The sequence below is a fragment of the Leeuwenhoekiella marinoflava DSM 3653 genome (genome assembly GCF_900129005.1).
Classification (GTDB): Bacteria; Bacteroidota; Bacteroidia; order Flavobacteriales; family Flavobacteriaceae; genus Leeuwenhoekiella; species Leeuwenhoekiella marinoflava.
In genome coordinates this window covers 66767-124437 of the sequence record NZ_FQUN01000011.1, presented here as the reverse complement: position 1 = coordinate 124437, position 57671 = coordinate 66767, and the positions used below count along the sequence as shown (strand labels likewise).

Sequence of the window (57671 nt, the reverse complement as noted above, 5' to 3'; positions counted from 1 at the left end):
ATTGAGTAAACCCACTAATGTCTGGTATACAAATTAAAGTTGGTGTTGCTTTCATAATATGATGTGAGTGCGTCATCAAGAATAAGCTTTTGCTTACGCTTCATTAGATTTAGACGCGGTGATAATCGCTTTGAGTTTTGCGGCTCTAGCTTCTTTTTCTTTACGTAGTTTTTCCTTTTTCTGTTTAAGAAGCTTGGTATGCTTCGCCTTATTTTTTCCGTTCTTAGGTGTTCCTCTTTTAGCCATTATTCTTCAGGATTTAAGGGTTCTGGTTTGCTGGTAAAATGTTCAATGCTAAGCGCAATACCATAAGAAAGCAGTGCAGGAACAAACCACGCGATGCCATATTCAGCTAGTGGGATGAGTTGTTTTGCATTTTCAAGATTCAATATGTTCAGGCTTTTTAAAAAGTCAGGAATGCTAAAAATCATGGTAGTAATAACGACAATTCTAAATATCTTCCGGGAAGTATAATGTTCTGGCAGCGCATTCAATAGTATTAAAACAATGACTAGCGGGTAGATAAAGTGGAGCGCAGGTACTGCGATTTCGATAATATAAGCTACTCCGGTTTGCCCGATGATTACACCGATTAGGCAGCCTAAAATCACCGTAATAACATAGGCATTTTGCGAATTTTTAAAAAGTCCTTTTACAAAATCTGCTGTCCCGGTTACAATTCCTACTGCTGTAGTAAAGCAAGCGAGACTTACTAAAAAGGCTAAAATAATACGGCCGCCACTTCCTAAAGTCTCGTAGCTTAAGAAGGAGAGTATATCGGTACGCGATGGGTTTTCTATGCTGTTTCGGTATAATGAACCTATATAAATGAGACCTGCATAAATACTAAATAAACCTACGCCGGCTAAGATAGCTGCACGTCTTAGAATGCCTTTTTTGATTTGAGTATCCTCATGATTTCTGAGGTTCAACGAAATAACTATCACTGCGCCGATGACAATCGCACCAATGGCATCAAAAGTCTGGTAACCTTCTAAAATACCAGAGCGTACCGGGTTTGTTATAGAGCTGTTAGTTGCCTGTGGTAATTCGGCAAAAAAGGCTATGCTGATTATAGTTGTAAGTGTAATGAGTAAAAGCGGTGTCAAATACTTGCCCAATAGATCTAAAATTTTTGAGCGGTTGAGTGCAAATAGTAAAACCAGACCAAAATAAATAGAACTCAGTGTGAGTGAGCTCAGCGTAAAATAGGGCTGAAGCGCCATTTCATAAGTTACCGAGGCGGTTCGCGGTCCCGGTAATGTGATGGTAACCAAATACACCAATATGCAAAAAATGAGACTGAATTTAGGGTGGACTTTTGAAGCGAAATCAAGCATAGTGCCTTGTAATCGAGCGTGTGCAAAAATTCCTAAAATCGGAATAATTACTGCTGAAATAATAAAACCCAGCGCGACCAAAGACCATTGGTTACCAGAATTATAACCCAATAATGGGGGCAGTATTAAGTTTCCTGCTCCAAAAAAAAGTGAAAATATAGCGAAACCTGTAATCAGTGTTTCTTTTTTAAAACTCATACACGATGTAACTTTCCACCCGAAAGATAAAATAAAATGAAGCCAACTAAAGTGCAAAGCAGTCTATTTTATGAGGAATTTGGGAGAGGAGATACCCTTTGCTTACTGCATGGATTTTTAGAGAATCGTAAAATGTGGTTACCTTTTATAGAGCAATTGTCACTAAATAATCACATTATCATAGTAGACCTGCCTGGTCATGGAAATACCGAAGTTTTGTCTGGTGACAACACGATGAGTAAAATGGCTGTAGCGCTTCAGGTTCTTTTTGACAATCTCGGTGTGACTCAAGTTAAGTTTGTAGGCCACTCTATGGGTGGGTATGTAGCTCTGGCTTTTGCAGCTTTGTTTCCTGAAAAAACTACGGGTGTGTGTCTTTTAAATTCTACTCCGGAAGCTGATACAGATGCCCGAAGGCAATTGAGGCAACATGGTATAGCTGTTGCTCAAAAGAATTATAAAGCCATGATCTCTATGTCTGTGGCAAATCTTTTTTCAAAAGAGTTAAGAGCAAAATTTAAAGAGGAAATTTCTTACACAAAAGAAGAAGCATTAAAAACTCCTATTGAAGGATATATCGCTTGTCAAAACGGAATGTCATTACGTTTTGAGAATACCGTGCTTTGGAAACAAGCCCATTTCAAAAAATGGATGATTTTAGGAGATCAAGATACTTTGATATCTGCTGAGAAAATGCAAGAAAATTTTGACGATTTTGATGTGGAAATAAACGTTTTAGCTGGCGGTCATATGCTTACTATCGAAAATTTTGATGCTGTTTTAGCTCTTTTGTTGAATTTTTAAGCTCGTGTTTGTACTGTACTATTTTTTAATAATCTGATTTTTAGCTGTTATATCTAAAATATTCTCAAAATATAAGTTTTATATTGAGAATATCTATGATCTATTACCGCTTGAGTATTTAGACGGTTAAAAGTGTATTTTTAACGTTTTGTTTTGTTAAATTTGGGAAGCTAACTTCATAAATTTTCCCTACATCATGAGCATCAAAGCCCAAACCAAAAACCCGTTTAAAAGATTACAGTGTAAATTATTTGGACATAGGTATGCTATTCTCCGTTCCTATCAAACGAATAAAAAAGAATATGAGTGTTCGCATTGCCAAAAACAATTCACTGAAAATGACTTTGGCGAACTTGAAGCGCTAACTCCAAAATTAAGACGTATTAACGAAGTTATGGAGAAGTTCTATGTTTTTAAGAACGCAAGGCGCCGTTCCGCTTAACTTCCTAGTTCCAAATTGATGATTTTGAGGTTTTCTCGGAAAGATTAATCTTCCTCTTTTAAAGCATTCCATCCTCTTGCGACAATAGGGATTGAAGTATTTGCTCTTGTGATCAAATTCATCCCATCGCTTTCTGGGGTGATGTGACCGATTACAGTCAAATGCGGATTGCCTTTTACTTTCTCGTAATCCTCCTGAGTGATGGTGAATAACAATTCATAATCTTCACCGCCGCTTAATGCTACTGTTGTGCTGTCAATTTCAAATTCCTCACAAACATTAATTAGTTGGGGGTCTAATGGAATCTTCTCTTCATATAGACGTACACCTGTCTTAGAGCTTTTGCAGAGGTGTATGATTTCTGATGACAAGCCATCGCTTATGTCTATCATAGAAGTAGGTTTTACTTCCATCTTTTTAAGTAATTCAATAATATCTTTGCGGGCTTCAGGCTTCAGCTGGCGTTCTATGATATACGAATACGGTTCCAAATCAGGTTGCGCATTAGGATTTACCTTATAAACTTGTTTCTCGCGTTCTAAGACTTGCAAGCCCATGTATGATGCACCGAGGTCGCCGGATACAACTAGAAGATCTCCATCTTTAGCGCCGTCACGCTTTACAAGGGCTTCCGGTTCAGCGGTACCTAACGCGGTTACGCTTATTAGCAAACCTTTTGTACTTGAAGTTGTGTCCCCACCTATTAAATCAACATTGTAAATCGAGCAGGCCAGTTCAATCCCGGCATATAATTCTTCAAGCGCTTCAAGTGGGAAACGGTTAGAAACCGCGATAGAAACGGTGATCTGTGTTGCTTCAGCATTCATCGCATACACATCAGAAAGATTAACCATTACGGCTTTGTATCCCAAATGTTTTAAAGGCATAAAGCTGAGGTCAAAGTGTACGCCTTCAACCAGAAGATCTGTAGTTACCACCAGTTGTTTACCTTCAGTATCTATAATAGCAGCGTCATCACCAATACCTTTTACGGTACTGTTTTGGCGTATGGTAAAATTCTGAGTCAGATGATTTATAAGTCCAAATTCGCCCAAATCGCTTAATGAGGTTCGGGATTGATCTTTATTGTCAAACATAATAGCCTTGCTTTTGCCTGCAAAGTTAAATGGAATAAACGAAACCCGATATTGAAGACGGTTTTAAAACAAAAATCTTTGTGAAATGATGCTCAAATCAGGAGTCATCTGGTTTTTAGTTTGCAGATTGAATCAATTATAGTAAAAACAAATAGTGAGCACCTTCCGCTATATGATTCCTTTATTATTTTATAAGATAGTTTAATGTAAGGTTCTATGGTAAAACACTACTTATATGGTATATTTGTACCAATTAAGAAGTATTATGATTAAAGTAAGCGAAGAAGCAAAAAAGAAAATAGCCGGCCTTATGAGTGAGGAGGGTTATGATGCTGTTAGAGACTACGTTAGAGTAGGAGTGAAGAGTGGCGGTTGTAGTGGTTTGTCTTATGAGCTGAAATTTGATAAAAGTCTTCAGGAAGAAGATAAATTGTTTGAAGATAACAATATCAAATTGATTGTTGATAAGCGTAGTTTTCTCTATCTGATAGGTACTGTTTTAGAATACAGTGGGGGATTGAATGGTAAAGGTTTTGTCTTTAACAATCCCAATGCACAACGCACCTGCGGTTGTGGAGAGAGTTTTTCACTATAATAATGATAATTACTGTTTGTAATAAACAGATTAGATAAAGTATATGGCGTATACAGAAGACGATTTAGAAAAAGAGTTAGCGACCAAAGAATACAAATACGGATTCTACACAGATATTGAATCTGAAACGTTTCCTAATGGTTTGAACGAAGATGTTGTGCGAGCAATTTCTTTAAAAAAAGGTGAGCCGGAATGGATGACTGACTGGCGTATTGAAGCTTTTAGGTATTGGCAAACGATGGAAGAGCCAGAGTGGGCTAATGTGCATTATGCAAAACCAGACTTTCAGAACATTTCGTATTATTCAGCTCCTTCAAAAAAGCCGAAATACGATAATCTTGATGAGGTAGATCCTGAATTGTTAGATACATTCAAGCGTTTAGGTATTTCTCTTGATGAGCAGAAAAAGCTTGCAGGTGTTGCGGTTGATGTGGTTATGGATTCTGTTTCGGTAACAACAACTTTTAAGAAAACACTTGCTGAAAAAGGAATCATTTTTTGTTCAATTTCTGAAGCGATAAAAGAACATCCTGAATTAGTAAAGAAATATATTGGTTCGGTAGTTCCGCAGAAGGATAACTTTTATGCTGCCTTAAACAGTGCAGTTTTTAGTGATGGTTCTTTTTGTTATATCCCTAAAGGCGTACGTTGCCCAATGGAGCTTTCTACTTATTTCAGAATCAATCAGGCCGGTACCGGTCAGTTTGAAAGAACACTTGTTGTTGCTGATGCAGGTAGTTATGTGAGTTATTTGGAAGGTTGTACTGCTCCTTCCCGTGATGAAAATCAGTTGCACGCTGCAGTTGTAGAATTGATAGCTCTGGACGATGCAGAGATTAAATATTCAACGGTACAGAACTGGTATCCTGGTAATGATCAAGGTAAAGGCGGAGTTTACAATTTTGTGACTAAACGAGGATTGTGTGAGAAAAACGCAAAAATCTCTTGGACGCAAGTTGAAACGGGTAGTGCTGTAACTTGGAAATATCCTAGTTGTATTTTGAAAGGTGATAACTCAATCGGAGAATTTTACTCGATTGCTGTAACGAATAACTTTCAGCAAGCAGATACGGGTACAAAAATGATTCACTTGGGTAAAAATACAAAGAGTACCATTATCTCTAAAGGTATTTCTGCCGGTCAATCTCAAAACAGTTACCGTGGTCTGGTGCAGATAAACAGCAGAGCTGATAACGCACGGAATTTTTCACAGTGTGACTCTTTGTTGATGGGTAATAAATGTGGGGCGCATACCTTCCCGTATATCGAAGCTAAAAATAAAACAGCACGTGTAGAGCACGAGGCTACGACAAGTAAAATTGGTGAAGATCAAATCTTCTACTGTAACCAGCGCGGTATAGATACCGAAAAAGCAATCGCATTGATTGTAAACGGTTTCAGTAAAGAAGTGCTGAATAAATTACCAATGGAATTTGCTGTTGAAGCTCAGAAATTATTAGAGATTTCATTAGAAGGTTCAGTAGGATAATAAATTAAGAATATCAGAAAAAGGCATTATAAATCAGCCTAAAGAATTTAGAATATGTTAGAGATAAAAAATCTGAATGCAGGTATAGAAGACAAAGACATCCTAAAAGGGATTGATCTTAAAGTAAAAGCAGGAGAAGTTCACGCTATTATGGGACCTAACGGTTCTGGTAAAAGTACCTTGTCTTCTGTTGTAGCAGGAAAGGAAGAATATGAAGTAACCGGTGGTGATATCTTATTTGAAAACGAATCTATTTTAGAATTAGATGCTGAAGAGCGCGCTCATAAAGGTATTTTTCTTTCGTTTCAATATCCTGTTGAGATACCTGGAGTTTCGGTAACTAATTTCATCAAAACTGCAATCAACGAAACGCGTAAAGCTAAAGGTCTTAAGGATATGCCAGCTAGTGATATGCTAAAGATGATCCGTGAAAAATCTGAGCTTTTAGAAATCGATCGTAAATTCTTATCTCGTTCCTTGAATGAAGGATTTTCAGGTGGAGAGAAAAAGCGTAATGAGATTTTTCAAATGGCAATGTTAGAGCCTAAGCTTGCTATTCTTGATGAGACAGATTCCGGTTTGGATATTGATGCGTTGCGTATTGTTTCTAACGGTGTGAATAAATTGCGTAGTAAAGACAATGCAGTTATTGTTATTACACATTATCAGCGCTTGCTAGAATATATCGTTCCAGATTTTGTACATGTTCTTGTAGACGGTAAAATCGTAAAATCTGGTGGTAAAGAATTAGCACTTGAACTGGAAGAAAAAGGTTACGACTGGGTAAAAGCTGAATTAACTGCCTAAAGTCATTCAAGCTTCAAAATTGCTATTAAGCGATTTGAAGATTTATAATTTGGCTTGATGCAAGGATTTTGGTGCTGGATATTATTGGAATTGTTAAGAGGGTAAAACTCAAAAATAATTTCAAATTAAGGGATTAGATTGTTGTTCAATCGGAAGTGTTATGGATAATATAGCTGAAGGTTTTGAGCGAAACAGTAATTTAGAATTACGGCAATTTTTATCAATTGCAAAAGATGCTGCAGAAGCAAGGAGATCGCAATTATACGTTTATGATTGGCGTTTTACAGAGCAGACCAGTTAGAAGGACTTACATTAAAATGTGAGCAATTAAATAAGCAAATAGCAGGTTTTATAAACTATTTGAATAAAACAGAACTCAAAGGAAGTAAGTTTCAAGGTAAATCTTGAATTCTTAAACTTTGAATATTGAATTTAACTATGAGTTTAAAAGATAAATTATTATCATCATACCTGACTTTTCAGGAGAACGCAGATCTTGATAATAGCATTCACGATATTAAAGATGAAGCTATTAAAGTGTTTGAAGAACACGGTTTTCCTACCCGAAAGGATGAGAACTGGAAATACACTTCTTTAAACAGCTTGACAAAACCAGATTACAGTTTGGTTTCTCACGCAGACGATGCTCTTGAATTTAAAGACGTTAAGAAGTATTTTTTGAATGATATAGACACTTACAAAATTGTGTTTATTGATGGCGTTTACAGTTCGTATCTTTCTGAAACTACACACGATGGTGTGGATGTTTGTTTGTTGAGTTCGGCACTTATAAAGCCAAAATTCAAGCAGGTGATTGATGTGTATTTCAATAAAATTGCTAAAAAAGAAAGCCTTACGGCTTTAAACACTGCTTTTGCAAAAGAAGGAGCATATATCTATGTTCCTAAAAGTAGAGCTGTAAATAAACCGATACAAATCGTTCATTTTTCTACAGGTAACGAAGCCAATTTGATGCTCCAACCGCGTAATTTGATTGTTGCTGAAGAAAATGCAGAAGTACAAGTTATTGAGCGTCATCAGAGTTTAAATTCTAATGCGGTTTTTACTAATTCGGTTACAGAAATCTACGCCGGAAAACACGCAAGAGTAGATTATTATAAAATTCAAAATGATAAAGAAAATGCTTCTTTAATAGATAACACGCATATAGATCAGCAAGAATCTAGTGAAGTTTCGGTGCATACTTTTTCTTTTGGAGGAAAACTAACGCGAAACAACCTTAATTTCTATCAGAATGGAGAACATAATAATTCTATTCTTAAAGGTGTTACCATAATCGAAGACAAGCAGCACGTAGATCACAACACATTGGTGCATCACAAGCAGCCTAACTGCGAGAGTCATCAGGATTACAAAGGTATTTTTGATGATAAATCTACCGGCGTATTCAATGGTAAAATTGTGGTAGATGCGATTGCGCAAAAGATTAATGCGTATCAGTCTAACAACAATATCTTGATTAGCGATAAAGCTTCGATCAATTCAAAACCACAATTAGAAATTTTTGCAGACGATGTGCGTTGTTCTCACGGTTGTACTATTGGTCAGCTTGATGAAGATGCTTTATTCTATATGCGTAGCCGCGGTATTGGTGTCAAAGAAGGTCGTGCTTTATTGATGTATGCGTTTGCTAATAACGTTCTGGAGAGTGTAAAAATTCCACAGTTAAAAGCGCGTATTACCAATCTTATCGCAGATAAGTTGGGCGTTAATATTGGTTTTGACCTGTAGCGTACGTTTTCTTATTCTATAAATTTTCAAAAATTCAGTTATGGCTAGCGTCAGCACACCTTTAACCTTTGATGTCAAAAGTATAAGGAAGGATTTCCCTATTCTAAACCGAAAGGTCAATGAGAAGCCTTTGGTGTATTTTGATAATGCTGCGACTTCCCAAACGCCACAACAGGTAATAGCTGTTATTGTAGATTATTATTCTAACTATAATGCGAATATTCACCGTGGTGTTCACGCGCTTTCTCAAGAAGCAACAGATGCTTATGAGCAGGCGCGTATCAAATTGCAAAAGCATTTTAATATACCTAATGCATATCAAACACTTTTTACTTCCGGGACGACACACGGAATCAATATTGTAGCTTCAGGCTATGCCGAAATTTTAAAGCAAGGGGATGAGGTGATTGTTTCGGCATTAGAGCATCATTCTAATATTGTGCCTTGGCAAATGTTGTGTGAGAAAACTGGTGCTGTGCTTAAAGTTATCCCAATGACAGATAGCGGAGAGCTTGATATGAGTGCCTTTGAAGAATTGCTTTCAAATAAAACAAAACTGGTTTTTGTAAATCACGTAAGCAACGCGCTAGGAACCGTAAATCCTATTGAATTTATTATTGAAAAAACACACGCCGTAGGCGGTGCTGTTTTGGTTGATGGCGCGCAGGCTGCTCCGCATATTAAAGCGGACGTTCAAGCGCTTGATGTTGATTTTTATGTGGTTTCTGGTCATAAAATGTGCGGACCTACTGGAGTTGGAATGCTCTATGGTAAAGAGAAATGGCTGGATCAATTACCTCCTTATCAAGGTGGTGGTGAGATGATAGATCAAGTTACTTTTGAAAAAACAACCTATGCCGGCTTACCGCATAAATTCGAAGCCGGTACCCCAAATATTTGTGGGGGTATTGCTTTTGGTGCTGCTCTAGACTATATGAATGCGATAGGTTTTAATACTATTGCTGCGTATGAGCACGAACTTTTAGAATACGCCACAGAGAAATTAAAAGCAATAGACGGACTCCGAATCTATGGAGAGTCTAAAGAAAAAACCGCTGTAATTTCGTTTAATATTGAAGGAATTCATCCGTATGATATTGGGACAATCCTAGACAAATTGGGTGTTGCCGTTCGTACCGGTCATCATTGTGCACAACCTATTATGGATTTTTATAAGATTCCCGGTACCGTACGTGCTTCATTTGCGTTTTATAATACTAAAGAAGAGATTGATGTATTAGTAGCTGCTGTTGAGCGTGCTAAAAATATGTTGAGTTAATTTTAACCTTTCGATTTGCGAGTATTTCAAGGAATACTAGTAATTTCATATTTAAAATAATAGCGGTATGAGAATAGTTATAGCATTGGTTATATTTGGTTTAGTAGGTTTTACGTCATGTAAATCAACGAACAAAAAGATGCAAGGGCCGAAGGGTAAATACATTGTACAATCTGTAAAAACAGATTCTATCGCAGATAAAGAGATGACCATTATTTTTAATGAAGATACGGGGCAAGTGAACGGTAGAGGAGTTTGTAATAGTTATAGTTCTACATATGTTGTAAGTGGAGAAAGCATTAAGTTTTCGCCTGCGATATCAACAAAAATGATGTGTCCTGAAGGTACATCCCTAGAATATAACTTTTTTCAAGCATTATTGAAGGCTAATACTTTTTCTATCAAAAAAGGGAAATTGAATCTCTATAATGCTGAAAATACGCTGATTTTAACAGCAAAAGACGACTAATGATTATGAGTAGTATTCAAGAAATACAACAGGAGATTGTAGAAGAGTTTGAGATGTTTGACGACTGGATGCAACGTTATGAATACATGATAGAGTTGGGTAAATCGTTGCCACTTATTGAAGAAAAATACAAGACAGACGAGTATATTATTAAAGGTTGTCAAAGCAAAGTGTGGGTTCATGCAGATCTAAACGAAGATAAAATTGAATTCACTGCAGATAGCGATGCTATCATTACAAAAGGAATAATCGCTATCTTAATCCGTTCTTTTTCCGGGCAACCACCTCAGGAAATTTTGGATGCAGACACTTCTTTTATAGATAAGATAGGTCTTAAAGAGCATTTGTCACCAACCCGTGCAAATGGTTTGGTAAGTATGATCAAACAGATTAAATTATATGCAATAGCCTATCAGGCTAAAGCCGGAAACTGATTATGTATTTAGATAATAGCTTCACTTGGACATTATTAAGTGATGTTGTGTCTCTAATTATAGCAGTTTTTATGTACAAGTTTTTACCGAAAAAGATCAATCATCTTTACGGTTACGGTACTGCAAAGTCTATGAAGAATCAAGACAGTTGAGCCTTTGCTCAAAAATATTCTTCCTTGCGCATGTTAGAAGTCGGTGCTATTTTTACGATTTAGACAGCTGTTTCAGCATTCGCAATTCTAAAGGCTTATGAATCAAGCTGTCTTACATTCTTAGCCTTTCTGATTGTGGCAGGCGGAATTATATATATGTTTGTAAGGACACAACAAGCAATCGACAAAAACACTAAAGATTAGAACGATGAGCGATACAAAAGAAATAGATACACAAGAGTTAGGCGAAAAGGTTGTTCGCGTATTAAAAACCATTTACGATCCGGAAATTCCGGTAGATATTTATGAGCTTGGGCTTATTTATGACGTTTTTGTAAATGAAGATTATGAGACCAAAATCTTAATGACGCTTACAACTCCTAACTGCCCCGTAGCAGAAACGCTTCCTGTAGAAGTAGAGGAAAAAGTTAAGACCATAGATATGGTAAAAGACTGTGAAGTTGAGATTACTTTTGACCCACCCTGGACGCAAGATTTAATGAGTGAAGAAGCAAAATTAGAGCTAGGACTGCTTTAAACCTTCAATCTATTTTTATGGAAGAAATCATAAACAGAGTAGCAAACAGCAAGCTTAAAACTTTTAATCTGGAGGATTTATATCCTGCCGGACAGCGGGAGGTTATTGATATTTCTCAATGGCTTACCGAAGGTTTTATTTTGCGTGAAAAAGACTTTCGCGAAAGCTTAAAAGCCTTTGACTGGTCTGTTTATGAGAATTCTTATGTGGCGTTGCAGTGTAGCACAGATGCTATTGTACCTGCGTGGGCTTATATGCTTGTTACTACCTATTTACAATCTGTTGCAAAAAAAATAATTGTAGGCTCACTCACTGATTTAGAGACCGTTTTATATACTGAAGTTATTCAGGAGTTTGATGTTTCAGAATACGATAATGAGTATGTGATTGTTAAAGGTTGTTCTAATAAACCTGTACCGCAAAACGCATATATTTTACTTACCCAAAAACTACAAACCGTAGTAAAAAGCCTCATGTTTGGCGAGGCTTGTTCTTCTGTTCCGCTTTTTAAAGCCAAATAGCAATTTCTCAAAATTTGCTTTTTCTTAGTGTTTACGCCTTCTTAAAAAAGGTACTTTAAGTATCTTTGCCAAAAGTAAACAAGCAGAACTATGAAAAGAATACTATTTGTTTTTCTTATGATGTGTACACTAACTTCAGTGTATGCTCAGGATAAGACCGAAGAAGAATTAAAGGAAGAAATGGCTCCTAAAAAAGCCGAAATCGCAAAACTTCAAAAAGAAGTAAAATCGATACAATCTCAGATTGATAACCTTCCGGGTTGGAAATTTGGTGCATTTGGTACCGTAGGTGCGAACTTTAGCTGGTTCAACAGCTGGTATTCTCAAGGGAATCCTAATGTTTCTTCTGCAACTGTAGGTGCTACCGTAAATGCTTTCGCTAATAAAAAAGCTGATAAGTATTTTTGGAGAAATGCATTAAACCTCAATTTAGGTTGGGTAAAGTTTGACGATCGTGACGATCCTACAGATGATGATAGTTTCCGCAACGCGACAGATGTTTTTAATATCACTTCTTTATACGGTTATAAATTATCTGAAAAACTTGCAGTTTCTACTTTAGGTGAATACCGTACTACGATTCTTGATAACTTTAATGATCCGGGTTATCTTGATGTGGGTGTCGGTATGACCTGGACCCCTGTAAATAACCTTACGGTTGTGGTGCATCCATTAAACTATAATTTTGTTTTTAGTACTGGTGAAACAGTATACGAATCTTCATTAGGTGCTAAGATTGTTGCAGATTACACGCGTCAGATTGGTAAAATAGCTTTTAAATCTAACCTGTCTGCCTTCCAAAGCTATACGAGTAGTGATTACTCAAACTTTACTTGGATTAACTCATTCAACTATAAACTCTTCAATAATATTGGAGTTGGTTTTGAGTTTGGTTTAAGAGGAAACAAACAAGAAAATCTTGAGTATCAATTGGAGCAATTTGCAGACAACGGAAGTGTAGGTACAGAACCTAACTTTGATAATCTAGATAGCCAATTACAATCGTATTATTTATTAGGATTGACGTATTCATTCTAATTTAAAATTCAATTTCAACTCATAAAAAAGTCCGATGCTGCAAAGTATCGGACTTTTTCTATTTAATAATGTTCTTTTATTCTTCTTCTTCCTCACCGGTATACAAGTCATATTCCGGATATAAAAAATTGTTATATGGAAAACGAGTAATGTGAATCTCACGCACACGCTCATAAACTGTCTTACGGAAAGCTTCCATATTGTCTTTGTTCAACGCAGAAATAAAGATTGCATCGCCATCCATACGAGACATCCAGGTACGTTCCCATTCTTCCAGAGTGAAATGCTCTTCGGTACGTTCGGTCACTAAATCATCGTCATCTATGGTTTTATGCGTGTACGCATCAATTTTATTGAATACCATCAGCATGGGTTTATCAGAACCTCCAATTTCATCCATAATCTGATTTACCGAAGCAATATGATCTTCAAACTGTGGATGTGAAATATCTACCACGTGCAGGAGTAAATCAGCTTCGCGCACCTCGTCTAAGGTACTTTTAAACGATTCTACCAGCTGTGTAGGCAGTTTTCTAATAAATCCTACCGTATCACTTAAAAGAAAAGGCAGGTTGCGTATAACCACTTTTCTAACGGTGGTGTCCAGAGTTGCAAAGAGTTTGTTTTCGGCAAAAACCTCACTTTTACTAATCACATTCATCAGAGTAGACTTACCCACGTTTGTATATCCTACAAGGGCTACACGCACAAGAGCTCCACGGTTACCGCGTTGTACGGCCTGTTGACGGTCTATCTTTTCCAGCTTCTTTTTTAATAGGGAAATACGATCGCGCACAATACGTCTATCGGTCTCGATCTCTGTTTCACCGGGACCACGCATCCCAATACCTCCACGTTGACGCTCCAAGTGTGTCCACATACCGGCAAGTCTGGGTAGTAAATATTCATATTGCGCCAGTTCTACTTGTGTACGGGCATAACTGGTTTGCGCACGCTGGGCGAAAATATCAAGTATCAGGTTGGTACGGTCTATAACCTTACACTTCAGTATTTTTTCAATGTTCTTTTGCTGCGCCGGACTTAATTCATCATCAAAAATAGCAGTACCTATCTCATACTGATCTACATAAGCGCGCACTTCTTCCATCTTCCCGGTACCTATAAAGGTTTTCGGGTTTGGCGTGTCCATTTTTTGAGTGTAGCGTTTCAATACTTCACCCCCTGCGGTATACGCCAGAAACTCCAGTTCATCCAGATATTCTGTGGCTTTTTCTTCGTCCTGAAACTGCGTAATCAAACCGATTAACACGGTTTTTTCATATTCTATTTTATTCTCTTCAATCATAAATAAAAGTAAGCTGCAAAGATAAGGATTTAGAAGCTAAGGGTTTCTTAAAAGAAGTGAGGCTTTGTCGAGTTAATAATTTTCCTAAAAAGTAAAGTCCATACTAGAAGTAAGGTGTTTGATTCTGTAAAAAGATTAGTGATTTAATATCTTGAGAATATAGTTGCTAATAAATGTTTAATCTAAAAGAGCTGATAGCTTGATGAAGTATGAAGTTGAAATGTTCTGTAATCTCAAGAGACTTAGAAGTGATTAGATTTTTTCAATCATTTGATAATTCCAATTGTGTTTTTAATTTTTATCCTTTTGATCTTGATTCAGCTTATAACACTATTATTCAATTTCCTCCTTCAATTCTTATAGTAGACTTTGATCATCCGGTATTTAAAAAATCAGGGTTAAAGCCATTTGAAGAAATTATTTCTTATCTATCTAATTCTCCAATTTTAATAGGAATTTCCTCTACCAAGAATTACGCTTATGAAGCATTAAAAGCAGGATTCAATGACTACTTGATTACACCTCTAAAAGAACTAGAAATTCGAAAAAGTTTATTGAAATTTCAAAATAAAATACAAGTAGAAAGAAAAGATTGCGAGATGATTTGTTTAAAATCTTATTCAGATTATCGCTTTTTAATGATTAATGAGATATTATTTCTTAAGGCAGATAATAATACTACCGATATTTTTCTTAAAAAAGAAAAAGAAGTAACTGCCTTTAAGTCTTTAGGGTATTTTGAAAGGAAACTACCTAAATGTTTTTTTCGAATTCATAACAGTTATATTATTAATGCGACGGCTGTCCGCCGTATAAATTATAATAAATCCTTACTATTTTTTGAGGATGGGATGCATTCATTTTCAGTACCCTTCTCGCGAACTTATAAAAAAAACGTAGATGATTTAAAAGATATCTTGGGTAAAAGTGACATCTCCTTATCCAGTTAATTACCCTTAAAACTAAGCAGTTTACCACCCGTTAAGGGAGAGATACAATCTAGTTTCATAATAATTATAATAGGATACGGGATTCAAGTAATATTACAGTGTTAACAGCAATGAAGCCCCGATAAACGGGAGATTGGATCCAATTGAAGTTTCAGGTTACTATTTAAAAACTTCAATATGAAATTAAGAAATTTACTCCTTTCACTTTTTTTATTAGCTACAATCGTAGTAACTATAAGTTGTGAACCGGACAAAATGCTGAATGATATCAATGTCGTTAGTGATTCTGGTAATGAAAACAATCAAGAGAAACCGAGAGATCCTGAAGATTGATTTTCATCTCTCATATTTTTGACCCTGAAATGGAATTTCAGGGTTTTTATTTTTATATTACTTTATAAGGATTTTTTGAAGTTTGAATTCCTTACAGTCTTATGTTCAGTCGAATATTTTCTATAATAAATATATTCTCTTCTCGTAATCTAGGGAAGTTTGCATTTTTTTATATCGTATGGGGTTTTTTAGGCTGTTCAAAACAACCTAATACTAATTTTGCAACAATAAAGGATGATCTAGACACTTTCAAAGAAAGCATTGAAGAAGTTGAGAATCTTGATGATAGTATAGTTAATGATAGTTTAAGACTTTCTATTTTATCTAGACTTTCCCTCAAGTTCCTGTATTCAGATTCAACTGTTTTTCGGCATACAAATCGCAAGACTATAACACTTTCAAGTCAATTGGCTAATAAAAAAATATTGGCAAATGCATATTGGGACTTAGCATACTTTTACAGTAATAATTCGTATTTGGATAGCGCTTATGCATCTTACTATAAGGCTTATCAAAATTTTAGATCTATTGGTGATGGGTATCATTCAGGTAAAATGATGCTCAATATGGCTATTTCTCAAGAGAGAGCCAGAGATTATATTGGGAGTGAGAATTCGTCTTTTAGAGCGCTTAAACTTTTGCCAGACCATAAAAAGAAAGATATATATGCAGTATATAATAATCTTGCTATAATTTATAATGGTCTTGATGATTTTGACTCTGCTATAACTAATCATAAAAAAGCGATTGATATAGCTACACGAATAGGTGATCAGTCATTGATAGTAAATAGTCTAAATAATATAGCCGTTGTTTATATAGAAAACGGATTTTACGCTAAAGCATTAGAATATATTGTGGAAGCCTTAAAAACCGAAGACCTCAAGAATAGTGATACTCGCCTTTATGCAATGATTTTAGATAATTATTCTTACGCTCAATTTAAGCAAGGTAATACCGAAGACTTTTTAGAATACTCTCTTGAGGCTCTTAGAATACGAGACAGTATTGATCATAAGGCCGGTATTATGGCAAATAAAATTAGGCTTGCAGAGTATTATTTGTTTGAAGGAGATTCAACAAACTCACAATTAAACTTAAAATCAGCATTGTCATTAGCTGAAGATGAAAAGAATTCAAAATACGAATTAGAAGCTTTATTAAAACTTCAAAAGATTACCAAAAATCAAGAATATCTAGACAGATATATTACATTGAACGATAAGCTAATTCGCGAAGAGCGAAACATAAGAAGCAAGTTTGCCCGTATCCGGTATGAAACAAATACTTATATTCAAGAAAATAAAAATTTAAATGAACGTAATATTTGGTTAACAATTACTTCCATTACAATGCTAGCATTGGTATGTGTAATCTTCTTTTCTCAGCGACAACGAATAAAGCTAAGAGAAGCTCAAATGCAAAATAAGCTCAAAGATTCTAATGAAGAGGTACTTAACTTACTTCTAGATCAGCAAAATAAAGTTGAACTTGCAGAGATTACAGAACGTCAACGAATTTCAAGAGATTTACATGATGGGATATTAAGTAGACTTTTTGGTACTAGAATGGCTTTGGGATTTTTAATAAGACAGGACTCAAATAATAGTGCTAAAAACCATGTTGAAGAGCTGCAGGCAATTGAGAAGGATATACGAAATGTAAGTCATAATCTTATATCAACAAATTTCGATTCTAATGACGGAGTTGAAAAGTTGATCAAAAAGTTGATTCAAGATTTTAATGACCATTCAGATATAGATTTTGATTTAGAAATCTCGAAAGAAGTTAACTTTAACAATTTAGAAAGCAGTATAAAAATTTCTATCTATTATATTCTACAAGAATCATTACAAAACGTACGTAAACATTCTCTTGCTTCCTCTTGCCTTATAAAGTTTACCATAGAGCTATCAAATTTAAAACTAATAGTACATGATGATGGTATCGGTTTTGATGCTAAAACTCCAAAGCAAGGAATTGGACTTAAGAATTTACACTATCGAATAAATAATTTTAAAGGTAGGATGTATATTGAATCCGATGCATCAGGAACCAAAATAACATATAGTATACCGATATGACTTCCGTCAATGTATTAATTATTGAAGATCACCCTCTAATTGTAGAGTCTTATAAGCAGGGATTTGAAATTGTTTCTAAGAAGCAATCAATAAATTTTAATATAGAAATCGCTCATAATCTTGATGATGCAATAGCTGTCATAGATGACCATTCTTATATGAATACGTGTGATTTAATTTTTTTGGATATACAATTACCAATAGGTTTGAACCAAAAGATATTATCTGGTGAAGATTTAGGACTTGTTTTAAGAAAAAAATACCCTAAAGCTAAAATCGGTGTAATTACATCATTAAATGATAATTACCGCTTGAGGACTTTAATTAAGAATATTGATCCTGAGGCGGTGCTTATAAAAAATGATCTAACACCAGAAGAATTAATAAGCGCGATACAATCAATTATTACAACCCCCCCATATTATACTTCAACCGTTTTGAATTTATTGAGAAAGGAGATATCTAAAGATGTACATATAGATGAAATAGATCGAAAACTATTATATGAACTTTCAATAGGAACTAAAATGGTAGAGCTGCCAGCCATTTTACTTTTATCTAAAGCCGGTGTAGAGAAAAGAAAGCGTAATCTTAAAGCGCTTTTAGAAGTTGAAGATCAGTCTGATCGTGAGCTTATTTTAAATGCTAAGAATCGTGGTTTTTTGTAAAAACAAAAGCCATACTACAAGTAAGGAATTTAATTGTATTAAACATATTTGGATGGTTACTTTTATAATGTTTCGAAACAAATTATTTTTTACAATTTTATTATTTTCTTCATTCTTTTCTAATGGAATGGAGGAAGAAGATGTTGCGTCAAGATTTTGTCATGCATTGGCAGAAGGCATTGCGAGGGACAGTGGTCTAACTGGCGATGAGTATACGAGAGAATATGCTGAGGCATATCACGATTGTGAGAACACTGACTGGGAGCCACCTCAATAATTAAAGTTATTTTCTAAAATGGAGTAATTAAATTTAACAGATCCTGCTAATCAGGATCTGTTAAATTTAATCTATGAGACTATTTATATTAATTCTTTTTATTTCGAGTTCTGTAATTGCTCAAACCAAGCCATATGTTAAAGTAACATATAGAGCAAAGCGTCTTGTGCCTATCGATTATAAAAAGATAACAAATTCACAAATCCGTACTGTTTTACAGGGTAAAGAGGCTATTTTAAATGATCTTGATTTTAAACTTACCGCTTGTAAAGACACCTATTTTTTTAAATATGTTGAAGGCTTAGATCTAAATGGAGAATCCAGAAGTGCAGCATCACTGGCAGGTGGTACAGATGTTTTTTATAGAAGAGATACCATCCATTTCAGGCAAAATTGTTCCTACGGAGAATGTTTAAATATAACATTAGAGAAAAATAGGTTTAGTGAGTGGAAGATAACTGATGAGCAGAAAATTATTTTAGGTTATACGTGTTTTAAAGCAATAGCATATCAAAGTAAAATTGTAAATGATTTAAGTACAAAACAACAACGCATAGTTGCCTGGTTTACTCCTGAACTCAATTTTCATGCCGGACCACAGGGATTAGATGAACTTCCTGGACTGGTTTTAGAAGGCTCTGTGAATGATTTGTATACTTTTTATGCTAAAGAGATTGTATTAGAAGATAACTGTAAAGAAATAGAAGTCCCTGAAAAGGGAAAAACGCTCACTAAAGAAGAATATGATCAGGTCACAATTGATATGCTTAAGCTTATAAAGTCGAGAGGCTAAATTTTGAAGTTGTAATGATTAGATATAAATATTATTGACTAAATTGAACTAAATATTTAGTTTTAAAGAATGGTTCTATGAAAAATAAGTTTTCCATTTACTTTATACTGATGCTTCCACTTTTGAGTTTTGCTCAAATCAACACAGGAGAAATTTATTATCAAGTTTCTATTGATATTGAAAAGAACATTAAGGAAATTGATAAAAAGGACCTTAGTCCAATGGTTAAGATGATGATGCGAGATACATATAAAAACACTAAACCAGTTGAACTTATTCTATATTTTGATAAAAAGTATTCACTTTCACGAGCCGTATTAGATTTAGATAAACCTGATGAAGGAGTTAAAATATTAGAAATCGTTTCGGGTGTTAAATATGAAGTTTATACTTCACAAAGCCCTCATCAGATTTTAAAAAGTGGTGGTAGTTTAGGAAATGTACTTGTTGAAGAAACATTACCGCAATGGACTTTGCTTGATGAAACCAAAAATATAGGCATCTACACTGCGTATCAAGCTCAAGGTTACAAAATGGTTGAAGGTAGTAAGGGAATTGTAAAGCGGGATTTTATCGCTTGGTACACACCAGAGATCCCTGTGCAATACGGCCCGTATTTATACAGCGGTCTTCCCGGACTTATTCTAGAAGTTCAAGTAGGAGAGGATTTAGTTTTTAAGGCTACAGATATCACAATAAATGGAGATGAAGCAGTTGAGATTAATATACCTAAATATAAAATAATTACGCAGGAAGAGGCTAACGCGAAGTATAAAAGCTACTTGAAGAATTAGATTGAGCAAATAGCCTAATATAAGCAAGGTTTTTTTTTAATACTAATTTTTGCTGTTTCCTATGGATGTATCGCGCAGGTCAAAAGTGGCAGGGTAGAATATAAAATACTAATGCCGGAAAGTGCCTTTGAATTGAAGTCAGTCAATATTTCTATGAGAGATTATATGAAAAATGAATTGATAAAGTTAAAACAGGCCTATTCCTCTACCCAATTTATGTTAGAGTTTAATCATATTAATTCTATGTTTAAGGTTTTACAGACAATGTCAATTGACGATCGTAACACCTCTAATGATGTGGCTATGTCAGCTGATGCAAATGGTATATTTTATACAGAGTACCGTCAAAAAGTGTAATACGACAGGTTCACTTTGAAAATACAGAATATCTTGTCAAAGAAGAATATCCAGCTTTTGAATGGAAAATTCTTGACGAAACAAAGCAAATAGGGCAATATACTTGTTATAAAGCCTTAGCAATAAAGAAATTGGAAAATGAAAAATCAATTCCTATTGAAGCTTGGGTAGCAACATCTCTTCCTTTTAATTACGGCCCGGCAAACTATTCTGGGGCAGGAGGATTAATCTTAGAGCTAAAAACTGAAGTATTTATTTTTAGGGCTTCAGAGATACGTTTATTTGATGATGAGCGTGAAATAGATTTTATTGACACTGACGAAGAGTTAATCTCATTATCTGAGTGGAATGCATTGTTTCGCAGAGGTAGGAACTAAAATGGTAGAGCTGCCAGCTATTCTACTTTTATCTAAAGCCGGTGTAAAGAAAAGAAACCGTAACCTTAAACCGCTTTTAGAAGTTGAAGGTCAATCTGATCATGAGCTTATTTTGAATGCTAAGAATCGCGGGTTTTTTAAAAAGCAAAAGCCATACTACAAGTAGGGATTTTGAATGCCTTAAACATATTTGGATAGTTAACTTTATAATGTTTCGAAACCAAATTATTTTTTTAACTATTAAAAATTTCGTTTATTATGAAAAAAGTTTATTTAACGTTTTTTGTCTTTCTAACTGTTAATGTTATTGCTTTTGCAAGTTGTCAAACTCAAGGAGATGCAGCTTATGATGCAGCCATAGCAAATGGCACGTCAGAAGAGCAGGCGGCTGCAATAGCTCTTGCTGTAATTGATGCTTGTGAGGAGGATCAATAGGAAAACTTAGGAATTCACTTAATGTGATTTTACAGTAATCTTAAAGGATATATTTGTGAATATATCCTTTTTTTTAAATTTTTTAAAATATGAAATTTAGTATAATACTCTTGTTTTCATTGCTACTGTGTTCTAACACGTTTTCGCAAAAAGCACTCATAGTAGATTATGAAGTGATTGCCATTGAAAATAAGGATCAAAAACTACAAAAAGAAATTGGTTTTTGGAATATGGTAACCCGTGCAGCAAAAACGCTGCCGGAGAAAAAACCAAAGCTACGAATTGAGGGGTATCATTCAGTATATGATGTAGAAGAGGATATGCCCAATGATGCGCAAGCAGCTTCTATGAGCGTCTTGGCAACCAGTCTATATAATCTTAATCATGATGTGTATATGGATACTAATAAGGGTTATTTGATCGAAAAGTTTTCAGCCTTCAACGAGGATTTCACTGTAAAGGATACGCTAGGACGGTACGATTGGAAATTAAGTGCCGAAAAAAAGATCATTAATAATCTTGAGGCATTCAAAGCTACTTCATCTAAAACAGTTATAAACTCCAAAGGGTCTTTTGAGTTTCCCATTGAGGCTTGGTACGTTCCTGAATTACCATATAATACAGGGCCTGCCGACTTTGAAGGCTTGCCGGGATTGATAGTGGAAGTACAGGTGAAATCTAATATTGGCTATATTTTACGATTAAAAAATATACAAGAAGTGACTACATTAGATTTTACTAAACCTGACGAAAAAGGAATGATATCACAAGAGGAATATAATGACGAGATTAAAAAATTGACCAACAAAACAAAAGAATTCTTTAAAAATTAAATGGATCAAATAATCACAATTTAATCTTATTGAAAGTACAAAGAGGTATAGTTAGAAAATGGTATAAAACGATCTTACTAGCATTAGTAGGTTTATCCTTCTGCCATGCCCAAAACACCCAGCTTTCAGGCGCTGTAAAAGACACTTTAAATCAGCCGCTGCCTAACGCCAATATTTTAGCATTTCCACAGACAGATGGAGCGCAAACCAGTTTTGCGATATCGAGTCCGCAGGGGCTATACAAGCTGCGTTTAGAAAAAGGGATTCCCTATCGGGTAGAAGTGAGCTATATGGGGTTTACAAAGATCACAGATACTATAAACCTATCTCAGGATGTCTCCCGTGATTTTGTGATGAAACCCTTAAGCGATCAGCTTGGAGAAATCGTAATCAAACAGCGTCTGGCGGTAAAAGTGCGTGAAGATACCATAACGTACCGTACCGATAACTTTGTAACAGGAGAAGAGCGTAAACTGCGTGACGTGCTCAAAAAGTTACCTGGGGTTGTGATTGATCGTGATGGTAATGCAACGGTAAATGGTAAAGAGGTGACCAAGCTTATGGTAGAAGGTAAAGATTTTTTTACCGGTGACGAGAAATTGGGCGTAAATAACATTCCCGCAGATGCAGTTGACGAGGTTGAGGCTATTGATAATTATAACGAAGTTGCCTTTTTAAAAGGTTTGAGCGATAGCGATAAGATGGTGCTAAATATCAAGCTTAAAGAAGGTAAAAAGAAGTTTGCCTTTGGAGATATCGAAGTTGGTGGTGGACTTGAAGATCGGTACTTGATACACCCCAATTTGTTTTATTACTCTTCAAAAACGGCGGTGAATGCCATTGGTGATTTTAATAACATCGGTCAAAAGTCATTTTCCCTGAGTGATTACATCAATTTTGAAGGCGGTTTCAGTTTGTTGAGCAAAGATCCTTCGGCCTATTTTAACCTGCGCAATGATGATTTTGCACAGTTTTTAAACAACGATGATTTTGTCTACAATAAAAATAAATTTGGAGCTTTCAGCATTTCGCAAGAACTCAGTAAAGCGACAGATCTTGATGCCTACTCTATTGTCTCTAACGGAAAACTCGAAGCCCGCAACGAGAGTGATTTTACTTACTTAACCGGAAATCTTCAGGAAGAAAACCGAACGACTACAATCAATAACAATCTTTTGTTTACGCTCAATAAGATACGCTTACGGTATATTCCAGACAGCGGTACCGATCTTTATGCAGCAAGCTACTTAAAAACTAGCAAAGGAGACGGACTGAATCGCGTGCTGTCTCAAACCCCTGATCAAAATACCTTTGTAGATACCCAAACTCAACCGCAGTCTTTAGATTTTAAAACGGAGTTGAGTTTTAACCGTCAATTCTCCTACAAACATACCAGCACAGTAGAGGCCGGCTTTCAATACAGCCGGAATGAGAATGACCGCGACTGGCTTTTTAACCGTCCTGTTTTTTCTGGTATCATTCCGTTTAATACAGAAGATGATACCTATAATTTGCTCCAAACTACGCGGTCTATAAAGTATGATTTCAATATCAATGCAAAGCACTACTGGGTGTTACACCGCTTTCACCACATTTATCCTGAAGCAGGTATAAACGTCACGCATCAAACATACAATACGCGAGATACCCAACAATTAAATGGTGGGAACTTGGTCGATTTTACAGACAGTGGCTTTAATAACGACTTGCTTTTTAAGTTGAGTGATAGCTATTTTGGGTTTCAGTACAAGGCAAAAGCTGATAACTTTATAGTTAAGCCGGGATTGTTTTATCACTATTATTTCTGGACGGTAGATCAATTTGAAACTCGGGAAGTAGGAGCTGGCAAAGCAGTTTTACTACCAGAATTACTGGTAGAGTGGAAAATGAATAGCGGAGAAAAATTAAGATTGAAATACAACAGGCAATCACAGTTTGGCAATGCTTCGCAATTGGCAAATCGTCTGCGCCTAAGTAGCTTTAACGGCTTGTTTAGTGGAAATGAAAACCTTGAAAATCAACTCTCACACAGCGCATCGCTGTTCTATTCTAAATTCAGTCTGTACCGCGGTATTTTTATGAACGCCGGGTTGAGTTATCGCCACCAGGAAAGCTCTATTCGCAACATCACACAGATTGAAGGAATAGATCAGATCAACACATTGATTTATACAAATCTTCCTGAAAATAGCTATAGTGCTAATACGTCATTTTCTAAAAAAATTAGCGATTACCGGTTTACAATAGGCGGAAATTTAAACCTTTCAGATTACTCAAGAATTGTAAATAATGAGACGCTTGCTTATAATTCGGTGAATTATAGTTACAATTTCAAAACTGAAACTTCTTTTGACGATTGGCCTAACTTAGAAGCCGGATTGCGACATAGTTTTAGTGATTTCAGATCAGATACTTTTGATAGTAATTTTCAGCGGATAACACCCTTTGCCTATCTGGATTATGATTTTTTAGAAGACTTTATTTTAAAAGCGAGTTATGAGTTTACGTATTACGAGAATCAAACTCAAAATCAGATCAATCGCTTTCAGGAGGCCGGAGCGAGTCTGTTTTACCAAAAGGAGGGAAGCGCCTGGGGCTTTGAGATCGAGGCACAGAATATTTTTGACATTCGTTTTCGTGCGAGCAATTCCTTCAGTCAGTTTCTAATTACAGATCAGCGTACGTTTATTCAGCCCAGAACCCTTATTTTTAAGGTTTCTTACAAACTCTAGAATTGAGTTTTTAAAACTAAATAATGCCTCAAAATAAAATCTGCGTTGCTTTTTACAATCTCGAAAACCTTTTTGACACCATTAATGACCCTAACATTCTGGATCATGATTTTACACCACAAGGAGCTCTAAACTGGGATGCTTCGCGCTATGCGGAAAAAGTAAAGGGTCTTGGAGTCGTTATTGCTGAAATTGGAAAGGAAGAGACCAGTATGAGTCCGGTGCTGGTAGGTGTGGCCGAAGTGGAAAACAAAAAGGTGCTGAATGATTTACTTCAAACCGAAGCCTTGCAAGATCTGAACTATGATTTTGTACACCATAACTCCCCTGATGAGCGCGGCATAGACACCGCTTTGATTTATGATAAACAACATTTTGAAGTTTTAGAAACACGAAGCTACTCGTTACATCTCCATACAGATCAGGGCGTGCGCGATTATACCCGTGATATTCTTTATGTATCTGGGTTGTTTAAAGGGGAGCAGGTTTATGTTTTAATAAACCACTGGCCTTCTCGTGGAGAAGGGGTGACGATTTCAGAGCCTAAGCGTATTGCAGCAGCAGAACGTAACCGGGAAATTATCGCAGAAATTCAGACTAAAGAGCCGGAAGCAAGAATCATCATTATGGGAGATTTTAATGACAATCCTCAAAGTATTTCAGTTCGCGATCATTTGGTTTCCATTGATTTTTACAATCCTATGGTGTTTTTATTAACGCGCTATGCGGGGTCGCTAACCCATCGAGGAGACTGGTATTTGTTTGATCAGATCATCCTTTCGCCCAACTGGATGAAGGCTTATGACAATCCCATTGAATATGAAAAGTCAGCGATTTACAATCCGGAGTATTTAAAAGAGCAAGAAGGTAAATATAGAGGTAATCCGCTACGTACATACGCCGGAGATAAATATCTGGGCGGTTTGAGTGATCACTTTCCGGTATATACGATTTTTAAGATGTAAGATTAATCCGCTTTATTAGGAGAATCTTTCTTCTTACTATTTTTCTTTTTATCCCCGTCTTTTTTAAGGGCCGGTTTACCGGCTTTTTTTTCGGGCATAGGACCGCGCATATGAATGACGAGTCCGTTAAGAAAATTCCGTAGAAATTGATCGCCACATGCTACATATTTAGGGTGGTCTTCTTTTCTGAATATGGCACCCAGTTCACTTTTAGTCACTGCAAAATCTACTAAAGCACAAATTTTTACAATGTCATCATCACGTAGTTTAAGGGCTACACGTAGTTTTTTAAAGATATCGTTGTTAGATAAAGCCATATACTAAATATTAGAGGGTAAAGGTAGAAATAAAAAACACTTCAGCATGTCTGAAGCGTTTTCAAAATGAATGGCTAATTGAAATAAATAAAGTCTTATTGAGAAATAGGGATTTTTAAGCTAAAATAGACGTTGCGGCCTTAGAGTTTGAGGAGATTAAATTGGTGATAGCAGTGACAGAGCCTAGGGTTAACGGGCCGGCCCTAAGGCCAAAAACCCAAGCAAAACCAGCATATTGTTTTACACATACAGGGCTATAAACGCTAAACCATTCAGGCTCTAATCTTGGAGATAGGGTTAGTGTATTTGTAATGTGGTTTGCGCGCTCTTTATCTTTTGAAAGCAGAGATAATGAAGTCTGTAAATTGAGGTAGAACTTGTTTTCAAATGATAATCTGCCATTAAATGTAAGGCACTAAGTAGCTTTATTTTAACGGTTTCTAGGGTTTTAATTACTGAGTAGTTTTTATCTAAACCGTTTCTACATCTTCAAAGTCTTGAGCGTCTGCTGTGCCGGTTACATTGTATGTAGTAATCGTACTGTTATCATAATTTAAAGTTCCCAAATCTGTGATAGAAATTGCCAGCTTAAGTTTGTATTTATTTAGAATTAGAAATCATACTTTTTATCAAGCGCATATCTTAAAAGTTCTCCTTTTCCTTTTAATTCTAAAATGCGCATCATGTTTTTACGATGCGTATCTACAGTATGTACCCCTATAAATAAATCATCTGCGATCTCACGAGAGGTTTTACCTTGAGCGATAAGACGTAGTATTTCAAGTTGACGTTTAGTAAGTAAACCATTTTTAGAAGTTCTACTATTCTCTGAATTAAAGGTACTCTGATCAATTTGTGAGTCAAAAAAACGTTCTCCTGCAGCAACAGTTTCTATTGCTTTCTTTAGTGTTTGTAAACTTGAATTTTTTAGAATATACCCTGATGCACCTGCATCAAGCATTTGTTGTACAGCATCATTCTGATCAAACATCGTAAAGGCTATGACAGCGATATCCGGAAATGCTTCTTTTATAGTTTTTGTAGCTTGTATACCATCCATTTTAGGCATGCGTATGTCGGTAATAAGTACATCAGGCTGGTATTTACGTACAACTTCAACTAATTGTTCTCCATTATTTGCACTGCAAACAAGCTCTATGTGTGGTTCTTCTTGTAGAAGAAGTTGAATGCCATCTATTAATGACTGATGATCCTCACCTATTCCTAATCGTATCATAAGGGTATATCTATTATAACTGTGGTTCCTTTTCCGGGTTCAGACTCTAGTGTTAAGCTACCATTTAAATGTTCTACGCGGCGGTCTATATTGCTGATTCCCATACCTAATGATCTTTTAATTACGTGTCGTGTTTCAAAGCCGACCCCATCATCTTCAACCATAATATTTAACGTGTCACCGTGATTGATAAGATGAATAGTCACGCTGTTAGCCTGAGCATGTTTGATGATGTTGGTGATTAATTCTTGTATGATTCTAAAGATGCTGATTTCAAGAGTGTTTTCTAAACGATTGGTCATCCCGTGATCTACCACTTCAATTTCGAGTCCGTTTAACTGGGAAACTTTTTGAGCCAATTCTTTTACCGCTTTAAGCAAGCCTTGATTGGCGATAACTCCAGAATTTTTAGCGTGAGCGATGCTTCGTACTTTTTGATAGGCTTCGTTTAGAAGCTCATCGGTCTTTTCAAAAAGATCTGGAGCTCTCGAAGACTTTAAAGACTCAAAATGAAGGCGGACGTTAGTCATTAAAGCGCCCAAGTCATCGTGCAATTCACCGGCAATACGGGTGCGTTCTTTTTCCTGACCTGCAATCATCGCATCTACACTGGCAAGTTCTTGCTCTTTTAACAGGTTTTTTACGCGTTCTTTCTCCAGTTCATTTTGTTGTTCAGCCAGTTTACGCCGTTTTTTGCTGTTTGTGATGACTAGATAACCAATAAGAATTAGAATAAAAAGCAGCGCCAAAAGTCCTAGAGTAATTAGCAGAAAGCGCTTTTTAGCTTGCCTTTCTAGCAATAGATCATTAGCTTTTTTTTCGGTTTCTAGCTCAACCTGAAGTCGGGATATTTCTAAAGTATTATCCCTGAAGTTGATGTTATGTCCGGCTTCAACATGGGCTTTGTAATGCGCTAAAGCCAATGAATCTTCTTGTATAGCTTCGTAAAACTTAGAAAGATAATATTCAACAAAAAAAGTGTTTTTTAAAGAATCTTGTGGATTATAGCAACACGCAACTTCTTTTAGCTTTTCAATTGCAAGATTAGATTTTCCTTTTAGATGTTCCAGATAGGCCAACTTTGTCATTGCAGAAAACCGACTGTCAGTATAATAAGGAATGTTTTTTCCTTCATTAAAAACCTTTTGATAAAACGTGGCAGACTTATCATACTTCTCATTCAATTCATAAAATAAAGCGACTTCTAAGTAAAGCTTTGGTAAGAGTTTACAATTGGTTTCAAGCTGCGGAATTAAACTCTCTAATTGAGCTGCTTTTTTATGATAAACCGATTTGATCTCTAGTACCGAAGAATAAAAAATCACTTCATAAACTTGAAAATAAACCTGATCGTGAATATCCTCAATAAGATCTTTATATTGATCTAAAAAAACCTGATAATTATTGTTATTTCGGGCAATTTCATGATGAAAATATTGTAAAATAGCACGTAATACACGACGTTGAAGGGGTTTATACTTCGTAATAGCTGCACTCTTTAATGCAGCATAAAAATAGGGGTAGGCTGCTGTGCGATCTTGCGAAAAGTAAAATTCAAAATACCCGGTGTTGAGCAGGTAGATTGTATTTAAAAAAGGATTTTTGCTTTCTCGTTCTCTGCAAAGTTGCTGGTATTCTGAAGCATCACCGGTAAAACCCTGATAGGTGATATTTGCAAAAGTTTTAAGCGGCACACTATATATGGTGTCCTTAACCCCGCTGATTTGGGAGATCGCTTTTTGATTTTCAAGTTCCTTTAAAAACTGGAAATAGGCATTAAACTTAGAATTTTTGGTTTGCTGCCCAAATGAAAGACTAAATACTAAAAAGCAAAAAAGTTTAGGCAGCAAACGAATCATTAAATCAAAACTTTAAGTTCTGATAGCATACAGCGTCCGCCGGGAGCTTTATCTATTGCGTCAAGTTCGTAAGGCACTTTACTTTGTATGCATTTCTCGATATCACCACAATTGTCGTTATTGAGTAAGTCATAAGGGGGTTTGTTCATCTTAAAATCCCCATCTCTGTAATAAAACTCATCATCGTGAATATATTTTTCTTTGCTGGAAACTTTAGATAAGTTTCTTATAAACCTCAGTTTTTCTGTAGGATCAATTACAAAATTTTCTAAGGTACATTCCTTACTTTGTTTAAGTGCCTGAATTTTTAATTCACATTCTTGACGTTCCTTGTTGAACTTAACCTTGCGTAAACCAATGTCTAATATTCCTTTATAATTCACCAATCTGAAAGTAGCCCTGGCTATTTTTAAACCATCTGAACCATTATCTTCGACTTTAAAATTTCCGTAAACAGCAAAAAAGGTTCCGTAAAGTGATGATGCATAAACTAATTGTTGATACTTTTCAGAGCCGTTTCCAAGATAAACAAGTCCTTCTATTCCATCGTAATCAAGTGACATATTGAATTCATTTTTAGTTAGATTTAAATTTAAAGAAAGCGCATGAGAAGTTTTATACCCGTTAACCGGTATTTTAATTCGAAAGGCTATCTAAGGTCATCAGGCCTTGGGCATCTTTTACTTCTTGTTTTAAATGATCGAGGTATAAAATACCGTTGAGGTGATCAATTTCATGCTGAAAAATTACCGCCGTAAAATCTTCAACCATTTCTATTTCATGAGAAGCATCAGGCTTATCATATTCTACAAGAATTGCATAAGCTCTGGATGATAATGTATCGCGACGACCGGGAATAGACAGGCAACCTTCGGGGCAATCTTGTTTCTTTTTAGAATACTGTTTGATGACAGGATTGATAATGACTTCAAAAGGAAAACCTTCTTTGTCAAAACGTTGTACCCAAGCGATTTTTTTTAAAATTCCTACTTGTGGGGCGGCGATACCGGCACCTAAAGAAAGGCTGTCCCGCACCGTAGCATACATACGATCGATGAGGTTTTTAAGAATGGTGTCGTTAGGATCTACCACTACTTGTTCACTAGGAGTGCGTAGCAACAGCGAGTCACTTTCTTTGGTGATTTTAAAGACACGCATCGGAGTAATCGAGTCTGCGGCCATTATGCGTTGAGCTTGTTCTGTTGTAAATTGTTGGAGTTTTTGAGGGGCTTCTTTTTTAGAATTACAGGCAATACAACCAATAAAAAGTAAACTGAGTAGGGTAGTTTTGATCAAAATGTACTGTTTTAGATTCCTAAAAATAGCATTTTTATTGCTTAGTCTGCTGTAATACTTATGTTGTCAAGCTGATAGGTGCCGTCAAAGTCATCCTGCGTACTGCCTGTATATTTAAAAGCGACATAGCCGGTCTCGCCGGTAGCACAGGATAAATTTACAATGCCCGAGCTGTACCAATCCCCAAAGAAATCCTGATTGCGAATTACAAAAGCATCCCCCAGAACAAGCCAGGTAGCCTGTGTGATAGTTGCTGTATCCCCATCCCAATCTGAACTGAACAATATTTCAAGATCACTACCATCTGCAAAGCTGCTGCTGGTTTCAAACCTGATTTTCACATGGGTGTTAGAAGCTAAATCAATTGCCGGTGTGACCAACCAACAAACACTCAGTGCATCACCAGATTGATACGAGTCTATACGTGCAGAAACTCCCTGCGAAGCATTATTCCCACTCGCGGTATAGGCTTCCCAGGCCTGAATTCCATACTCTATAAAATTAGTCCAACCGTTTCCTTCTATGGGATTGTTACGAGATTGCTCGCTAAAGTCATCTTCAAAAAGAAGTGTTGCTCCCGGAACTTCTGCAAGACCGCATTTGAGTTCATCAGGATCACACCGCTGGGTATTGGTGAAACTAAGAGCCGCCGTAGTGTTGATGCGAATGATGTAAAAATCATCGTAAAAATCCCGACTCAATATCCCCTGAATGTTTCCGCTTCCCGTGGGAAGTTCGACGGATTTAAACTTAGCAAACGTACTGGTGCTTACCAATGTTCTGCCTTTTGTATCACAGGTTTCTAACAACCGGATACCGTCAAATTCATCGGTCACTTCACCGGCAAATGTTTTTATAGATTCGTCTAAAACCTCATCCCGATTAAACTGTGCATTTTCAAGACTGATCAACAAGTTCTCATACGCTTCAGAAAAGTCAGTGATTGAAATAGGTAATGGGACTAGTGTGGCAACTTCAGGTGTTCGTAGTACGTGTTTGCCAATTAAGGAATTCGGAATTTCAGTTATTCCGTTGCCGTCTCGTACACCCAACTGTACAATTCCATTTTCAGTAGTAGCGGCGAGCTCGTCAAGATAGACATAGACTTTACGACCGGGTTCAAATACGGTGTAGATGGCGTTTTGATTCAGCTGAATCGTGATTCCACGCTGTGGATTCTCAGCAGCATCTTGTATGACCAGTTCGTGGTAAAAATTACCGGCAACATCACTGCTAATTACATAACCGGTGAGGTAGGTGTCTGAATCTTCATACTCTATAATGGGTTCTGTGCTCTGTGTAAGATTATTGATCACAGATGTGATGCTTACTTCTGTACCTTCCGGAATGACTGCTGTTGTGGACGTATCCGGGACCTCAAATTCATTGGTGACACAGCTCAGTGTGCTAAAAAGGAGTATAAAACTTAAAAAGGAACGTGTTTTCATAATGCTTTTATTTTTGCTTCCGCTAAAGCGGACTATTAAAATCGAATGTAAAAATTGGCGTAAACTGTTGTTCCGTAGCCTAAAAAGTAGCGGTTTCCAAACAAGGGAGTTCCCCTATTTTGTTCCTCCTGAAGGCTTCGGTAATCGCCGATACGGGAATCTTCAAAACCACCGGTTTTATACCGCGTGTTCAACAGATTATTGACCAAAGCAAAAAAGCCAAGGGTATAGTCTTTTATGCGCCACGATTTTCCACCCACGAGATTGATTAAATAATAGGAGTCGAGTTGTTCTTGTTGAAGCAATTGTTTTGCAATTTCAGGATTGTAATCAGTTAACGGGAGTCCGTCATAATCTGAGCTGAAAGCAGCAGACCGGCGCAGATAACTCACATCGACATAGGCATTTGTAAACCGATTTAAACTGCCGCCCAGCCACCAGAAATCCGGATCGCGATAATCAAAACCTATTTGCAATGCCTGCTCTGGTCCGCCGGAAACGTGATAATTTTTAAGTTTAACATACCCATCGCCAAAGGCGATAGGCTCCTCAGCTAAGGTAGTCGTGTAATAAACCTTGGGATCGTTTGTATAGGTGTTTTGACTTAGGGCAGCTGCAGCTTTAAATGAGAGGGTAGGCAGTACTTTGAATTCGGCACCCAGTTCAATCCCTAAGTTCTGACGGGAGATATCGGTCGTGATTTCTTGTACCAGAGCATTACCGTTTTCTATTGCGGGATTTTGTAAAGACTGCGTGTAGAAATACGAGACTTCGCTTCCGTTGGTAAAGTTGAGATAGTAGCCTGTTAATCGTGCTTTAAGCGATGCACTTCGGTAAATGTAACTGGCATCCAAACTCAGTATATTTTCTGCGGAAGGGTTTTTTATAACAGCATTGTTTTGCCTGGCATTGGTAAATACCGTGTTTGTAGTAGGCGGTTGAGCCAGAAATCCGGCGTTGAATTGTGCGAAATGTTTCCCGTTGAATTTATACGTGAATCCACCTTTGGCATCGAGAGTCGTAAAATCTGCTGCTTCACTTTTGCCTAAGGATTCTGCACCGGGATAATATCCGTTTTCATACAAACCTTCTCGATGATAGTTGGTTTGCGCAATTTGCAGAGCAGTATAGTAATCAAAGTGGTTGTAAGTACCTTGAAGTTGTGCAAACGCGGAAGCTTTAAAAGCGTTAATCGAATAATTGTATTTGTAACGATCTCCTGCAGTAACCAGTCTGTTGCGATGCTGTAGGTCGCTTTGTGCGAGATCGCCTCCGGTGGTATTATCATCTTCTGCAAAACTGTCTATATCGAGCCAGACACTTCCACCTAATAGATCGTCAAGTTCTGCATAATTCTCGCTGTTCAACTGAGAAATTCCAATACGAGCATCCAGATCAAGATGTTCAGAAAAACGGGTATGTAATATACTTGAGGCTTGAATTAAGCGATCTCGGTTTACATCATTTTGTACGGCGTAAATGGTGTTGAGTCCGGTTGCTGCAGCGGTTTGATTGGCTTCATACAAAGCATCCCAATCCAACTGACCCTTTGCTGTAAATTCTTCTTGAGCTAAATAAGCTTGTTGATAGTGTGCAGCTGTGGGGTTTTCAAACCGTAGGAAATAACTGGGTAAATTCTGGTAATAATTGGGTGCAGGATTGCGGGAACCGCCTAAAAAACTTTCCTGACCGTTAGAATTGATCACAAGCGTACTTCCGGTGTAATCGATGCGTGAGTTTGTTGTTTTTCCCCACTGATAGGCCAAACTGCTTGTCAAGGTACTTTCTTTATGAAGCTTCCAGTTATGCGTCAAAATAGCAACAGGCTCTTGGATCTCTCTGAGTCGGGCATTGCGCAGCTCGCCATTTTGAAATCCCCAATTGGGATTGTATCTGTTTCCTTTTAGATCGATGAGTTCCTGAGTTAGTGCAGTGCCTCTTCCGCGGCGATTGGGCGTATACAATACCGACAAGTTGAGGCTGTGTTGTTCTGAAAGGATTTTTTCAATCCCAATAAATAGCGAATTGGCATCATAAAGTGTCCCGTCAACATAGCCTTGTTGTCCAAAGCGGCGTGAAGCTAAAACGGAATATGCCCAATTTGATTGGGTGACTCCGCTAGTGTAACTTGCCATTGCTCTGCCGGTATAGGTGCGGTTAGCATACGCATACGAGATTCGACCACCACGGCGATAGGATGAGGCTTGCATATTAAAATGAAGTGTACCTGCGGGACCACCAAAAGTATAGTCATTAGCAGCAATTCCCTGACTGAACTCCCGATTGCGCATCACGTCGTTGAGTCCGCCCCAATTGCTCCATTGCGGTCTTCCGGTGTTGAATTTGTTGAGTTCAATACCGTTTATAAGCACCCTGCTGTACTTGCTGTCCAAACCACGGGGCCGAAAAAAGGTAGCGCTAAAGTCAAAAGCCGCTGCATTACTAAATACATCATTCGTAGCACCTAAAAGTCCGGAAACGACATTGTCACGAGCTGCTTCATCTTCGTTGAGCTGCATATCGGAAAGACTGATCAAGGTGAGATTTTGATTAGCCTCAGCGAGATCTACTTCTAATGGAATGTATTCTAAATACAAGTCTTGATCTGTATGTAGCATTACCGGTAACCGAAGCTCGAGATAGCCTTGTTTTGAGAACACTAAGGTTTGATCTCCTTCCGGGAGCTTGCCTTCTAGCACAAAGCTTCCGTTTGCGTTGCTTAAGGTTCTTAAGTCAGTTTTTAAAATACGGATCACGACCTCTGGAATAGCAGCAGCTGTTGTTGCGTCTTTAAGATTTCCGCGAATGCGAATCTCCTGAGCAATACTTGTTTCTATGCTGAATACTAGCGTTATAAAAAAGATGGTTTTGTACACAGTGAAAAAGAATTATTGGTTTTTTCAGAGGGGGCGTACAGTTCTAAATTAAAAATTTGTTTAACTTAACAGTCTGATTTTAGTTGTGTTATGTCAAAAACTCGATTAAGTGTTCTTATTGTGTTCATTCTTAACCCAAATCTGTGGGTTTTTAGTCAGGAGCATAAAGATTATCAGCTGATTACAATTGCTTTTTACAATTTGGAAAACCTTTTTGATGCCGAAAATGATCCCATAACCTTTGATGACGATCGTACTCCCGAAGGCAAAGACCGGTGGACGGAAGCTATTTATACAGATAAGCTTTCAAAAATGGCTGAGGTAATTGCGCAAATAGGACCTCCGCAAGCTGAAAATGGACCGGCACTATTGGGAGTCGCGGAGATCGAAAACCGCAAGGTGCTTGAAGATCTGGTTAGTCAATCGGTTTTACAACAAAAGGAGTATGGAATCGTACATTATGATTCTCCCGACCGGCGGGGCATAGATGTAGGTTTACTTTATGATAAAAAGTTATTTCAACCCATTAGCAGTAAAGCTTATGAGTTGAAACTCTTTGATCCGGAGCGTGAAAACAAGCGTATTTATACCCGTGATCAATTGTTAGTGAGCGGTAATCTTGTGGGAGAGCGCGTGCATATTATCGTAAATCACTGGCCTTCCCGAAGCGGAGGAGAAGCGCGCACCCGACCCAGACGTGTTGCGGCGGCGGTTTTGAACAGAAAGATTATTGATTCGATATGGAGTCAGGAACCCTATGCTAAAATCATTACGATGGGTGATCTTAATGATGATCCTAAAAACAAGAGTGTGAAAAAGGGTTTAAAAGCAAAGGCAAAGCTGAAACATGTGGGACTTAAAGATGTTTATAATCCTATGGAAGCTTTAGCAAAGCAGGGTCTGGGCACGCTTGCGTATCGGGACAGCTGGAATCTTTTTGATCAGATCTTAGTGTCTTCGGCCTGGCTAAAAAAAGACTACGATAGCTTTCAATATTATAAAGCGGGTATTTTTAACAAGCGGTTTTTACAGACACCCTCAGGGCCTTACAAAGACTACCCTTTTAGAAGTTTTGCTAACGGAAGTTACACCGGTGGCTACAGCGACCACTTTCCGGTTTATGTGTGCTTGATTCGTAAGGTTATGAAGTAGTATCCTTGGGTTCTTCAGGATTATTTGCTAATTCGATTGCTTTTTTTTTATCGGCATCAAGCTGTTTTTGTTTTTCGCGCAGGGCTTTGGTTTCTTCGGTATGCGCAAATTCTGCGTGCTTACTCGGTACGATCTTATGCTTTTTAACCAAGGCATATTGCACGGTGATTTCAGCACCAAAAAACAAGATCAGGCAGGTGTAGTTTACCCAGAGCAGCATAAGTACAATAGACGCGGCACCGCCATAAACCGAAGCGGGGTTGCTGCTTGAAAAGTAATAGCCTAAGAGGCTTTCCCCAATGAGAAATAAAATTGCAGTTATGCTGGCGCCCAGAACAGTGGTTTTGTAGCCCATTTTTACATCAGGCAGAATTTTAAAGATTGCAGCAAACAACGAAGCGATGAATACAAAGGATACCAAGAATCTTAATACGTCAGCAAAAACAACAGTAATTACGGGAGCAAACTCAGCGAGATAATCGGTGAGTAAATTCAATAAAACGGTTACGACGAAAGCTACTAAAAGCATAAAACCCAATACCAAAACCATCCCAAAAGCGATAGCCCGGTTGATAAGCATGCGTTTGAAGTTTTGGTTTTTTTCGGTAACATTCCAGATGGTATTCATCGTCTTCTTCATTTGAAAAAATACCCCGGTAGCACCATAAATTAATGCGGCGATACTGATGATCAGCGTAATCCAGTTATCATCTTGTAAGGTGACATTGCCTATCATTTCTTCAATAGAAATAGCGACTTCCGGACTGATAAAGCGTGCGATTTCATCGTGAATGCGTCCCTGTACTGCTTTTGTACCCACAAAGGCACTTGCGATCGATGTCACAATCATGAGCAGTGAAGGTAGTGAGAACAAGGTGTAATAGGCAATAATGGCACTTTTAGCAAATGGATCATTGCGATCCCAGGCCAGATAGGTTTTTTTCATAAAGATGAAAAACTCAAACCCTTTTTTGAGTATGGGGTTTTTGGGTTTATTCATCTTTTAAAAAGGGTTTTATGATATAATCGAGTTCGTCTACCGCTTTGATACTGAGGTCAATTTTTTCAGTTTCTTCAGCAGTCTTTCTGGTTAATGTGGGTATCACATAACCGTTGTAATTTGCAGGAAGTTCTTTTTGAGGACTTTTTAACTGTTGCTCACAAGCGGCAGCCATTTTTGCATAATCATTAAGCGCTATATTCAACTCCAGATGCCTGCCTTCATCATCCAGACCGTCTATGGTGTTGTCTTCAGAAACCGGATCATAAATGAGCTTTTTGGTACTGATAGCATACACATTGCCTTTAGTATCTATGTAGGTGTAATCCGGTGCATTAGGTAGTGTTGTATCCTGGCTGGAGGTAAACCCGGGTGTTGCACCACAACTAATTAATGCGAGCGTGAAAAACAGGGGCGCTATAAGTTTGAAGAAGCGATGCATAGGTTTGATTTTAAAAAATGAAATTACGAAAGCCTTAATTTTTTAGATTTCTGTTTAGACATAGTTTAACGTTTAACACAGCAACTTTGGGAAATAATTGTAGTTTTGGTGAAATTGCAAGTTGTCCCTATGTCAGATTTTTGGTTTTATTTCAAAATAGGTCTAGAGCATGTATTAGATTACAAAGCTTACGACCATGTTTTATTTCTAATTGTACTAACGGTGCCTTATGTCTTTAAAGACTGGAGGCGCGTTCTTTTAATGGTTACTTTATTTACGGTAGGTCATATGACTTCAATGATACTGGCTGTTTATGGCGTCGTTAGTGTAGATCGGGGGATTATAGAGTTCTTAATACCGGTTACTATTTTTGTTTCGGCATTATACAATGTGTTTACTGCCGGCAGAGGAGCTCATAAAGATAAGTTAGGAGTATTGTTTATTACAGCACTTTTCTTTGGGCTTATACACGGCTTAGGTTTTTCGTCCTTTTTTAAATCTTTGACCGCGCATTTATCAAGTAAAATTTTACCGCTGTTAGAATTTGGATTGGGTATCGAAGCTGCTCAAATCATCATTGTATTGGTTGTTTTGATCTTTGGTTTTATCTGTCAGACGATCTTTAGATTTTCAAGAAGAGACTGGTGTTTGTTTATTTCAGCAGTGGTCATCGGTATGGTAATCCCGATGTTAATGGCTAATTATCCGTGGTAAAGCAATTTTTAGCGGGTGAGAAGCGCCTTAAGTTTTTTATCTTCGCAAGCTTAACAGCTTGTGCTTCAAGTACGGTTTTATAAATATATGTCTTCAATCACTTCAGATAAACAACACACGTACGATATCGCTTATTTACGTATGGCACGCGAATGGGCAAAACTTTCTTACTGCAAAAGAAAACAAGTGGGCGCGCTTATCGTTAAGGATAAGATGATCATCTCTGACGGATATAACGGCACCCCTACGGGTTTTGAAAATGTATGTGAAGATGAAGAGGGGTATACCAAGTGGTATGTGCTTCATGCGGAAGCTAATGCAATACTCAAAGTAGCTTCATCTACACAGGCTTGTATAGGGGCTACCCTTTACATTACCTTGTCTCCTTGTACCGAATGCAGTAAACTGGTGCACCAGGCGGGTATCAAACGGGTGGTTTTTAATAAAGCCTATAAAGATCCCAGCGGAATTGATTTCTTAAAACGCGCGGGAGTACAGGTAGCTTGTATTGAAAATATTGACGAATAATGGGAGGTTACCAAAAAAAATACCTGCCCATATTCTTCTGCGTGGCTGTTGCTTTAGGCATCTACATTGGCAGCCAGTTTAATTACAGCAACAATCCCACCAACATTCTAGGGGGAAACTCTAAGAAAGAAAAACTCAACCGGCTCATTGATTACATCGACTATGAGTACGTAGATCCTATAAATACCGATTCTATTGTTGAAGTTACTGTAAATGGAATTCTGGAGAATCTCGATCCGCATTCCGTGTATATTCCACCGAGTGAATTACAGCAGGTGAATGAGAGTATGAAAGGGGATTTTGTAGGTATCGGTATCAGCTTTTATAATTTTAAAGACAGTATTGCTGTTATACAAGCCATTCCCGGTGGACCTAGTGAAAAAGTAGGCATCCGCGGTGGTGACCGTATTGTTGCAGCAGATGGCCAAGCCTTGACGGGAGCTATTGTCGCAGACGATTCAATCACCAATCAGTTAAAAGGTCAGGCGAATACTAAAGTAGTTCTTAAAGTAAAACGCCCGGGAATTAAGGATTTACTTGATTTTACGGTTACCCGATCTGTAGTTCCTTTAAAAAGTGTTGATGCTTCGTATATGGCTACAGATACTTTAGGCTATATCAAGATCAATCGGTTTGCAGAAAGCACACCACAGGAATTTGAAAAAGCAATTCTTTCGCTCAAGCGGAAGGGAGCCAAAGAGCTGATCTTAGACTTGCGCGGCAATCCCGGAGGTTATATTTCGGCAGCAGAACAAATAGCAGATCAGTTTTTAGAAGAAGATAAACTCATCTTGTTTACTAAGAACAAGACCGGAAAAATAGAAAATGCGTATGCTACCGATGCGGGAGAGTTTGAGCAAGGTAACGTTTATGTCCTGATCAATGAGAACTCTGCTTCGGCCAGTGAGATTGTTGCGGGTGCTTTGCAAGATAACGACCGCGGCATCATCGTAGGAAGACGCTCGTTTGGAAAAGGACTCGTGCAACGCGAGATGGAGTTGGGTGATGGTAGTGCCGTGCGCCTTACTATTGCACGTTATTATACGCCTACGGGTAGAAGCATTCAGCGGCCTTATGCAGACGGAAATAAGGCGTATTACGAAGATTACTTATCACGCTATAAAAACGGGGAGATGCAAAGTGTAGACAGTATTACGGTTGCAGATAGTTTGCGGTATGTAACTCCTGGAGGAAAAGTGGTTTACGGTGGTGGTGGTATTATTCCCGATGTGTTTATTCCGAAGGATACCAACTATGAGAAAGAAGCAATTACCTATGCTTTAAGAGCGGGATATATGTCACGCTTTATTTTTGAACTGATCGAAAAGCGCCGCCCGTATTATAACAGTCTTTCGTTAGAGGCCTTTACCGAAGAAGTTGCGATCTCAGATCTTAATATTCAGGGTTTTGTAGATTACATGAATCTTAGAAATCTTAAAATTCGGGTAAAAGATTACAAAAATGATTTAAAGTGTTATCTTAAAGCCGTAATGGCGCAGCAACTTTTTGGCAATACGGTTTTTGAAAAACTGATTAACGATGAAGATGCAGCCATTCAGAAAATAATAGTCTTAAGCAGGAACGAGTAATGGTTATCATAGCTTCTATATTTATCTTTTGCATTGCAGCGATTTTCAGATTGCTTGATAACAGCGCGGGTATTTTGATTTCCAGCGGTATTTCTGTAAGTCCGTTTTACCTTTCAGAAGCAGAGATTAAAGAGCAGATGCTCGGTATTAAAAACCGGAAGATGCTTAAAAAGCTCAAGCGGGCAATTGTGTTTCAAAAACTACACAAATTCTTTTTGATATTGGCGATACTTACTTTTATAGCCGGTGTCGTGTATGAGTTTATAAACCCTACTTTGGTCACGCTACTTTAAAGAGAATACCCCTGCGTTTATTGGTTCTTGGGCTTTCTTTTTAATTCTTTGTTTTTAACAGCAATCTTTCTGGAGATCATCAGGATTATAACCAGCAAAATAGCACACAGACACGCGATAACCGAAATAACGCCTACCATACTATTTCCTTCAAACGGAGCACTATAATCAATTTTAGTAAGATTAAAAATAAGCAATGCGCTTGCCAGGCCAAGTATGATATAAAGTGCGATTTTCATGGGGTGTATTTAAAAAAGTCCTTGAATGTTTGTTGTGAATAGCTTTACAGCCATCGCCAGCAAAATTACACCAAAGATTTTGCGTATGATATTAATTCCCTGTTTTCCTAGGATTTTTCCGATTCTACCCGATGCTTTAAGCACGGCATATACAAAAAGAATATTGATGATGATGGCAACGATGATATTCTCTACGGCATATTCTGCGCGAAGTGAAAGCAAGGAGGTCATTGTGCCGGCACCCGCTACTAGGGGAAATGCAAGCGGTACTACACTGGCAGTCTCCGGAGCATCGTCTTTATAAAGTGAAATACCCAAAATCATCTCTAAAGCGATGAAAAATATAATAAACGAACCCGCCACTGCAAAGGAGTTTACGTCAATACCTATTAAGGTAAGAATCTCTTTACCTACAAATAAAAACACCACCATAAGAATGGCAGCTACAATAGAAGCTTTTTCACTCTGAATGTGTCCTACTTTTTCACGCAAACCAATGATGATAGGGATGCTGCCTATGATATCAATAATTGCAAATAAGATCATCGTTGCCGTTACGATTTCTTTAATATCAAATGCCATATCGTTCTTTTTTTTAAAGAATGCGCAAAATTACATCTATTTATTGGCACCGCCAAAGGGTCTAATACCCTGTCCCGAGCTATCGGGATGCCGCGAAATTGAAAATTTGTTTCTAACGAATGCTTCGTGGGCCTGCCTTTGTTGGCAGACAGGCTTGCTCCGAGGTAGTTTACTTGATATATACTAGGTTTGACAGGTAGCTTTAACCTAGAAATAACCTGTGGAGTTTTTGCTTAAAAGACGCTTTTTTAGTCTTTTATAGTGCCGTGTATCTTAACTACTCAGGAGCAGATACAGTATTTGAGAAAATGTATCTTTGCGCTATGTTTCAAATAGATCAAACCATAGTTTCAGAAGAGGTCATTCAAAAGGATTTTGTGTGTAACCTTTCCGCGTGTAAAGGGGAGTGTTGTGTTGCCGGAGAGGCGGGTGCTCCTTTAGAGCCAGACGAAGTAGCCATACTTAAAGCTATTTATCCTAAAGTAAAACCCTTTTTACGGGAAGAAGGCATTGCGGCTATTGAGGCTCAAGGCACACATATTAAAACCGATTTGGATGAGTTGGAAACTCCGTTAGTTAATGGGGCTGAATGTGCGTATGTGACTTTTACTAATGAAGGTGTTGCTTCTTGCGGTATTGAGGATGCATACAATGCAGGCGAAGTGGACTTTAGAAAGCCTATTTCGTGTCATTTGTATCCCGTGCGTTTACAGGAGTATTCAAAATTTACGGCAGTGAATTACCATAAATGGCCTATTTGTGATGATGCCTGCAGCCTGGGTAAAGAACTACAAGTGCCGGTTTATAAGTTTACTAAAGAGGCATTGATCCGTAAATTTGGTGAGCAATGGTACGAGGAGTTAGAAGCTGTAGCCGACCATTTTAGAAAAGACTAATGCGCAGTAAATTACCAGATAGCAAGCTTTCTATCTTTGCAGTGATGAGTAAACTGGCAGCCGATTATGGCGCGCTCAACCTCTCACAAGGCTTTCCTGATTTTGATACCGATCCGGCTTTGATACAACTGGTAACCGAAGCGATGCAAGCGGGTCACAATCAGTATGCGCCCTTAGCAGGAAATTTACGCTTACGCGAAAAGATTGCAGAGTTGGTTCAGGAACTTAGAGGAAAATACTACAACCCGGAATCTGAAATCACCCTGACTGTTGGTGCTTCTGAAGCTTTGTATGTTGCCATCACGGCTTTTGTGCATCGGGATGATGAGGTAATCGTTCTGAAACCGGCGTATGATATCTATGAACCTAGCATTTTATTACAAGGAGGGGTTCCGGTTCCGGTGCAGTTAGAAGCGCCTTATACGCATATCAACTGGGATGCAGTAGCAGCGGCTATCACGCCAAAAACCCGAATGTTGATCATCAACAATCCGCATAATCCCAGTGGGATGACCTTTCAGAAAGCAGACTTGGAGCGGCTGGAAGATTTAGTGCGCGGTACAAATATTTTAATCTTGAGTGATGAGGTATATGAACATATTGTTTTTGATAACCAAAAGCATCAGAGTGTCGCAAGCGTTCCGGGATTAGCAGAACGTTCTTTGATCACGGCTTCTTTCGGGAAGACTTTTCATACCACCGGGTGGAAAACAGGTTACTGTTTAGCACCAAAAGCATTGATGCACGAATTCAAGAAAGTACATCAGAACACGGTGTTTTGTGTGCATCATCCTACGCAGGTTGCTTTGGCAACCTATTTAGAAGAACCCCGGCATTACCTGAATCTAAGTGCGTTTTATCAACGAAAGCGGGATGTGTTTATTGAGGCGATTGCAGCTTCCCGATTTCAATTTACGCCTTCAGCCGGGACGTATTTTCAAATGCTGGATTATAGCAAAATAACAGACGAACCTGCACCGGCTTTTGCAGAACGCCTGACGAAAGAAAACGGACTCGCAAGTATTCCGGTTTCCGTGTTTAATGTGAATGGTAAAGACGATCAATTGCTGCGTTTTTGTTTTGCCAAAGAAGAAGCAACCCTGCTTAAAGCCGCCTCGATTCTCAATTCGATTTAAACAATCTAGCCTTTTAAGTTTTTCAATTGCTTGTTAAACTGTTCGCTCAGCTTTTTAAGCGATTCTAGTTGTTCGCTGAGAATATGGGTTTCAAAAAGCTGCTCATTCTTTTCTTTAAAAGATAAGTTGCCAAAATACGCTTCAGAATCTGTTACTGCTTCGGGATTACTCATGGTATCCTCCAGTAGCTGTACTGCGGTATTAATATTCTTATAAATAGGTGCCGTATAGTTGTGAAAAGCATCATCCATACGGGTCACGTTATGACCGCGCAAGTAGGTTCCTATTGAGGCTAATCCACCTACGAACGCGTGATTGAGTACCGCGAGTTCGTAGAGTTTCCCGGTGAGTTTTTCTGTTTTTTTAGGTTCTTGTAATAAGCGCTGAACGCCCGCATTTAAAGCAGCAGTTGCTAAAAATGCTTTTTTTCGAGCCATCTTATAAGGTAGGGCAATTTCTTCTTTAGTCTCATAATGCGATTCTATCGCTTTTAAGTAATCGCGATTGGCAATCAGGCTTTCTGAGAGGTTTTGTTTAAGGGTTTTAGCTTCTTTGGTTGGCCATAAAAAGGCATTTGCAAGTGCGGCAAGACCCGCGCCCATAGCGGTATCAATCACTCTAAATTGAATGACCAAAAGCACATCGGGTTTTAAAAGGGCATACGCAAAAATGATACTCAGGGTTATAAAAAGCGCACCGGTACGGTAGTTTTTTTGTAAGGATGCCTGCGCTAAAATAAAACTCAAAATAGCCAGAATTCTAAACAGCATTTTGTCATCCTGAAAAACATAAACAATACCCGTAGCTACTGCGGCACCAAGGAGCGTACCCATGATTCGGTGTTGAGAACGTTGTTTGGTGAGTCCATAACCGGGCCTCATAATTACCACGATGGTGAGCAAAATCCAATACGGATTTTGAACTTCAAAAAAGCTACCTAAACCAAAACCCAGTATCGCAGTAACGGCTATACGAAAGGCGTGTCTAAAGATGGGGGAGTCCCGGTTGAGATTCTGCAGAATCAATTGAAAGCTATAATCTTGCCTGGTTATAAAATGTTCAACCTCATGAGTAGAATCAGATTTAGTGCTTTTGATGCTCTTGTTGCGGTCCAGCAGGTCTGCAATACTAAAAATACGTTGGGCTTGTTTTTCCTGTAATTCATAGAGGTTTTTAACCACCAGGTAGTTGCTGTCCCACGCGTTGTTTTCCAAGTAGCGCTCCAGAGCTTGCGCCGTGTTTTTTAAGGCAGTGTCCAGCGGACTTAAATTAACATCGTGCTTTTTAAGATTGGTATGGGCGATGCGTTTTAAACTTTCGCTTTGCGCTTTATTCAGTTGAATGAACGCTTCCAACTGCTCCGGATAGTTTTTTAAAACATCGTGCATTTTACGGGGCGGAATAGGACTGGTAAGCGACAACTCAGATAGGTCTACGAGTTCGCCTAAAATCAAAAAGCGCTTTCGGTAATAGCTCGAGGTACCGGAAGCATGCCGGTTGATGAGTAAGATTTCCCGTAATTTTTCTAAATGCTCGTTAAACTCACTTTGAATGGTAAATAAGCGATTGAGTCCGGTATCGCGATCGGTAGCTTGCTTTAAGAATGCTCCACGTGCTTCAATATAACTGGCGCATAATCCTATTGCGGTTTCTAAAAGCTCTTCTACTTGCTTTTTAGGAGCGATGAGATCGTAGATGAGCGTCAGTACTAAATACCAGATTCCACCTATTAAAATGAGTACAGAGCGTTCTATGGGACTTAAACCGGAAGCCGATAAATTGGCGAAGCTCAACACCACAGCAAAGAGTCCGGCAAAACCGATGAGCGAAGCTCTAAACCCGTATACAGAAAGTAGTGAAAGGGCAAACATGCTGATACCCAGATAGGGTAATTGAATCCAATATACTTCAGGAATATAACTGCCAATAAAGCTGATGAGTGCACCCAAGAAAGCAGAAATGATAATACCGATGCGTTTGTTTTTTAAACTTCCGGTAACGGTACTTGGCGAACTAAACATGACCCCGGTTCCGATGGCGAGACCGATACTGAGTGCGTCTAAAAGATAGCCCGTTAGAATAGGAATAACTAAACCACCCGTAATCAACAGCGCTTTAGCAAAATCGGTGCTGTTTATAAAACTGAGAATCTTTGCGCTATACTCTTTTAAATTCAATAGTCACGTGCTTCAAGGGTTTGAACTTGTCCGATGATCGGAGTCAAACAAATTTGCTGCTTTCTAAACTTCGACAGGCTCCGTTTGACATTTTTAAACTATAGTTTAGTGATGCTAATAATCAGCCAGGATCTATTTTATAAATGCTTTGTAGCCTTTTTAAGGACTGTTCTTTACTGACGCAAGTTAGCGCTTTAAGCGCACCTAATCCCTGAGTTTTTTGGCAATAATACCCCGTACAATTTCGGTAGTGATCCCAAAGGCTGCATGCGCGATCAACTCGTTGATCTGTATTCTTACAGGAATTTCTGTAGGATTATCCTTAAGACCCAGTAGGGGTAACGAAGTCTCATGCGTGCCCACCCAGGTTGTTGCGCCATACGCCAGACCGTCTAAAATATTGGTGTCTAGCTTATCGCGTTTCGCATAGCCATACGTAGCACCCAGACTGGCACCAAACGGAATATTCACCAGTTGCTCTGCGAGTTCATGATTGCTCTCACTGATGCGCTCACCCGTTAATTGCATCGAAAGATCATCTACCATTTTTACCTGAGCAGAACGCGTATTGGGTTTGCGTACCGGCAGTACTTTTTCAATAGCAGCTTTTACAACGGTTCCGGCAATACCCCCCAACACCCCGGAAATCAATCCGCGGCTTACATTAGAGGTAAACGTATCTTTTTCTAACCAGGCTTCCAGTGCGTTGCTCATAACTTTAAAATCTTAATGTATTAGATTTTAAAGTTATGAAGGATGGGTTATAAGCCGTTGGGGTTTAACACGGTTTTGACACCTTAACGACAGGGGCTTTTTACGGCTATTTTTCGGGGTTTAAGCATAGATCATCCGTTAATTAACCGTTGTTTTCCCATAAACACTGGGGTTTAACGGTAAAACAACGGATAAACAAGGGTCAAACAAGGCTTAAAGGGCGCAGCATACCCCCGGGGAAATACCCCCAATTTTCATGGTTTAGCGGCTTATGGATTGCTAATTACAGAATTGTGTAAAGGGGTTTGGAGATTTTGGGGTAGTTTTATACAGAATGCTGAATCTGTTGATATCCCGTAAGTTTTGAGGGGATAGGTATTTATTGTTGATATAACGAGTTACCTGCAAGGCGAAAAAAACCATAAAAAATATGAAAATTGGGATATTACATTTAAGTGATTTACATATACAAGATGAAATACTTACAGAAAGAATAGTTAAACTTGTTAAGGCTGTTGAATTTGACGTAAAACAATTATCAAATCTGTATATAGTTTTATCTGGAGATGTAACGAATTATGGAAGAACAAAAGAATTTGAAAACGCTAAAACTCTAGTTAACGAACTAACTGATCAATTAAAGAATATAGGTGGATTATTAACAATTAAAATAATTGCTGTTCCGGGAAATCATGATTGCTGTTTTGATAATGAAAAAAAGACTAGAAAATCTATAATCAATGATTGTAAAAAAGATGTTATAGAGGAAGAGGATTACTTTGTCGACGCTATGGCTGTTCAATCTAATTTTTGGGATTTTACAAATGAAGTGACCGAATATAAAAGTAGAAATGAAGTGTCATTTAAATATGAATTTAGACCACATCTTGACTTTAAAGTATCTTTTCATTGTTACAATACAAGTTGGTTAACTGAAATAGATGAAAAACAAGGAAGTTTAATTGTCCCAGAAAATAAATTCCTTGAAAATGAAAATGGTGAATACGTGATTTCAGTTTTTCATCACCCAATTGATTGGCTTTCTGCAAATACCAAAAGAAATAATAAGCAACGCTTTGAAGAGCATTTAATTAACAGTTCAAATTTAGTTATTTATGGACACGAACACGATAAAGGTAATTCAAAAGCAATAATTCAAAAAAACAATAATTTAGTGTTTTGTGGTGGAAAAGCATTTGACAAAAATGAAATAAATGAAACAGGATTTTCATTATATGAAATTGATTTAACCGATAAGTCAATAAATATAAAAACATTCAATTTTGATGGCACTATTTACACAGTTGAATTTGAAGATAAACATAAGATTATTGAAAAGAATAAACGTGCGTTTAAAATAACTAGTGAATTTGAAAGAAAAATCACAGAACTTAATATTCCATTAAAACACTCTAAAAAGCCTAAACTTATACTATCAGATATTTTTGTTTATCCAGATTTAGAACCATTAATTGAAGAGGATAGCGGAGCTCAATACCCTAATTCATCTGAATTAATAGAAATAGTTAAAAACGATGAAAAAATAAATGTATTGCTTGAGGGAGCAGACCAAGCTGGAAAAACCGCATTATTATATGTTCTTTATAAAAGGTATTATGAAATGGGGTTCACACCTATTTATTTAAGAGGTAAATATTGCAATGAAACTAATGTCAAAAAACTAGTTAAAAAAGCTCTGAAAGAGCAATACGGCAATAATAATGTCGATTTGTTTTTTCAAACAGAAAGAAAAATACTGATTTTAGATAACTTTCATAAATCAAATCTAAACTCAAGGTATAAAAAAAGATTAATTGAATCCTTAAATGACAATTTTGAGTATATCATTATAACATCTGACAATTCATACAGTTCCCAAAATGTGACTGAAGAAGCAACAAGTTTTAAGGACTATTTAAAGTTCAAACTACTTCCTTTAGGACACGAAAAGAGAAGTGAACTAATTGAACAATGGCTTTTAATAGGGGAAAACAAGTTAACTATCCAAGAAGAAGTACTACTAACAAACGTTAAATTAAGATTTGATGAAATAGATTCTTTAATAGGTAATCGACTTATGCCTTCTTACCCAATTTTTATTTTAACGCTATTACAGAGTTTAGATGAAAACTTACAGAACTTCTCACAAACATCATATTCTAATATATACCTAGTTCTAATTAAAGCAGGTTTAATTAAAGAAGGCATAAAAGACTCTGTTTTAACGAGTTTGTTAAACATTCTTAAAGAACTTGCCTTTTTTATGTATGACGAAAATAAGAATCCTTTTAATAGAAGTGATTTTGATAAATTTATTCAAAATAATTTCGATACAAAATTTTTTAGGAATAAGTCATTAACGAATGATAAAATACTTAATGTTTTATGTAATGCCAATATATTGAAATTTGACGATGAATATTACAGTTTTTCATATAAGTACATCTATTATTTTTTAATTGCTCAAAAAGTTTCTGCCGAGATTGATAATTATGAAGATTTAATTTATGGTTTATGTAACCATATTCATTTAGAAATTAATGCTAACATATTAATTTTCCTTTCTCACCATACTAAAGCACAGATACTAATAGATAGTATTGTATTCACAAGTGAAATGCCTTTTGAAAATGCATCACCGCTTACGTTAAACAAAGATGATGAATTTGTGAAATTCATTTCGGAATTTACAGATGAAATAAAAGCTGAAATAATTGAGGAACGAAATCCAAAAGAAGAAGTAAAAAATGAGCTAAAACGTAAGGATTCTATTGAAAGGCAAAAATTGAAGGAAGATGAAAAAATGGATGATGGTATTTTGCCAAAGGAAGCAATTGAAATGAACCAAGCATTCAGAACTGTCAAAATTATTGGTCAAATTGTAAAAAATCAAAGTGGTGATTTTGAAAAGGAAAAATTAATCAAATTAGTTGGGGCTGCATATAATACTGTATTTAGGTTTTTAGGTTTCTATTCGGGAATGTTAGAAAAGGACAAAGAATTATTAATTGAGGCTATTGTTGAGGATATTAAAGAAAAGGAAAAGAAGAATAAACGAGGAGAAGTTGATGCTTTACAAATAGAGAAAACAGTAAGAAGGATTTTACAATTTATATCTTGGAGAATATGTGTAGAAAGTATGACGAATTTGATGTTTGCAGTTGGAACAAAAGGCCAAAACGAATTATTCGATAAGGTCAATGCTAACATAGATTCCACTGCGTCAAAAATAGTGACTTTTGCAATTAAAACATTTTACGACAAAATTGATTTAAAAGAACTTGCAGGGTTATTTGAAGACGTTAAGTACAACTATCTTGCTCAATGTATTTTAAGAGAATATATAAAGAGGTATTTGTATACAAATTTTGTAGAAAGAAACAAAAGAGACCAAATAATACAAATAGCAGGATTCAATAAACAACAACTAATTGGAAAAATGAAATCAAGATAAAGCCCAGCAGGTAACAATGGTAGCCGTTGCACAAGCCCCGCTACCGCCAGTCTGTGACTGGTGGCACATATAAAGAGCTTTAACACAGCAACTAAAACCAGATCTTAATAGGATGAGCAGCAATTATAAAGTTCACAACCCTACAGCGCCCTATTGCGTTTCCTTGGCTACCGTCCATTGGATTGATGTTTTTACAAGGCAGGTCTATTTTGAGGTATTAGCAGATCGTATAGCTTACTGTCGTAAGAAAAAAGGCCTAGAACGTTATGCATACAACCTTATACCCAGCCATGTTCCTCTTTTATTGGCACCGCCAAAGGGTTTAATACTCCGAGGCTTGTCTCGGAATTGAAAATTCGTTTCCAAGCAATGCCTCATGGGCTTGCCCTGAGGTAGTCTACTTCGGTCTGCACATGATGATCCTTCAGGTTTGATACGAGATTTTGAAAAATATACATCAAAAGCAGTGATTGAGGCTATTTTAGAAAACCCACAGGAACGTAGCAAAGAATGGCTTCTTTGGATGTTTGAAAGGGCTGCCGGAAAGAAAGGAAATGTTACTCAAATATCCATTTTGGCAGCATCCTAATAAACGCATTGAACTTTGGAGCAGAATAGTCCTAAAACAAAAACTGGAATATATCCATAACAATCCGGTAAAATCTGGTTTTGTTACCAATCCTATAGCATGGAAGTACTACAGTGCCAGAAATTTTCAGGATGATCCTACGGTTATCAAAACAGATACCATGGGATTTATGGGTTAATAGATCAATAAGCGTATTGCCAACCACCCGTCACAGCCTGGCGAATATGTCTATATTTAGTGTTGATATAACGAGTTGTCAGTAATATTGGAGAACCGAAATCAAATGAACATGATCAACTGTAAAACAATATTGCTGATTTTAATTTCAACTTTCGCTAATTCCCAAAATATCGAGAAAAAAATGAATAAAAATGTCCCAAATAGTGTTGGAATAGTTGATAATCATTTAGATCAATTTTTTGACAAAGATGCCGATATCAAAGTATTTGACGAAATAGAATCTGAAACAATTCATCGAGATATTTACTTCATAAAAGCGACAGACGACAGACCATATCATATATTATTGAGTTGTGGAATGAGTGCTTTACCGATGACAATTCCAGAGGATATTGAATCATCAGAATTTGCTGAGATTATGATTTTACTTCCCAAAGAGTGGAATTTGGAGTATGAATCTTTTAGCGATGAAAAGAACTATTGGCCAATTGGAATTATGAAAGAAATAATGATGTCACCTCACGAGAATAAAACTTGGTTTGGATATGGACACACTTACGGACACGAAGAAGGCGAGGAATTTGCAGAAGGAATTGGCTTTAACTCTATAATGTTGGCTTATTCAATGGAATTGTCGGACGATTTTACTCAAATAGATTTAGAAAATGGAAAAGCGGTTGACATTTACACGCTAATTCCACTATACAAAGAAGAACTGGAGTTTAAGAAAATGAATGGAGCGAGTGCTTTACTTGAACGCTTTGACAAATTTGGAATTGAGGAAATTGTAGAAATTGGAAGAAAGAATGTTTGTAAATAAAAACGTGCTACAATAACTAGCATTCGTGCGGCCGGTACAGTTGGTCCCGTTGTATAAGGGGAGCCTAGCATAAACGCCGTGTTGACTGAACTGGTTCTTTAAAATTACCACACGATCAAAACCTTATAACCCATGATCCTATTTATAAGTTTAGTTGTGCTGGCATTGGGGGTAAGTGGGGTCTTGTTGTTTACCAAGACCAGGTTTCCCAAAGCAGAAGAGCTACTTACCTGGATTGCCTTGTTCTCCTTGGTAGGCACTATCCTGTGTGTGGTGCTCTTGAGTAATGAGCTGCGTCCTAAGGGTGCATATACTAGTGCGATTATCGGAATGGTGTTTTTACTTGCTACGCTTATTCTTTTTGGGTTATCTAAACGTATCAGAACCAAAATATGGAGTGGCCTCATTGTCGTTCCTGTTTTTTTGTGTTGCCTCTTAAGTCTTTTTTCAAAAGGGTATCTCTTCTTCCTATACTTATTGGCGTTACCCTTTGGGCCTCCTATGGCTAAGTTTAATATAGATGCAACCCATCACGTAGAAGTTCGTAACGGTGGTTTTATGGCGTGTGGCGAAAGTCTGGTGCTTACCGAATCGGCCTACCTCCTTTTTGACAGACAGCTGTATGCAGGAAATACTCATTGTGTAGTCAACATTCATAAGATAGAGACGGTAGCGTTTGATGAAAACAAAGCGACCTTTTTGATCTATCACGATGAGAGTCGAGATGTAGAAAACCCCTATACTTATGAAGCCGAGTTTAATTGACCAAGGGAGGCTTCTCACTATGCTGGTGAAAAGAAGGTATACTATTTAGATTACGTTATACACGCGATACAATCGCGCGTGAACGAAGGGAAGACTAGCCCCCCTTAGAAGTTATTTGCATATGCTGTGTTTGATCGTTTTGGGAAGTTTGCTTAATTTGAGTGTGTAGTTAATTTAGGAGAAGTAGTACTAAAGAAAGTCATGTATTTGAATATCGATCAAGTTGAAGAAGCTGCCTTTATCTTTGAACGCTATAATGGTGTTGGACACGGTGATTATGAAAACGACCTCATCGCAACATTTGAACTTAACTGCTATCAGCCTGCCGAATTGGAACAACTTATTGTAAACGGGGTGAATTCTGGCTTGTATAGAAATGATGAGGAACGTGTTGGGGTGTTTGGGCATCATGAAAAAGTGTTGATATCCCTAAATTTTGATTGATATGGCTATATTTAATACTGATATAACGAGTTGTAAAACATATGAAAAAAGTCCTGCTAACATCATTAATCGGAATTTTAATTTACTCTTGTTCAGTTACTAAAACTGGAAAAGAAACGACCAGATACTTTGATGAAAATAATGTAGAAATAAGTAAATCTAAATTCAACCGAATTCGCTCTACGAATAAATTGTTGGACATTCCCGGAGATTCAATCAATCATAAAAAATTGACTTTGAGAGAAAAGCTAGGAAAAATAAATGACAGAAAAAGTCTTGAATTATTACTTGAAAAAGCCACAGACCGTGAATTAGATTCTGACAAACCTATTGTAATTATCTACTATCCAGGTAAAGACCGTTGTAACAGTAGTGGTACAACTAACACCGAATGGATTAAAAGTTGGTACGGACAATTAGAAGATGGATTAAATCAAGTCGCTCAAGTAAAGCCATTATATATATTTAAAGATAACGATGGACTTGAAAAATACAATGGAATTTTAAATTGGAAAAAAGACCCTGAAAAAACCATTGAAAGACTATTTTTTGAATACCATTATCCTTGTAGCAGTTTTGTAGTTATTTCTAAAAATGGTGATTACATAAGTTACTTTGGTGAATTTGGAAAAGAATATGTTTGGGAAGCGACTCAAATTATGAATAAATAAATACGTTTTACAATACCGGTAGCCGTTGCACAAGTCTATAATTTGTATAAAACTAATTCATCTAAGCCGCTTTTAAGCGGTTTTCTTGTTTGAGAGCCGTTGGATAAACATTGGAATTAACGAGCATTAGCAACGCTTTAAACGCCTCTTTTAGGGCTGTTTTTTAGTCTAAAAAACAAGCCGAGCATTCCTGCTCCGCTTTTCATCCGTTTTTGTGTGAACTTGAGGTGCTTCTTAAGGTTGTAGGCGATGGCGGAGCGCTGCATCTATTTGGTGGGAAGTCCATGCTATAAAAGCAGGAAGTGCTAAAACAGAAAGTAACTAAATTTAAAATTGGAATAGGGTAGCGGACCAGTACTCAGCGGGATGAGTCAGTTTTTAGTGTACCGTATCTTACAGTACGGCATCAAATCTTATCAGATCTCAACGGATAGCATCGTCAAAAAGTGATGCTATCTCGTAAATTTTAAGGGATATGTTTATATTTAATGTGGATATAACGAGTTGTGGTGCATTTTGACCGAAACACATTAAATTGAAAATCGAACTAAACTGACCTTAAAATTAGATGGATTTAACCAGGCATTGTGAATTGTGCGATAATCAGAAAACTGATTTGAAAATAGGCACAACTTGTGGATTAACTGACCGGAAGCCTCAATTTAATAAAACTTGTGCAACAATTAAACTGACTGACAAGTTTGAAAACAAACTCAAATCAGTAAACATTGAATACGAAAACTTTAAACGAAAAAAAACTTTGACTTACATATATTTTGCTGTTTTCCTTATAATTGGAATTGCAGTAATTGTGGGCGGATATTTGTTAGGCAAATATGCTTTGGATAGCGGAGTTATTTCAACAGTACCTATAATAATTATGGGAGTTGGCCTTGCACCACTTGGAATGGCTTTTGGAACTTTAAACAAACACCGACAGGATATTGGAGCTGCAAAATACAAAATAGATAGAATTGACCAAGTGTTGAACGAATACAGAATTGAATACGATATAAACATAATGTTTGGAAAAGAAATTCACGGATCTCAAGAAGTTTATGCTGATTTAAAAACAAAAGGATTACGATAAATAAAAAAGCGAAACCATAGCAAACATGTTGTGGATAATTATGAAAAAAGCGATAATATTGATAATTGGAGTTGCAATTTTACAAGTGAGTTTTTCCTGTAAGGCTCAATATTCTGCGACTGAATTAAAAGATAATTTTTCGACCGAACAAATCTTTGACCTAAATAGGATAACGGACTTTTTTAAAAATCAAATCTGTGATAATAAAAACTCGGACTTTAAAAGTTGCTTTTCTAAAATATTACCTGAATTATTAGAAAATGGTTGGCAAACGATTTTAGAAAAAGTAGATTTTGAAAAACAAAAGGAACTTTATAATTCGATTTCCAAATCTACATTTAATGAAATATGGGAATTTGGAAAAGCGACTCACCCAAAAACTGGATTAGAATTAAAAAGTATAGGTTTAAAATACAATGGAAAATATCAAAAATATTTGACTGAACTCGGAAAAGATAATGCGGAAATAAAAGAATACGTTGAAAATCTTATTGCTGCGGGCGATTTTGAATCAATGGGTTTACTTCAACAACGGATTTACAAAAACCCAAACGACTTTAATTTGAACAATCCCAATATTCAGTTGTTGATTGCTATTCATTATCTCTCACAAAATGACCAAGAGAAAAGAAGAGATAAATGGACAACGGAATAAAAAATACTACTGCCAATAATTAGCGTTCCTGCGGCCGGTACAGCTTGTCCCGTTGTATAACGGGAGCCTAGCATGAACGCAGTATTGACTGAACCGATTCTTTAAAATTATCAAACAGTTAAAACCTCAAAACCCATGAAAAAAATCCTGATTGCGGTAGTCGCTTTACCGCTTGTACTGGCATGCGCATCGAGCCAAAAACCTACTTCAGGTCTGGGTAATTTTATGGCAACCATGCAGGTAGACGAACCCATACCCGGAGTGTGTGATAACACTAAAGTACTGGCGTTGCTGCCTTTTGAAGGTAACGGACAGGTTAAAGCGCAACCGCCACTAACCAAAAAGCAACTCTCGGAAGCGCTAAATGCTGAGGTAACCTTTTTAAAAGATAAGCCCACCTATAGCGATACCGGTATGGTGAATCTAATCGTAAACTGTGAGGGAACGATGGTGCGTTGCCAGATCGATAACAAAACCCAAAGCCCTGAACTCGATCAGCAAATTGTAGCGGTATTTTCTAGAATGAAAGACTGGAAACCCGGCACTTATAAAGGTACTCCGGTAGATTCTTCGGTTCTGTATCGCTTCACTATAGAAAACGGAGTTATTAGCTTGTAAAAGGAAAATACAATCAAATGAGCGCTTTTAAAGGAACACCACTTGTATGTATAAGAACCTGAATACCCTAAAAACAGAAGTTTACGATAAATGTTCACTGGAGATTTCAGAGTTTGTAACTGAGCCGGAAAGTAAAGCATATGATGCGTGCCGGTTTAAATTGAACGGAACACGAATCGTAAGCAGAAGCTCAAAAATTACGCCTAAGAAAGTCGGGCAGTTTGTGACGTTCTGGAAACGTACTGGCAACGGACCTATTGAGCCGTTTGATGAACAAGATCCTGTGGATTTGTATGTAGTCAATGTAAACACAGCAGAGGCTTTTGACCAGTTTGTATTTCCAAAAGAAGTACTGCTTGATAAAGGGATCATCTCATCAGCAACGCGAGCAGGTAAACGCGCATTTAGAGTATACCCCATTTGGGACATCGCGCAAAGTAAACAAGCGGTACGCACTCAAAAATGGCAATTGAAGTATTTCTACGAACTGAACACTTCGATCGATTTCAAAAAAGTGATCGCCTTGTACAACGGGTGCCCCTTGTCTTAAAGCATATATGGGTGTTGTTTGTGAGTTAAAAACATGGTGTTTAGTACGATTAAATTAATCGTTAAGCTGAATTATACGAGTAGAAAGTCCTAAATTTCTATATTCAGAATAGGTTGAGACCCGTATCGGGTTTTTAAAAATAAGGTTTTAGAATATGGAAGACTACCTAAAAATAATGACCAATACTTCGATTATAATAAATCGAATTGCGTTCCTTTTGGATCAAGAAAACATTTCAACCCGTATAAAGGATCACGTTGAATCAGCTCGATTGGGAGGTTTCGGAGTTCCGCAGAATGCTATAGAGTTATACGTTCCTAAAGCTGACTTTGAAAGCGCTCAGGAGATTATTGATAAAACGGATATAACCATAGATCGGTAATAAAGAATTAAAGTTAAATCATGAGAAACACAGGCTACTTGCTAATAGGTTTACTACTGCTTATTAGCTGTAAAAATGCAACTTCAGATGTTGATGAAGCTGTTGTAGAACAAACTGAAGAGCAAGCGCGTCAATTGCGTCATGTGGTGTTATTCAGTTTTAAAGAAACCGCAAGCCCCGCTGAAGTTGAAAAAATAGAAGCTGCCTTTGCAAACCTAGCTGTTGAAATTGATGAGATTAAAGCTTTTGAATGGGGACTCAACAACAGTCCGGAAAACTTGAACAAAGGTTTTACCCATTGCTTTTTTGTAACCTTCACGAGTGAGCAAGATCGCGATCAGTATTTGGTGCATCCCAAGCATAAAGAATTTGGAGCTCTGTTAGGTCCGTTTTTAGAAGATGTTCTAGTCGTGGATTACTGGAAGCAGTAATTTACTCGATAATCGAGATTAAATTTTCTAAAGCTGGTCTTGAATTTCAGATTTAGTCTTGTGAGATAAGTTACGCTTTACAAAGCCGTTGTACGGCCGAAAATTGTCTTGTGCGTTCCGCGTCGCTACTCGTGTTATAGCAAGAGCAATCCTTATTGAGGGAACGTAGACCATCTCAAAGCCTATGCGCCACCTGGCTCATTCGCTAAAAAGGTCTGGTAGACCTTTTCTTAACGCTCTGCCCTTACGCCTATTCTGAACCGAGGGAATTTATAATTCGTTTACCCTTCGGGTATGGATACGTATGCTTTTTATTCTTGTAGCTTTCTTCTATTGTCTCAAGTCTGATAGAACACCAGTACCGGCCTATCATGAGGTTCTCGTAAAATTTGCAGGGAGCGGAACGTAGCAGGCGATTCTGTTTGAGGGCGGTGTGCCGCCCGAGTTAAGCGCATGCAGTGCAGTGAGCAATAAATTTAGAGAAGCTCATGTAAGCCTTGATTTTTTGGTTCTTTTGTATCAAGACAAAAGAATAGGAACATGAATAGAGGTTATAGTTTCTATATCATGTTTTGTTCATTTTCTTTACTCAAGAGACTCCTACGTCGTTTTAAGACTAAAGGTTCTCTTGGAAGAGTGCATTCCTCTCCCTGCGGTCGTCGGATGCA

61 protein-coding genes (1 of these 61 cut by a window edge) are annotated in these 57671 nt (G+C 37.3%); 43 read left to right on the top strand and 18 right to left on the bottom strand.

Annotation, left to right across the window (positions count from 1 at the left end; translation table 11 throughout):
• The 3 genes in view from BUB91_RS11245 to brnQ are tightly spaced (at most 38 nt apart) and all read right to left on the bottom strand, a layout consistent with a single transcriptional unit that may run on beyond the window.
• Positions 1-55 carry the beginning of a DUF2652 domain-containing protein gene (locus BUB91_RS11245; RefSeq protein WP_073099335.1) on the bottom strand. Its footprint begins 551 nt before the window's first position, so only the first 55 of its 606 coding nucleotides appear in the window; the start codon lies at positions 53-55; the stop codon falls past the left edge of the window.
• A gap of 38 nt (positions 56-93) precedes the next feature.
• A complete protein-coding gene (locus BUB91_RS21045; protein ID WP_164917859.1) occupies positions 94-246 on the bottom strand; it encodes a hypothetical protein in 153 nt (50 codons plus the stop codon).
• The gene (brnQ, locus tag BUB91_RS11240) at positions 246-1538 is read right to left on the bottom strand and encodes a branched-chain amino acid transport system II carrier protein (protein WP_073099334.1); all 1293 of its coding nucleotides are present in this window, start codon (positions 1536-1538) and stop codon (positions 246-248) included. Before brnQ ends, BUB91_RS21045 begins: the two co-directional genes overlap by 1 nt.
• A gap of 36 nt (positions 1539-1574) precedes the next feature.
• Here brnQ and BUB91_RS11235 point away from each other — a divergent pair, with 36 nt between their 5' ends.
• Positions 1575-2342 (top strand): alpha/beta fold hydrolase, encoded by a 768-nt coding sequence (locus BUB91_RS11235; protein ID WP_073099333.1) that lies wholly within the window; start codon positions 1575-1577, stop codon positions 2340-2342.
• A gap of 196 nt (positions 2343-2538) precedes the next feature.
• On the top strand, positions 2539-2784 hold the full coding sequence (locus BUB91_RS11230; protein WP_073099332.1) for a DUF1660 family phage protein: 246 nt from the start codon (positions 2539-2541) through the stop codon (positions 2782-2784).
• Positions 2785-2828: 44 nt separating this feature from the next.
• Here BUB91_RS11230 and thiL read toward each other — a convergent pair whose 3' ends face one another.
• Complete coding sequence (thiL, locus tag BUB91_RS11225; RefSeq protein ID WP_073099331.1) at positions 2829-3881, bottom strand: thiamine-phosphate kinase; 1053 nt, start codon at positions 3879-3881, stop codon at positions 2829-2831.
• Between the two features lie 265 nt (positions 3882-4146).
• On the opposite strand from thiL, the gene BUB91_RS11220 reads away from it, so the two are divergent.
• From BUB91_RS11220 to BUB91_RS11170, 11 genes are all read left to right on the top strand, one after another.
• Positions 4147-4476, top strand: a complete 330-nt coding sequence (locus tag BUB91_RS11220; RefSeq protein ID WP_073099403.1) for a HesB/IscA family protein — start codon at positions 4147-4149, stop codon at positions 4474-4476.
• A gap of 43 nt (positions 4477-4519) precedes the next feature.
• Positions 4520-5965, top strand: a complete 1446-nt coding sequence (gene sufB, locus BUB91_RS11215; protein ID WP_073099330.1) for a Fe-S cluster assembly protein SufB — start codon at positions 4520-4522, stop codon at positions 5963-5965.
• A 54-nt stretch (positions 5966-6019) separates the two neighbouring features.
• Positions 6020-6772, top strand: coding sequence for a Fe-S cluster assembly ATPase SufC (gene sufC, locus BUB91_RS11210; protein WP_073099329.1), 753 nt, complete (start codon positions 6020-6022; stop codon positions 6770-6772).
• Between the two features lie 160 nt (positions 6773-6932).
• On the top strand, positions 6933-7073 hold the full coding sequence (locus tag BUB91_RS21560; RefSeq protein WP_317041343.1) for a four helix bundle protein: 141 nt from the start codon (positions 6933-6935) through the stop codon (positions 7071-7073).
• 137 nt (positions 7074-7210) lie between these two features.
• Positions 7211-8524: a Fe-S cluster assembly protein SufD gene (gene sufD / locus BUB91_RS11200; protein ID WP_073099328.1), complete on the top strand. Its 1314-nt coding sequence runs from the start codon at positions 7211-7213 to the stop codon at positions 8522-8524.
• Positions 8525-8564: 40 nt separating this feature from the next.
• Positions 8565-9803: an aminotransferase class V-fold PLP-dependent enzyme gene (locus BUB91_RS11195; RefSeq protein WP_073099327.1), complete on the top strand. Its 1239-nt coding sequence runs from the start codon at positions 8565-8567 to the stop codon at positions 9801-9803.
• Between the two features lie 67 nt (positions 9804-9870).
• On the top strand, positions 9871-10272 hold the full coding sequence (locus BUB91_RS11190; RefSeq protein ID WP_073099326.1) for an META domain-containing protein: 402 nt from the start codon (positions 9871-9873) through the stop codon (positions 10270-10272).
• A gap of 5 nt (positions 10273-10277) precedes the next feature.
• Positions 10278-10706: a SufE family protein gene (locus BUB91_RS11185; protein WP_073099402.1), complete on the top strand. Its 429-nt coding sequence runs from the start codon at positions 10278-10280 to the stop codon at positions 10704-10706.
• A 360-nt stretch (positions 10707-11066) separates the two neighbouring features.
• On the top strand, positions 11067-11396 hold the full coding sequence (locus tag BUB91_RS11180) for a DUF59 domain-containing protein (protein WP_073099325.1): 330 nt from the start codon (positions 11067-11069) through the stop codon (positions 11394-11396).
• Positions 11397-11413: 17 nt separating this feature from the next.
• Positions 11414-11917, top strand: coding sequence for a DUF2480 family protein (locus BUB91_RS11175; RefSeq protein WP_073099324.1), 504 nt, complete (start codon positions 11414-11416; stop codon positions 11915-11917).
• Positions 11918-12007: 90 nt separating this feature from the next.
• Entirely contained in the window at positions 12008-12955 is a 948-nt protein-coding gene (locus BUB91_RS11170; protein WP_073099323.1) for a DUF3078 domain-containing protein, read from the top strand.
• 76 nt (positions 12956-13031) lie between these two features.
• Here BUB91_RS11170 and hflX read toward each other — a convergent pair whose 3' ends face one another.
• Positions 13032-14261, bottom strand: a complete 1230-nt coding sequence (hflX, locus tag BUB91_RS11165) for a GTPase HflX (RefSeq protein WP_073099322.1) — start codon at positions 14259-14261, stop codon at positions 13032-13034.
• Positions 14262-14470: 209 nt separating this feature from the next.
• Here hflX and BUB91_RS11160 point away from each other — a divergent pair, with 209 nt between their 5' ends.
• The 11 genes from BUB91_RS11160 (at position 14471) to BUB91_RS11110 (ending at position 25859) form a co-directional block, all read left to right on the top strand.
• Positions 14471-15211: a LytR/AlgR family response regulator transcription factor gene (locus tag BUB91_RS11160; RefSeq protein ID WP_073099321.1), complete on the top strand. Its 741-nt coding sequence runs from the start codon at positions 14471-14473 to the stop codon at positions 15209-15211.
• Positions 15212-15388: 177 nt separating this feature from the next.
• Positions 15389-15544: a hypothetical protein gene (locus tag BUB91_RS21040; RefSeq protein WP_164917858.1), complete on the top strand. Its 156-nt coding sequence runs from the start codon at positions 15389-15391 to the stop codon at positions 15542-15544.
• A 101-nt stretch (positions 15545-15645) separates the two neighbouring features.
• Positions 15646-17628 carry a tetratricopeptide repeat-containing sensor histidine kinase gene (locus BUB91_RS11155; protein WP_073099320.1) on the top strand — a complete coding sequence of 661 codons (1983 nt, stop codon included), beginning with the start codon at positions 15646-15648 and terminating at the stop codon, positions 17626-17628.
• Positions 17625-18296 carry a response regulator gene (locus tag BUB91_RS11150; RefSeq protein WP_073099319.1) on the top strand — a complete coding sequence of 224 codons (672 nt, stop codon included), beginning with the start codon at positions 17625-17627 and terminating at the stop codon, positions 18294-18296. The genes BUB91_RS11155 and BUB91_RS11150 overlap by 4 nt, the downstream gene beginning before the upstream one ends.
• 350 nt (positions 18297-18646) lie before the next feature.
• Positions 18647-19366 carry a GLPGLI family protein gene (locus BUB91_RS11140; protein ID WP_073099317.1) on the top strand — a complete coding sequence of 240 codons (720 nt, stop codon included), beginning with the start codon at positions 18647-18649 and terminating at the stop codon, positions 19364-19366.
• A 77-nt stretch (positions 19367-19443) separates the two neighbouring features.
• Positions 19444-20160: a GLPGLI family protein gene (locus BUB91_RS11135; protein WP_073099316.1), complete on the top strand. Its 717-nt coding sequence runs from the start codon at positions 19444-19446 to the stop codon at positions 20158-20160.
• Positions 20161-20486: 326 nt separating this feature from the next.
• Positions 20487-20894 (top strand): GLPGLI family protein, encoded by a 408-nt coding sequence (locus BUB91_RS20650; RefSeq protein WP_083557923.1) that lies wholly within the window; start codon positions 20487-20489, stop codon positions 20892-20894.
• Between the two features lie 258 nt (positions 20895-21152).
• Positions 21153-21329, top strand: a complete 177-nt coding sequence (locus BUB91_RS21035) for a hypothetical protein (protein ID WP_164917857.1) — start codon at positions 21153-21155, stop codon at positions 21327-21329.
• Positions 21330-21418: 89 nt separating this feature from the next.
• Positions 21419-22162: a GLPGLI family protein gene (locus BUB91_RS11120; RefSeq protein WP_073099313.1), complete on the top strand. Its 744-nt coding sequence runs from the start codon at positions 21419-21421 to the stop codon at positions 22160-22162.
• Positions 22163-22191: 29 nt separating this feature from the next.
• Positions 22192-24894 carry a carboxypeptidase regulatory-like domain-containing protein gene (locus BUB91_RS11115; RefSeq protein ID WP_241652602.1) on the top strand — a complete coding sequence of 901 codons (2703 nt, stop codon included), beginning with the start codon at positions 22192-22194 and terminating at the stop codon, positions 24892-24894.
• A gap of 23 nt (positions 24895-24917) precedes the next feature.
• A complete protein-coding gene (locus BUB91_RS11110) occupies positions 24918-25859 on the top strand; it encodes an endonuclease/exonuclease/phosphatase family protein (protein ID WP_073099312.1) in 942 nt (313 codons plus the stop codon).
• 2 nt (positions 25860-25861) lie between these two features.
• Here the strand turns inward: BUB91_RS11110 and BUB91_RS11105 are convergent, their stop codons facing one another.
• From BUB91_RS11105 to BUB91_RS11075, 7 genes are all read right to left on the bottom strand, one after another.
• Positions 25862-26176, bottom strand: a complete 315-nt coding sequence (locus tag BUB91_RS11105) for a DUF1456 family protein (protein WP_073099311.1) — start codon at positions 26174-26176, stop codon at positions 25862-25864.
• 610 nt (positions 26177-26786) lie between these two features.
• Complete coding sequence (locus BUB91_RS11100; RefSeq protein WP_073099310.1) at positions 26787-27413, bottom strand: response regulator; 627 nt, start codon at positions 27411-27413, stop codon at positions 26787-26789.
• Positions 27410-29272 (bottom strand): sensor histidine kinase, encoded by a 1863-nt coding sequence (locus BUB91_RS11095; protein ID WP_073099309.1) that lies wholly within the window; start codon positions 29270-29272, stop codon positions 27410-27412. Before BUB91_RS11095 ends, BUB91_RS11100 begins: the two co-directional genes overlap by 4 nt.
• Positions 29272-29835 (bottom strand): hypothetical protein, encoded by a 564-nt coding sequence (locus BUB91_RS11090; RefSeq protein WP_073099308.1) that lies wholly within the window; start codon positions 29833-29835, stop codon positions 29272-29274. The genes BUB91_RS11095 and BUB91_RS11090 overlap by 1 nt, the downstream gene beginning before the upstream one ends.
• Before the next feature lie 73 nt (positions 29836-29908).
• Positions 29909-30568, bottom strand: coding sequence for a peptide deformylase (locus BUB91_RS11085; protein WP_083557922.1), 660 nt, complete (start codon positions 30566-30568; stop codon positions 29909-29911).
• A gap of 41 nt (positions 30569-30609) precedes the next feature.
• Positions 30610-32016: a DUF5689 domain-containing protein gene (locus tag BUB91_RS11080; RefSeq protein ID WP_073099307.1), complete on the bottom strand. Its 1407-nt coding sequence runs from the start codon at positions 32014-32016 to the stop codon at positions 30610-30612.
• A 35-nt stretch (positions 32017-32051) separates the two neighbouring features.
• Positions 32052-34892 (bottom strand): carboxypeptidase-like regulatory domain-containing protein, encoded by a 2841-nt coding sequence (locus BUB91_RS11075; protein WP_073099306.1) that lies wholly within the window; start codon positions 34890-34892, stop codon positions 32052-32054.
• A gap of 90 nt (positions 34893-34982) precedes the next feature.
• Between BUB91_RS11075 and BUB91_RS11070 the strand changes: the two genes are divergently transcribed.
• Positions 34983-36044: an endonuclease/exonuclease/phosphatase family protein gene (locus BUB91_RS11070; RefSeq protein WP_073099305.1), complete on the top strand. Its 1062-nt coding sequence runs from the start codon at positions 34983-34985 to the stop codon at positions 36042-36044.
• Here BUB91_RS11070 and BUB91_RS11065 read toward each other — a convergent pair.
• Both BUB91_RS11065 and BUB91_RS11060 read right to left on the bottom strand, forming a co-directional pair.
• The gene (locus BUB91_RS11065) at positions 36034-37044 is read right to left on the bottom strand and encodes a YihY/virulence factor BrkB family protein (RefSeq protein ID WP_073099304.1); all 1011 of its coding nucleotides are present in this window, start codon (positions 37042-37044) and stop codon (positions 36034-36036) included. The two genes, BUB91_RS11070 and BUB91_RS11065, sit on opposite strands and share 11 nt — an antisense overlap.
• Positions 37037-37486: a hypothetical protein gene (locus BUB91_RS11060; protein WP_073099303.1), complete on the bottom strand. Its 450-nt coding sequence runs from the start codon at positions 37484-37486 to the stop codon at positions 37037-37039. Before BUB91_RS11060 ends, BUB91_RS11065 begins: the two co-directional genes overlap by 8 nt.
• Positions 37487-37615: 129 nt before the next feature.
• Here BUB91_RS11060 and BUB91_RS11055 point away from each other — a divergent pair, with 129 nt between their 5' ends.
• The 4 genes from BUB91_RS11055 to BUB91_RS11040 all read left to right on the top strand — a co-directional run bounded on the left by BUB91_RS11055 (position 37616) and on the right by BUB91_RS11040 (position 40610).
• Positions 37616-38200, top strand: a complete 585-nt coding sequence (locus BUB91_RS11055; RefSeq protein ID WP_073099302.1) for a HupE/UreJ family protein — start codon at positions 37616-37618, stop codon at positions 38198-38200.
• Between the two features lie 87 nt (positions 38201-38287).
• Complete coding sequence (locus BUB91_RS11050; RefSeq protein WP_073099301.1) at positions 38288-38728, top strand: deoxycytidylate deaminase; 441 nt, start codon at positions 38288-38290, stop codon at positions 38726-38728.
• Entirely contained in the window at positions 38728-40317 is a 1590-nt protein-coding gene (locus BUB91_RS11045; protein WP_073099300.1) for a S41 family peptidase, read from the top strand. The genes BUB91_RS11050 and BUB91_RS11045 overlap by 1 nt, the downstream gene beginning before the upstream one ends.
• On the top strand, positions 40317-40610 hold the full coding sequence (locus BUB91_RS11040) for a hypothetical protein (protein WP_073099299.1): 294 nt from the start codon (positions 40317-40319) through the stop codon (positions 40608-40610). The genes BUB91_RS11045 and BUB91_RS11040 overlap by 1 nt, the downstream gene beginning before the upstream one ends.
• A gap of 17 nt (positions 40611-40627) precedes the next feature.
• On the opposite strand, the gene BUB91_RS11035 is transcribed toward BUB91_RS11040, so the two are convergent.
• Together BUB91_RS11035 and BUB91_RS11030 are read right to left on the bottom strand one after the other, a co-directional pair.
• Positions 40628-40849, bottom strand: coding sequence for a hypothetical protein (locus tag BUB91_RS11035; protein WP_073099298.1), 222 nt, complete (start codon positions 40847-40849; stop codon positions 40628-40630).
• Positions 40850-40858: 9 nt separating this feature from the next.
• Positions 40859-41431, bottom strand: a complete 573-nt coding sequence (locus tag BUB91_RS11030) for a MarC family protein (RefSeq protein WP_073099297.1) — start codon at positions 41429-41431, stop codon at positions 40859-40861.
• Positions 41432-41754: 323 nt separating this feature from the next.
• Here BUB91_RS11030 and BUB91_RS11025 point away from each other — a divergent pair, with 323 nt between their 5' ends.
• Positions 41755-42327: a DUF3109 family protein gene (locus BUB91_RS11025; RefSeq protein ID WP_073099399.1), complete on the top strand. Its 573-nt coding sequence runs from the start codon at positions 41755-41757 to the stop codon at positions 42325-42327.
• The gene (locus BUB91_RS11020) at positions 42327-43463 is read left to right on the top strand and encodes a methionine aminotransferase (RefSeq protein ID WP_073099296.1); all 1137 of its coding nucleotides are present in this window, start codon (positions 42327-42329) and stop codon (positions 43461-43463) included. Before BUB91_RS11025 ends, BUB91_RS11020 begins: the two co-directional genes overlap by 1 nt.
• 5 nt (positions 43464-43468) lie before the next feature.
• On the opposite strand, the gene BUB91_RS11015 is transcribed toward BUB91_RS11020, so the two are convergent.
• Entirely contained in the window at positions 43469-45640 is a 2172-nt protein-coding gene (locus BUB91_RS11015) for an FUSC family protein (protein WP_073099295.1), read from the bottom strand.
• Between the two features lie 204 nt (positions 45641-45844).
• Positions 45845-46354 (bottom strand): DUF1440 domain-containing protein, encoded by a 510-nt coding sequence (locus BUB91_RS11010; RefSeq protein ID WP_073099294.1) that lies wholly within the window; start codon positions 46352-46354, stop codon positions 45845-45847.
• Between the two features lie 430 nt (positions 46355-46784).
• On the opposite strand from BUB91_RS11010, the gene BUB91_RS11005 reads away from it, so the two are divergent.
• From BUB91_RS11005 to BUB91_RS10950, 12 genes are all read left to right on the top strand, one after another.
• Positions 46785-49808 carry a metallophosphoesterase gene (locus BUB91_RS11005; protein ID WP_073099293.1) on the top strand — a complete coding sequence of 1008 codons (3024 nt, stop codon included), beginning with the start codon at positions 46785-46787 and terminating at the stop codon, positions 49806-49808.
• Between the two features lie 554 nt (positions 49809-50362).
• A complete protein-coding gene (locus BUB91_RS21555) occupies positions 50363-50575 on the top strand; it encodes a hypothetical protein (RefSeq protein WP_317041342.1) in 213 nt (70 codons plus the stop codon).
• A 111-nt stretch (positions 50576-50686) separates the two neighbouring features.
• A complete protein-coding gene (locus BUB91_RS10995) occupies positions 50687-51397 on the top strand; it encodes a suppressor of fused domain protein (RefSeq protein ID WP_073099292.1) in 711 nt (236 codons plus the stop codon).
• Positions 51398-51529: 132 nt separating this feature from the next.
• The gene (locus BUB91_RS10990; protein WP_073099291.1) at positions 51530-52162 is read left to right on the top strand and encodes a hypothetical protein; all 633 of its coding nucleotides are present in this window, start codon (positions 51530-51532) and stop codon (positions 52160-52162) included.
• 201 nt (positions 52163-52363) lie between these two features.
• The gene (locus BUB91_RS10985; RefSeq protein WP_073099290.1) at positions 52364-52606 is read left to right on the top strand and encodes a hypothetical protein; all 243 of its coding nucleotides are present in this window, start codon (positions 52364-52366) and stop codon (positions 52604-52606) included.
• Between the two features lie 41 nt (positions 52607-52647).
• Entirely contained in the window at positions 52648-53277 is a 630-nt protein-coding gene (locus BUB91_RS10980; protein ID WP_073099289.1) for a hypothetical protein, read from the top strand.
• A 568-nt stretch (positions 53278-53845) separates the two neighbouring features.
• Entirely contained in the window at positions 53846-54367 is a 522-nt protein-coding gene (locus BUB91_RS10975; RefSeq protein ID WP_073099288.1) for a hypothetical protein, read from the top strand.
• 40 nt (positions 54368-54407) lie between these two features.
• Positions 54408-55022, top strand: coding sequence for a hypothetical protein (locus BUB91_RS10970; protein WP_241652601.1), 615 nt, complete (start codon positions 54408-54410; stop codon positions 55020-55022).
• A 135-nt stretch (positions 55023-55157) separates the two neighbouring features.
• Positions 55158-55640 (top strand): energy transducer TonB, encoded by a 483-nt coding sequence (locus tag BUB91_RS10965; RefSeq protein WP_073099287.1) that lies wholly within the window; start codon positions 55158-55160, stop codon positions 55638-55640.
• 46 nt (positions 55641-55686) lie between these two features.
• Positions 55687-56190 (top strand): MepB family protein, encoded by a 504-nt coding sequence (locus BUB91_RS10960; RefSeq protein ID WP_073099286.1) that lies wholly within the window; start codon positions 55687-55689, stop codon positions 56188-56190.
• Between the two features lie 154 nt (positions 56191-56344).
• Entirely contained in the window at positions 56345-56572 is a 228-nt protein-coding gene (locus tag BUB91_RS10955; RefSeq protein WP_073099285.1) for a putative signal transducing protein, read from the top strand.
• A gap of 20 nt (positions 56573-56592) precedes the next feature.
• On the top strand, positions 56593-57003 hold the full coding sequence (locus BUB91_RS10950; RefSeq protein WP_073099284.1) for a Dabb family protein: 411 nt from the start codon (positions 56593-56595) through the stop codon (positions 57001-57003).
• The last annotated feature ends 668 nt before the right edge of the window (positions 57004-57671 follow it).

What these genes read in the sequence shown, in the direction of transcription:
- hflX (WP_073099322.1), bottom strand. Translation starts at nt 14,261, where the DNA reads ATGATTGAAGAGAATAAAATAGAATATGAAAAAACCGTGTTAATCGGT.
- thiL (WP_073099331.1), bottom strand. Translation starts at nt 3,881, where the DNA reads ATGTTTGACAATAAAGATCAATCCCGAACCTCATTAAGCGATTTGGGC.
- BUB91_RS11120 (WP_073099313.1), top strand. Translation starts at nt 21,419, where the DNA reads ATGAAATTTAGTATAATACTCTTGTTTTCATTGCTACTGTGTTCTAAC.
- BUB91_RS21040 (WP_164917858.1), top strand. Translation starts at nt 15,389, where the DNA reads ATGAAATTAAGAAATTTACTCCTTTCACTTTTTTTATTAGCTACAATC.
- BUB91_RS11185 (WP_073099402.1), top strand. Translation starts at nt 10,278, where the DNA reads ATGAGTAGTATTCAAGAAATACAACAGGAGATTGTAGAAGAGTTTGAG.
- BUB91_RS10965 (WP_073099287.1), top strand. Translation starts at nt 55,158, where the DNA reads ATGAAAAAAATCCTGATTGCGGTAGTCGCTTTACCGCTTGTACTGGCA.
- BUB91_RS11045 (WP_073099300.1), top strand. Translation starts at nt 38,728, where the DNA reads ATGGGAGGTTACCAAAAAAAATACCTGCCCATATTCTTCTGCGTGGCT.
- BUB91_RS10985 (WP_073099290.1), top strand. Translation starts at nt 52,364, where the DNA reads ATGTATTTGAATATCGATCAAGTTGAAGAAGCTGCCTTTATCTTTGAA.
- BUB91_RS11100 (WP_073099310.1), bottom strand. Translation starts at nt 27,413, where the DNA reads ATGATACGATTAGGAATAGGTGAGGATCATCAGTCATTAATAGATGGC.
- brnQ (WP_073099334.1), bottom strand. Translation starts at nt 1,538, where the DNA reads ATGAGTTTTAAAAAAGAAACACTGATTACAGGTTTCGCTATATTTTCA.
- BUB91_RS11060 (WP_073099303.1), bottom strand. Translation starts at nt 37,486, where the DNA reads ATGCATCGCTTCTTCAAACTTATAGCGCCCCTGTTTTTCACGCTCGCA.
- BUB91_RS11155 (WP_073099320.1), top strand. Translation starts at nt 15,646, where the DNA reads ATGTTCAGTCGAATATTTTCTATAATAAATATATTCTCTTCTCGTAAT.
- BUB91_RS11230 (WP_073099332.1), top strand. Translation starts at nt 2,539, where the DNA reads ATGAGCATCAAAGCCCAAACCAAAAACCCGTTTAAAAGATTACAGTGT.
- BUB91_RS11030 (WP_073099297.1), bottom strand. Translation starts at nt 41,431, where the DNA reads ATGGCATTTGATATTAAAGAAATCGTAACGGCAACGATGATCTTATTT.
- BUB91_RS21555 (WP_317041342.1), top strand. Translation starts at nt 50,363, where the DNA reads ATGTTACTCAAATATCCATTTTGGCAGCATCCTAATAAACGCATTGAA.
- BUB91_RS10980 (WP_073099289.1), top strand. Translation starts at nt 52,648, where the DNA reads ATGAAAAAAGTCCTGCTAACATCATTAATCGGAATTTTAATTTACTCT.
- BUB91_RS10950 (WP_073099284.1), top strand. Translation starts at nt 56,593, where the DNA reads ATGAGAAACACAGGCTACTTGCTAATAGGTTTACTACTGCTTATTAGC.
- BUB91_RS11095 (WP_073099309.1), bottom strand. Translation starts at nt 29,272, where the DNA reads ATGATTCGTTTGCTGCCTAAACTTTTTTGCTTTTTAGTATTTAGTCTT.
- BUB91_RS11110 (WP_073099312.1), top strand. Translation starts at nt 24,918, where the DNA reads ATGCCTCAAAATAAAATCTGCGTTGCTTTTTACAATCTCGAAAACCTT.
- BUB91_RS11020 (WP_073099296.1), top strand. Translation starts at nt 42,327, where the DNA reads ATGCGCAGTAAATTACCAGATAGCAAGCTTTCTATCTTTGCAGTGATG.
- BUB91_RS11035 (WP_073099298.1), bottom strand. Translation starts at nt 40,849, where the DNA reads ATGAAAATCGCACTTTATATCATACTTGGCCTGGCAAGCGCATTGCTT.
- BUB91_RS21045 (WP_164917859.1), bottom strand. Translation starts at nt 246, where the DNA reads ATGGCTAAAAGAGGAACACCTAAGAACGGAAAAAATAAGGCGAAGCAT.
- BUB91_RS11070 (WP_073099305.1), top strand. Translation starts at nt 34,983, where the DNA reads ATGTCAAAAACTCGATTAAGTGTTCTTATTGTGTTCATTCTTAACCCA.
- BUB91_RS21035 (WP_164917857.1), top strand. Translation starts at nt 21,153, where the DNA reads ATGAAAAAAGTTTATTTAACGTTTTTTGTCTTTCTAACTGTTAATGTT.
- BUB91_RS11235 (WP_073099333.1), top strand. Translation starts at nt 1,575, where the DNA reads ATGAAGCCAACTAAAGTGCAAAGCAGTCTATTTTATGAGGAATTTGGG.
- BUB91_RS11160 (WP_073099321.1), top strand. Translation starts at nt 14,471, where the DNA reads ATGAAGTTGAAATGTTCTGTAATCTCAAGAGACTTAGAAGTGATTAGA.
- BUB91_RS11140 (WP_073099317.1), top strand. Translation starts at nt 18,647, where the DNA reads ATGAGACTATTTATATTAATTCTTTTTATTTCGAGTTCTGTAATTGCT.
- BUB91_RS11135 (WP_073099316.1), top strand. Translation starts at nt 19,444, where the DNA reads ATGAAAAATAAGTTTTCCATTTACTTTATACTGATGCTTCCACTTTTG.
- BUB91_RS11040 (WP_073099299.1), top strand. Translation starts at nt 40,317, where the DNA reads ATGGTTATCATAGCTTCTATATTTATCTTTTGCATTGCAGCGATTTTC.
- BUB91_RS11010 (WP_073099294.1), bottom strand. Translation starts at nt 46,354, where the DNA reads ATGAGCAACGCACTGGAAGCCTGGTTAGAAAAAGATACGTTTACCTCT.
- BUB91_RS10960 (WP_073099286.1), top strand. Translation starts at nt 55,687, where the DNA reads ATGTATAAGAACCTGAATACCCTAAAAACAGAAGTTTACGATAAATGT.
- BUB91_RS11050 (WP_073099301.1), top strand. Translation starts at nt 38,288, where the DNA reads ATGTCTTCAATCACTTCAGATAAACAACACACGTACGATATCGCTTAT.
- BUB91_RS11105 (WP_073099311.1), bottom strand. Translation starts at nt 26,176, where the DNA reads ATGGCTTTATCTAACAACGATATCTTTAAAAAACTACGTGTAGCCCTT.
- BUB91_RS10970 (WP_241652601.1), top strand. Translation starts at nt 54,408, where the DNA reads ATGAAAAAAGCGATAATATTGATAATTGGAGTTGCAATTTTACAAGTG.
- BUB91_RS10955 (WP_073099285.1), top strand. Translation starts at nt 56,345, where the DNA reads ATGGAAGACTACCTAAAAATAATGACCAATACTTCGATTATAATAAAT.
- BUB91_RS11150 (WP_073099319.1), top strand. Translation starts at nt 17,625, where the DNA reads ATGACTTCCGTCAATGTATTAATTATTGAAGATCACCCTCTAATTGTA.
- sufD (WP_073099328.1), top strand. Translation starts at nt 7,211, where the DNA reads ATGAGTTTAAAAGATAAATTATTATCATCATACCTGACTTTTCAGGAG.
- BUB91_RS11065 (WP_073099304.1), bottom strand. Translation starts at nt 37,044, where the DNA reads ATGAATAAACCCAAAAACCCCATACTCAAAAAAGGGTTTGAGTTTTTC.
- BUB91_RS11190 (WP_073099326.1), top strand. Translation starts at nt 9,871, where the DNA reads ATGAGAATAGTTATAGCATTGGTTATATTTGGTTTAGTAGGTTTTACG.
- sufB (WP_073099330.1), top strand. Translation starts at nt 4,520, where the DNA reads ATGGCGTATACAGAAGACGATTTAGAAAAAGAGTTAGCGACCAAAGAA.
- BUB91_RS11175 (WP_073099324.1), top strand. Translation starts at nt 11,414, where the DNA reads ATGGAAGAAATCATAAACAGAGTAGCAAACAGCAAGCTTAAAACTTTT.
- BUB91_RS11180 (WP_073099325.1), top strand. Translation starts at nt 11,067, where the DNA reads ATGAGCGATACAAAAGAAATAGATACACAAGAGTTAGGCGAAAAGGTT.
- BUB91_RS11170 (WP_073099323.1), top strand. Translation starts at nt 12,008, where the DNA reads ATGAAAAGAATACTATTTGTTTTTCTTATGATGTGTACACTAACTTCA.
- BUB91_RS10995 (WP_073099292.1), top strand. Translation starts at nt 50,687, where the DNA reads ATGATCAACTGTAAAACAATATTGCTGATTTTAATTTCAACTTTCGCT.
- BUB91_RS10975 (WP_073099288.1), top strand. Translation starts at nt 53,846, where the DNA reads ATGGATTTAACCAGGCATTGTGAATTGTGCGATAATCAGAAAACTGAT.
- sufC (WP_073099329.1), top strand. Translation starts at nt 6,020, where the DNA reads ATGTTAGAGATAAAAAATCTGAATGCAGGTATAGAAGACAAAGACATC.
- BUB91_RS11220 (WP_073099403.1), top strand. Translation starts at nt 4,147, where the DNA reads ATGATTAAAGTAAGCGAAGAAGCAAAAAAGAAAATAGCCGGCCTTATG.
- BUB91_RS11005 (WP_073099293.1), top strand. Translation starts at nt 46,785, where the DNA reads ATGAAAATTGGGATATTACATTTAAGTGATTTACATATACAAGATGAA.
- BUB91_RS11025 (WP_073099399.1), top strand. Translation starts at nt 41,755, where the DNA reads ATGTTTCAAATAGATCAAACCATAGTTTCAGAAGAGGTCATTCAAAAG.
- BUB91_RS11080 (WP_073099307.1), bottom strand. Translation starts at nt 32,016, where the DNA reads ATGAAAACACGTTCCTTTTTAAGTTTTATACTCCTTTTTAGCACACTG.
- BUB91_RS11055 (WP_073099302.1), top strand. Translation starts at nt 37,616, where the DNA reads ATGTCAGATTTTTGGTTTTATTTCAAAATAGGTCTAGAGCATGTATTA.
- BUB91_RS10990 (WP_073099291.1), top strand. Translation starts at nt 51,530, where the DNA reads ATGATCCTATTTATAAGTTTAGTTGTGCTGGCATTGGGGGTAAGTGGG.
- BUB91_RS11195 (WP_073099327.1), top strand. Translation starts at nt 8,565, where the DNA reads ATGGCTAGCGTCAGCACACCTTTAACCTTTGATGTCAAAAGTATAAGG.
- BUB91_RS21560 (WP_317041343.1), top strand. Translation starts at nt 6,933, where the DNA reads ATGGATAATATAGCTGAAGGTTTTGAGCGAAACAGTAATTTAGAATTA.
- BUB91_RS11090 (WP_073099308.1), bottom strand. Translation starts at nt 29,835, where the DNA reads ATGTCACTTGATTACGATGGAATAGAAGGACTTGTTTATCTTGGAAAC.